At 55.5% G+C, this 57,671-nt stretch carries 47 protein-coding genes, 1 tRNA gene and 1 pseudogene (1 of these 49 running past the window's edge); 16 read left to right on the forward strand and 33 right to left on the reverse strand.

Annotation, left to right across the window (positions count from 1 at the left end; genetic code table 11):
- Positions 1-189: 189 nt before the first annotated feature.
- The 13 genes from NNJEOMEG_RS03070 to NNJEOMEG_RS03130 all read right to left on the reverse strand — a co-directional run bounded on the left by NNJEOMEG_RS03070 (position 190) and on the right by NNJEOMEG_RS03130 (position 13,167).
- The gene (locus NNJEOMEG_RS03070; protein ID WP_173081222.1) at positions 190-2,445 is read right to left on the reverse strand and encodes a response regulator; all 2,256 of its coding nucleotides are present in this window, start codon (positions 2,443-2,445) and stop codon (positions 190-192) included.
- A 1-nt stretch (position 2,446) separates the two neighbouring features.
- The gene (locus NNJEOMEG_RS03075) at positions 2,447-3,031 is read right to left on the reverse strand and encodes a DUF1638 domain-containing protein (RefSeq protein WP_173081224.1); all 585 of its coding nucleotides are present in this window, start codon (positions 3,029-3,031) and stop codon (positions 2,447-2,449) included.
- Entirely contained in the window at positions 3,028-4,053 is a 1,026-nt protein-coding gene (locus NNJEOMEG_RS03080; RefSeq protein WP_173081226.1) for a uroporphyrinogen decarboxylase family protein, read from the reverse strand. The genes NNJEOMEG_RS03075 and NNJEOMEG_RS03080 overlap by 4 nt, the downstream gene beginning before the upstream one ends.
- Complete coding sequence (locus NNJEOMEG_RS03085; RefSeq protein WP_173081228.1) at positions 4,050-4,730, reverse strand: cobalamin B12-binding domain-containing protein; 681 nt, start codon at positions 4,728-4,730, stop codon at positions 4,050-4,052. The genes NNJEOMEG_RS03080 and NNJEOMEG_RS03085 overlap by 4 nt, the downstream gene beginning before the upstream one ends.
- A 324-nt stretch (positions 4,731-5,054) precedes the next feature.
- Positions 5,055-5,402 carry a hypothetical protein gene (locus NNJEOMEG_RS03090; RefSeq protein ID WP_173081230.1) on the reverse strand — a complete coding sequence of 116 codons (348 nt, stop codon included), beginning with the start codon at positions 5,400-5,402 and terminating at the stop codon, positions 5,055-5,057.
- 159 nt (positions 5,403-5,561) lie between these two features.
- Positions 5,562-6,491 (reverse strand): tyrosine-type recombinase/integrase, encoded by a 930-nt coding sequence (locus NNJEOMEG_RS03095; RefSeq protein WP_235956815.1) that lies wholly within the window; start codon positions 6,489-6,491, stop codon positions 5,562-5,564.
- A gap of 107 nt (positions 6,492-6,598) precedes the next feature.
- A complete protein-coding gene (locus tag NNJEOMEG_RS03100) occupies positions 6,599-6,817 on the reverse strand; it encodes a helix-turn-helix domain-containing protein (protein WP_173081234.1) in 219 nt (72 codons plus the stop codon).
- 149 nt (positions 6,818-6,966) lie between these two features.
- Positions 6,967-7,524, reverse strand: a complete 558-nt coding sequence (locus NNJEOMEG_RS03105) for a tyrosine-type recombinase/integrase (protein ID WP_173081671.1) — start codon at positions 7,522-7,524, stop codon at positions 6,967-6,969.
- A 273-nt stretch (positions 7,525-7,797) separates the two neighbouring features.
- Positions 7,798-8,163, reverse strand: coding sequence for a hypothetical protein (locus NNJEOMEG_RS03110; RefSeq protein ID WP_173081236.1), 366 nt, complete (start codon positions 8,161-8,163; stop codon positions 7,798-7,800).
- Between the two features lie 1,592 nt (positions 8,164-9,755).
- Positions 9,756-11,786 carry an AICE element replication initiation protein gene (locus NNJEOMEG_RS03115; protein WP_173081238.1) on the reverse strand — a complete coding sequence of 677 codons (2,031 nt, stop codon included), beginning with the start codon at positions 11,784-11,786 and terminating at the stop codon, positions 9,756-9,758.
- 41 nt (positions 11,787-11,827) lie between these two features.
- On the reverse strand, positions 11,828-12,067 hold the full coding sequence (locus NNJEOMEG_RS03120; RefSeq protein WP_173081240.1) for a hypothetical protein: 240 nt from the start codon (positions 12,065-12,067) through the stop codon (positions 11,828-11,830).
- Positions 12,064-12,336 (reverse strand): hypothetical protein, encoded by a 273-nt coding sequence (locus NNJEOMEG_RS03125; protein WP_173081242.1) that lies wholly within the window; start codon positions 12,334-12,336, stop codon positions 12,064-12,066. The genes NNJEOMEG_RS03120 and NNJEOMEG_RS03125 overlap by 4 nt, the downstream gene beginning before the upstream one ends.
- Positions 12,337-12,783: 447 nt before the next feature.
- The gene (locus tag NNJEOMEG_RS03130) at positions 12,784-13,167 is read right to left on the reverse strand and encodes a DUF6573 family protein (protein WP_173081244.1); all 384 of its coding nucleotides are present in this window, start codon (positions 13,165-13,167) and stop codon (positions 12,784-12,786) included.
- Positions 13,168-13,657: 490 nt separating this feature from the next.
- Between NNJEOMEG_RS03130 and NNJEOMEG_RS03135 the strand changes: the two genes are divergently transcribed.
- The 3 genes from NNJEOMEG_RS03135 (at position 13,658) to NNJEOMEG_RS03145 (ending at position 18,972) form a co-directional block, all read left to right on the forward strand.
- A complete protein-coding gene (locus NNJEOMEG_RS03135) occupies positions 13,658-14,710 on the forward strand; it encodes a sugar ABC transporter substrate-binding protein (protein WP_173081246.1) in 1,053 nt (350 codons plus the stop codon).
- Positions 14,711-14,722: 12 nt separating this feature from the next.
- Complete coding sequence (locus NNJEOMEG_RS03140; RefSeq protein WP_173081248.1) at positions 14,723-18,031, forward strand: PAS domain-containing sensor histidine kinase; 3,309 nt, start codon at positions 14,723-14,725, stop codon at positions 18,029-18,031.
- Between the two features lie 359 nt (positions 18,032-18,390).
- On the forward strand, positions 18,391-18,972 hold the full coding sequence (locus NNJEOMEG_RS03145; RefSeq protein WP_173081249.1) for a hemerythrin domain-containing protein: 582 nt from the start codon (positions 18,391-18,393) through the stop codon (positions 18,970-18,972).
- A gap of 735 nt (positions 18,973-19,707) precedes the next feature.
- On the opposite strand, the gene NNJEOMEG_RS03150 is transcribed toward NNJEOMEG_RS03145, so the two are convergent.
- Both NNJEOMEG_RS03150 and NNJEOMEG_RS03155 read right to left on the reverse strand, forming a co-directional pair.
- Positions 19,708-20,517, reverse strand: coding sequence for a hypothetical protein (locus NNJEOMEG_RS03150; RefSeq protein WP_173081250.1), 810 nt, complete (start codon positions 20,515-20,517; stop codon positions 19,708-19,710).
- Positions 20,518-20,640: 123 nt separating this feature from the next.
- Entirely contained in the window at positions 20,641-22,749 is a 2,109-nt protein-coding gene (locus NNJEOMEG_RS03155) for an alkyl/aryl-sulfatase (RefSeq protein ID WP_173081251.1), read from the reverse strand.
- A 74-nt stretch (positions 22,750-22,823) separates the two neighbouring features.
- Between NNJEOMEG_RS03155 and NNJEOMEG_RS03160 the strand changes: the two genes are divergently transcribed.
- On the forward strand, positions 22,824-23,264 hold the full coding sequence (locus NNJEOMEG_RS03160) for a hypothetical protein (RefSeq protein ID WP_173081252.1): 441 nt from the start codon (positions 22,824-22,826) through the stop codon (positions 23,262-23,264).
- Between the two features lie 145 nt (positions 23,265-23,409).
- Here the strand turns inward: NNJEOMEG_RS03160 and NNJEOMEG_RS03165 are convergent, their stop codons facing one another.
- The 6 genes and pseudogenes from NNJEOMEG_RS03165 to NNJEOMEG_RS20455 all read right to left on the reverse strand — a co-directional run.
- Positions 23,410-25,002, reverse strand: coding sequence for a diguanylate cyclase (locus NNJEOMEG_RS03165; protein WP_173081253.1), 1,593 nt, complete (start codon positions 25,000-25,002; stop codon positions 23,410-23,412).
- A 190-nt stretch (positions 25,003-25,192) separates the two neighbouring features.
- Positions 25,193-25,909 (reverse strand): ABC transporter ATP-binding protein, encoded by a 717-nt coding sequence (locus tag NNJEOMEG_RS03170; RefSeq protein WP_235956816.1) that lies wholly within the window; start codon positions 25,907-25,909, stop codon positions 25,193-25,195.
- A 3-nt stretch (positions 25,910-25,912) separates the two neighbouring features.
- On the reverse strand, positions 25,913-27,046 hold the full coding sequence (locus NNJEOMEG_RS03175) for an ABC transporter permease (RefSeq protein ID WP_173081255.1): 1,134 nt from the start codon (positions 27,044-27,046) through the stop codon (positions 25,913-25,915).
- Entirely contained in the window at positions 27,043-28,158 is a 1,116-nt protein-coding gene (locus NNJEOMEG_RS03180; RefSeq protein WP_173081257.1) for an efflux RND transporter periplasmic adaptor subunit, read from the reverse strand. Before NNJEOMEG_RS03180 ends, NNJEOMEG_RS03175 begins: the two co-directional genes overlap by 4 nt.
- A gap of 64 nt (positions 28,159-28,222) precedes the next feature.
- On the reverse strand, positions 28,223-28,771 hold the full coding sequence (locus NNJEOMEG_RS03185) for a TetR/AcrR family transcriptional regulator (protein WP_235956826.1): 549 nt from the start codon (positions 28,769-28,771) through the stop codon (positions 28,223-28,225).
- A gap of 104 nt (positions 28,772-28,875) precedes the next feature.
- Positions 28,876-29,004: pseudogene (locus tag NNJEOMEG_RS20455) on the reverse strand (hypothetical protein); the annotation flags it as partial.
- A gap of 174 nt (positions 29,005-29,178) precedes the next feature.
- Between NNJEOMEG_RS20455 and hcp the strand changes: the two are divergent.
- Together hcp and NNJEOMEG_RS03200 are read left to right on the forward strand one after the other, a co-directional pair.
- Positions 29,179-30,840 (forward strand): hydroxylamine reductase, encoded by a 1,662-nt coding sequence (hcp, locus tag NNJEOMEG_RS03195; protein WP_173081675.1) that lies wholly within the window; start codon positions 29,179-29,181, stop codon positions 30,838-30,840.
- Positions 30,841-30,958: 118 nt separating this feature from the next.
- Positions 30,959-33,196: a nitric-oxide reductase large subunit gene (locus tag NNJEOMEG_RS03200; RefSeq protein ID WP_173081261.1), complete on the forward strand. Its 2,238-nt coding sequence runs from the start codon at positions 30,959-30,961 to the stop codon at positions 33,194-33,196.
- Positions 33,197-33,655: 459 nt separating this feature from the next.
- On the opposite strand, the gene NNJEOMEG_RS03205 is transcribed toward NNJEOMEG_RS03200, so the two are convergent.
- The 12 genes from NNJEOMEG_RS03205 to NNJEOMEG_RS03260 all read right to left on the reverse strand — a co-directional run bounded on the left by NNJEOMEG_RS03205 (position 33,656) and on the right by NNJEOMEG_RS03260 (position 47,269).
- Entirely contained in the window at positions 33,656-34,834 is a 1,179-nt protein-coding gene (locus tag NNJEOMEG_RS03205; protein ID WP_173081263.1) for a tyrosine-type recombinase/integrase, read from the reverse strand.
- Positions 34,835-34,925: 91 nt separating this feature from the next.
- Complete coding sequence (locus NNJEOMEG_RS03210) at positions 34,926-35,141, reverse strand: hypothetical protein (RefSeq protein WP_217270472.1); 216 nt, start codon at positions 35,139-35,141, stop codon at positions 34,926-34,928.
- 54 nt (positions 35,142-35,195) lie between these two features.
- Positions 35,196-35,753: a tyrosine-type recombinase/integrase gene (locus NNJEOMEG_RS03215; RefSeq protein ID WP_173081266.1), complete on the reverse strand. Its 558-nt coding sequence runs from the start codon at positions 35,751-35,753 to the stop codon at positions 35,196-35,198.
- A gap of 356 nt (positions 35,754-36,109) precedes the next feature.
- Complete coding sequence (locus NNJEOMEG_RS03220) at positions 36,110-36,493, reverse strand: hypothetical protein (RefSeq protein WP_173081268.1); 384 nt, start codon at positions 36,491-36,493, stop codon at positions 36,110-36,112.
- A gap of 945 nt (positions 36,494-37,438) precedes the next feature.
- Positions 37,439-37,852, reverse strand: a complete 414-nt coding sequence (locus NNJEOMEG_RS03225; protein WP_173081270.1) for a hypothetical protein — start codon at positions 37,850-37,852, stop codon at positions 37,439-37,441.
- A gap of 263 nt (positions 37,853-38,115) precedes the next feature.
- Positions 38,116-39,990, reverse strand: coding sequence for a DUF927 domain-containing protein (locus NNJEOMEG_RS03230; protein ID WP_173081272.1), 1,875 nt, complete (start codon positions 39,988-39,990; stop codon positions 38,116-38,118).
- Between the two features lie 59 nt (positions 39,991-40,049).
- Positions 40,050-40,991, reverse strand: coding sequence for a radical SAM family protein (locus NNJEOMEG_RS03235; protein WP_173081274.1), 942 nt, complete (start codon positions 40,989-40,991; stop codon positions 40,050-40,052).
- A 788-nt stretch (positions 40,992-41,779) separates the two neighbouring features.
- Positions 41,780-42,169, reverse strand: coding sequence for a DUF6573 family protein (locus NNJEOMEG_RS03240; protein WP_173081276.1), 390 nt, complete (start codon positions 42,167-42,169; stop codon positions 41,780-41,782).
- A gap of 365 nt (positions 42,170-42,534) precedes the next feature.
- Positions 42,535-43,422 (reverse strand): hypothetical protein, encoded by an 888-nt coding sequence (locus NNJEOMEG_RS03245; RefSeq protein ID WP_173081278.1) that lies wholly within the window; start codon positions 43,420-43,422, stop codon positions 42,535-42,537.
- Between the two features lie 59 nt (positions 43,423-43,481).
- Entirely contained in the window at positions 43,482-44,627 is a 1,146-nt protein-coding gene (locus NNJEOMEG_RS03250) for a hypothetical protein (RefSeq protein ID WP_173081279.1), read from the reverse strand.
- 144 nt (positions 44,628-44,771) lie between these two features.
- A complete protein-coding gene (locus NNJEOMEG_RS03255) occupies positions 44,772-46,469 on the reverse strand; it encodes a sigma 54-interacting transcriptional regulator (RefSeq protein WP_173081281.1) in 1,698 nt (565 codons plus the stop codon).
- A gap of 724 nt (positions 46,470-47,193) precedes the next feature.
- Positions 47,194-47,269 (reverse strand) — tRNA-Ala (locus NNJEOMEG_RS03260).
- 130 nt (positions 47,270-47,399) lie between these two features.
- Here NNJEOMEG_RS03260 and NNJEOMEG_RS03265 point away from each other — a divergent pair.
- The 10 genes from NNJEOMEG_RS03265 to NNJEOMEG_RS03310 all read left to right on the forward strand — a co-directional run.
- Complete coding sequence (locus NNJEOMEG_RS03265; protein ID WP_173081283.1) at positions 47,400-48,395, forward strand: ABC transporter permease; 996 nt, start codon at positions 47,400-47,402, stop codon at positions 48,393-48,395.
- Positions 48,388-49,221 (forward strand): ABC transporter permease, encoded by an 834-nt coding sequence (locus NNJEOMEG_RS03270; RefSeq protein ID WP_268885673.1) that lies wholly within the window; start codon positions 48,388-48,390, stop codon positions 49,219-49,221. Before NNJEOMEG_RS03265 ends, NNJEOMEG_RS03270 begins: the two co-directional genes overlap by 8 nt.
- A 10-nt stretch (positions 49,222-49,231) precedes the next feature.
- Positions 49,232-50,845, forward strand: a complete 1,614-nt coding sequence (locus tag NNJEOMEG_RS03275; RefSeq protein WP_173081285.1) for a DNA repair protein RecN — start codon at positions 49,232-49,234, stop codon at positions 50,843-50,845.
- A gap of 394 nt (positions 50,846-51,239) precedes the next feature.
- The gene (locus tag NNJEOMEG_RS03280) at positions 51,240-51,923 is read left to right on the forward strand and encodes a response regulator (RefSeq protein WP_173081287.1); all 684 of its coding nucleotides are present in this window, start codon (positions 51,240-51,242) and stop codon (positions 51,921-51,923) included.
- Between the two features lie 8 nt (positions 51,924-51,931).
- Positions 51,932-53,299, forward strand: a complete 1,368-nt coding sequence (locus tag NNJEOMEG_RS03285; protein ID WP_173081289.1) for a HAMP domain-containing sensor histidine kinase — start codon at positions 51,932-51,934, stop codon at positions 53,297-53,299.
- A 24-nt stretch (positions 53,300-53,323) separates the two neighbouring features.
- Entirely contained in the window at positions 53,324-54,085 is a 762-nt protein-coding gene (gene pstB / locus NNJEOMEG_RS03290; RefSeq protein ID WP_173081291.1) for a phosphate ABC transporter ATP-binding protein PstB, read from the forward strand.
- Between the two features lie 9 nt (positions 54,086-54,094).
- Positions 54,095-54,763 carry a phosphate signaling complex protein PhoU gene (gene phoU, locus NNJEOMEG_RS03295; protein WP_173081292.1) on the forward strand — a complete coding sequence of 223 codons (669 nt, stop codon included), beginning with the start codon at positions 54,095-54,097 and terminating at the stop codon, positions 54,761-54,763.
- 168 nt (positions 54,764-54,931) lie between these two features.
- Positions 54,932-56,380 (forward strand): cardiolipin synthase, encoded by a 1,449-nt coding sequence (gene cls, locus NNJEOMEG_RS03300; protein ID WP_235956817.1) that lies wholly within the window; start codon positions 54,932-54,934, stop codon positions 56,378-56,380.
- Positions 56,381-56,468: 88 nt separating this feature from the next.
- Positions 56,469-57,614, forward strand: coding sequence for an ABC transporter substrate-binding protein (locus tag NNJEOMEG_RS03305; protein ID WP_173081293.1), 1,146 nt, complete (start codon positions 56,469-56,471; stop codon positions 57,612-57,614).
- Positions 57,615-57,657: 43 nt separating this feature from the next.
- On the forward strand, positions 57,658-57,671 hold the beginning of the coding sequence (locus NNJEOMEG_RS03310) for a PAS domain-containing protein (protein ID WP_173081294.1). Its footprint extends 2,965 nt past the window's final position; 14 of the gene's 2,979 nt are visible here — the first part of the coding sequence; its start codon is at positions 57,658-57,660; the stop codon falls past the right edge of the window.

The following is a 57,671-nucleotide window of genomic DNA, read 5'->3' on the forward strand; positions in this document are numbered from 1 at the left end:
GGATAACCCCTTGAAATGTGTGGTGGAGCTGGACGGAATCGAACCGACGACCTCTTGAATGCCATGAATGGGTGCCGCAGCGATAACCATACAAAATCAAACAGCTTTTGTTGGTCGATGTCACCCGTCACCCGGCAAAACGCGGCAAAAAGTGACGAAAAACGGTGACATCAGCGCCCAGGCCCTACGCTAGACGACCTCTACAGCATTGACCTTGCCCATCACCTTGGCAATGATCGCCTTCAGTTCCACAATGTCCACGGGTTTGGAGATGTAGTCGTTCATCCCGGCATCAAGGAACTTCTCGCGATCACCGGTCATGGCATAGGCGGTTATGGCTATGATCGGGATTTCGCGGATCGCCTCGAACCGGTCATTGAAGCGGATTGCGCGGGTAGCTTCCATTCCGTCCATCACGGGCATCTGGATGTCCATGAGTATCAGGTCGAACTGCTCCTGTTCAAGAATCCGCAACGCGTCTGCCCCATGCTCTGCCACGCTCACGCTGTGTCCAGCCTTTTCCAGAAGACGCTTGAGGGTGAGACGAGTCACGGCGTCATCTTCCGTAATGAGAATTCGCCAACTTACTCCAGTGGAGTCAAATGGCGTCCGTGCCAAGGGAACCGGAGGGTGCAGTGGTGGCATCTTGAAGGGGATGGATAAATAAATAGTAGTCCCAGCACCCACTTCACTTTCGATAGCTATTTCCCCTCCGAGTAACCTCACCAGTCGAGCCACGATGGAGAGGCCGAGGCCAGCCCCCTGGTAGCGCCTGACATAACTGTTCTCCGCTTGAACAAAAGGCTCAAAAATGCTCTTGGCTAGAGCGTCATCGATGCCGATGCCAGTATCGCTCACCGTGATCAGGACCCGACACGTTCCTTGCTGGACAACTTGTAAGGGTGACATTTCCGTCAACACGCGTCCTGCCTGGGTGAACTTAATGGCGTTGCCTATGAGGTTAAAGAGAATCTGCCTGACACGCGCTTCGTCCCCCATCAGGACGTGCGGCAGTCGCTCGTCAATAACGAATTCCAGAGCAAGCCCCTTTTCCTTGGCCGCAAGTGAGAAAAGGTCAAATACGGCTTCTTTAAGAAGCCTCGTTTCGAATCGCTCTTCGCGCAGGCTCATCTTGCCCACTTCGATTCGTGACAGGTCCAGGATGTCCGAGAGAAGGCTGGCCAACCGTTTGGAGGAGCGGATGGCCGTCAGGACGTACTGCTTCTGCTCGTCATCTTGAGCAGTGGTCTGAAGCAACTGGAGCATGCCAAGGATTCCATTGAGGGGCGTGCGGATTTCGTGGCTCATGTTGGCCAGGAACTCTGATTTGGCACGATTGGCGGCTTCGGCCTGCAACTTGGCGTTCAAGATGTCTGTCCTGTCCTTCATGCGGGCCACCGCTATCGCGAAGAGGTCGGCAAGAACTTCAACCGCCTTCAAGTCATCATCATTGTAGTCGCGGCCAGGATTTGCCAGGGCGATCTCGCCCACGAGATTCCCCTCGTAAAGGGCCGGTACGGCGAGAAATTGTTCGATGGGTACATGTCCATGGGGAAGCCCCTTGAAGGACCCGTGGCGGGAGGGAGCGTTCGTGTAGAATGGCCGACGGGTATTGAGCGCGTGGCCCCACAGTCCGCCATACCCTCCGGGGCCTTTAGGAAAGGCGATAGGCTTTTCTGTGACGTAGCAGGAGCCGTCCTCCATCATGTCGGAAAGGGTGTGCCCTATGTTGTTTCCCGTGGAATGGTCTATTGAGGATGCAAACCCGCAGCGGCTTCCTGTGACCTTCAAAGCCCAGGAGTGGACTATGGCTGCTATCCCTTCCAGGCTGGATCCGGCATTGATGAGTGTCTTGGCGAGTTCGGCCTGGGCGGCGTAGCGTCCCTCGCTCGCTTTCAACTCTTCGGTGCGTTTGGCCACCTCTTGTTCCAAGTTCTGGTACAGATGGGCGTTGCGCAGGATGAGCGCCAAGATGGGAGAGAGACGACAGAGCGTGCTCACGATGGAGTCGATGCCGCTCACATCCATGACCCCAAGCAGGAGAATGACGCCAATGCGAAGGCCTGAATACTGAAGCGGCACCACGAGGGAGTCTCCCACCCCGAGGTGCAGGAGCAGTTCGCCTCCCGGTTCGGAAGGGTCGCCGACCCTGATGAATTTGGCCTTGTCTATCTCATGGCTGAAAACGGCAAGCTGCTGGACCTCAGGCCTTGAGGCCAGCCCGCGGCGGCGCTCTGGAAGAACCGCAAGGATGGTGTGCGCTCCAACGCCTGTGAAGTGCGCGCATTCCATGACGACCACGGTCTGCACGGCCAGAAGCTCGCGAACCTGGCTGGCAATGTATTCGCAACACCGGCTTGGGGAATCGGCCAGGGCCATGATGCTCGTCACCAAGTCCTCAAAGAGAACCGCGAACGCGTTATGCTGGCGGATCTTCTCATCCATGCTAGCCGAGCCTCCGGATGACATCCATCACCCCTCGCTCCAGGTGTTCAAGCCCGATTGGCCGGACCTCGACGGGCATGTCGAAGAACGCCTCGATGTCTCTCAAGGTTCTGGTCGGAACGTCGGCCAGCCCCGTGTCCAGGTACATGAGCCGCGTGTGCATCTCGTGCATGAACTCCCTTGCCAGCGGTCGGTCCTTGAGGCCAAGCTCCACCCGGAACACCTCCTCCCAGCGCGAAGTCCATTCCGGCAGGAAGAAGAACACCCCCTCACGCCGCAACTGGCGGTACATGGTCTGGCCCAGGATGATGTCGCAGCAATTGACCCCCCGGACCTTCCTGATGCTTGGCAGCCTTGTCAAATCTGCCATGTGGGGGCAGCAGTCGCCATATACCAACGCCATGCGCCGGTCTTCGTTCTTGGCCAGCCCCAGTAGTATCTCATCGAGTTTGGCCGGGCGCATGTGCAGCATGGAGTCCAGAAACATCAGTCGCGCCTGTCCCATCACGGAGGGACCGAGGCGTGCAAGCTCTTCGCGGAAGATTCCGCAACTCACGAGCAGGATCTCTGCTGTGGCCGTTTTCATGTCATCTCCCTGCCAGCGTCCCGCACGGCCCGGCCCACGGCCTTGACCGTTTCCAAGGGGGTACTCCAGGGGACATCGGCGCTGCTGGTGCAGAATATAAAGCGGGGGTCGGCCTCGCGCTCCGACAGAATGGCTTGGGTCCGGTCGTAGGCTCCTTCAGGAGAAAGGCCGGGAAGGTGTGGGCCGCTCAAGTTGCCTAAAAGCACCGGATTGTCCCCGACGATTGCGCGCGCTTCGGCGAAGCTGTCGCGGTGGTCCAGGGCGAAGCCCAGCACATTGGGTAGGGTTTTGAACATGTCGAGGTGTGCGGCCAGTGGATTTCCGCCGTGGTGGAAGACAATGGGGCCTGGAACCCGAGAGAAAGCGCTTGAGAGGGGAGGGACCACATGCTCGCGCACCATGCCCGGGGTGAGAAAGCGCGGGTTGATAAACACTGCCGGGGTGGCTACGAAACTGGCGCCAGCCTCCAGCATTGCAGAGGCCAGAGCCACAAAATGATTGCTGGCTCTGCCCAGCAATTCGTCCCTCACCTCGAAGTTGAAAAGCAGGGCCTCGATCCACTCTCCGATGGTCACCAGCAGCGCGGGCAGATCCATAGGCGCGGTGAGCACGGCGGCGATGGGTTTTTCTCCTCCAAACTCTCGCGCCAGGAGCCTCGTGGATTCCACCAGATACCGAAGCCCAGGATCCTTTGCCATGTCCGGTGCACGCAGCGTAGCAAGATCGTTCAGCCCCTTGCAGGCGGGGCGGATGACGTTCGGCGGCGCTGTGTCGAAGTGCTTCAGGGTGCAGCCGAAAGCCTGCGCCTCGAGCGTCAGGGCGAATGGTGTGAACAGGATGTCCGGGTCTACAAGGTCCACCACGGCCCTCTGGCCGGCCAGGTACGCTTCCGGCTTGGAGTAATACTCCGACAGGCTACATCCCGTGAGTTTCGCCCCGTAAAGGCTCAAGACGAGGGAGAAAGCGCGGCGGTCGGCAGGCTCGCCCTTCACCGCCGCAAAGACGCGGTCGAGCGAGTTCATGGCGACACCTCTCCCACAGCAAGTGATCTGGCCCAGAGGATATCAAACAGGGCCGGGGCCTGGATCGCGCTGGCGCATGTTCCGTCGCCGCCCACCGTGTCCACCAACTCGGGGCGCAAGTTGATGACCGCCCCTCCAATGGCCAGCTGCACCCGCCCGGAAAGCCCCCTGCGGTCGATCTCCTGACGGACGAGGATGATGTTCTCCGCCGTGGTCAGCATCATGGCCGACACGCCGATTATGCGGGCACCCAACTCCTCTGCCTTGTCCACGAAATCAATGGGCGGCACATCGTTACCCAGATCCACCACCCCCCATCCGGCTGCGGCAAGGAATACGGCCACCATCTTTCTGCCCAGGGCATGGTGGTCGTCCTCAATGTTGCCGATGACCACAGGGCCTTTCTTCTCTCCGTCAGACTGTGGGGACGCCTTGGCCATTTTGAAGAGGATATCTTCGGCCACTTTCCCAGCAACATACCCTTGGGCAAGCGAGAGCTTGTCTTTGGCCCAGCGCTCGCCGATCTCCACAAGCACCGGCTCCAGAACCTCATGCACGGCATAGCTGAAGCCTTTGCCCGCGCCCACAGAATCCAGCAGTTCCACGGCTTTGTCACGCCTAGCCTCGATGATCTGCTCAAACAACGCCTCTTGGAGATCCTGAAGATCTTGGGTCAAGGTCAACCTCCCAGGGCTGCTGAATTGTCATGACCGAACATAACTCAAGTGCTGGATACCTTGGACGCAAGGAAACAATCAACCCGCTCCACGCAAAACGCGTTGGGATTTTGAAACAATTCAAGCGCCCCCCTCGAGAGGTGCTCTAATAGGGTTGGGTTGACAGTGCTAAAGACCGCGCTGCTCTGCCTGGCCACGCTGGACTCCACAGGGAGGCCCCCTTCGCCCTGCATCCCGCCTCCATGCCTTCCGGTGCCAGCCAGCGGAAAAGAAAGGGCCGGAGGTTTCCCCCCGGCCCCGGCTACGGTTATGCTGCCAAGCGTCCTACGCGCCGACGTCCTCGGCCCTTTCGTTGTCGGACTCGGGGCTAGCCGCACTGGCTCCAGGGACCTCCTCGACCTCGTTGGAGACCTTGGACTTCTTCTTGCGCCCAGTCACCTTGCCGTTGCCGAGGAGGAAGTAGTAGGCACCCTCTTCAGGATCATAGTGCAAGGGATATGACATGGTTTCACCCGCCTCATAGAGCGGATGGTCAATCAAGAAGGCCCCCGCACTTGCTTGATAAGCTGCCAGTTTCCCCTCCTTGTCCTTCTGTGCCTTGAAGGTACAGACGTCAGCACCGTCCACCTCCACCCCCTCGACGTATTGAAAAGCCACCTTGTCTTCGATCACGTGATCTCCGAACAGTGCTATCCGGCCTTCCTTGAGCCTGTACTCCCGAATAGCTACCGAGTTCACAGCCAATGTACCGTTGCTATAAATCGACACCGAACACTGACTGCCACGCCTGGAATCACGCTTTTTCAGTCTATACAGAGCCATGGCATCCTCCTACGGCTGCTTGGAAATGTTCGGGAGGAGGCCCACTGCACGAGCCTGCTCAATCTTATTGAAATGGTAATACGTGTCTGCCGTCATCTTGATCGTGGAGTGCCCCATGAGCTTGCTCACGGCGGCCAAATCTGCGCCGTTGTTCAACAGTGTCGTGCAGTACAGGTGGCGCACGTCGTAGAATCGTACTGGATAATCTATCCCGGCCTTCTCGCAGGCAGTCTTGAAGGACCTCCGCAAGGTCTTCACGGGACGGCTCTTGAACTCGATCAGGAAGGGCGTCGCGGCCTCGGCCTTCATGGCCTTCAGCCGCTCCAAGAACTCCGGCTTCAGCGGGACGACCCTCCAGGTCCGGGTCTTGGGCGCGTAGACCTTGATCTCGCCCTGGGTGAAATCGACCTGGCTCCACTTGAGGGCCAGGAGTTCGCTCTCGCCGGTCCTGACCCCGGTGTTGAAGGCGACATCGAGCGCCCAGGCAAGATGGGGTTCGGCGGCGGCGATGATCCGGCCCAAGTCTTCGACAGTAAGCTGGACGTCCCGCTTGGCTTCCCGAGGCTTCTTCCAACCGGCCAGGGGGTTCGCCGGGATCAACTTGGACGACACGCCGAAGTTGAGAATGGCGTTCAAGTAATCCATGTACCTGTTCCGAGTGCTCTGGGCCTTGCCCTCGAAACGGCCCGCGAAAACCAGGACGTCCTCGAACGTGAAATCCGCCACGGGCTTGTCCGGCAGTCCAGGCACGTAAATGCCGTTCAACAGGGTCACCATGTTTTTGACGTGGCCCGCCGACCGCCCGGCAGCCCGGAGCTGATCAACATACAGCTGACCAAGCTCGTCGAAGTAGAGACCCGTCCGTGGCTTGTTCCCGGGGACGCTCTGGCCGCGCTTCTTGGCGAGCTTGATCTCGGCGTCATACAGCTCGGCCTTCATCTTCGCCTCTGGCCCGGCCCCGAAGTGCTTCTGGCGCTGGACGCCGTTCTCGCGCCACCGGCAAAACCAACTGTTACCTTTGCAACGCACCATGACCCACCCCCTCCCTAGACGATGCTCTTCCGGGATCGCCGGAGGGTCACCGACTTTTCCATGAAAGTCACGGGGGCGGCCATGAACAGGTCCAGGTCTTCCTTGCGGAACCTGTTCCGCCTGGGGCCGTAAGTCGGGAGGGAGTAGCGTTTGTAGAGGTCGCGGAAGGCACGGAGGCCGTAGCCCAGATACGCGGCAGCTTCAGCCGTCGTCAGGAACGAAGAAAAAACCATATAAACCCCTAGTGAGGTTTACAATATGGCTTCTGAATGCGGGGATAATTTTGCGGCCACGTCGGCCTAATCGGTAAGTGTCGGTTTTATAATTCTTGCCGTTCGCCACGTCAAGAGTTCTTGAAAAAAAGGGCCTCGCGGCCCTTGGGCTAGATGGTATTCATCAGAATTTCCTCTACTTCCTCCTCCTGGATGCCCAGGTACCGACGCGTGATGGCCGGGCTCGAGTGGTTGAGCCTCTTGGCGATCACCTCCCAGCTTACGCCGAAGGTCTTGCGCTGTTGGTAGCACCACGTCTTGCGAAGCGTGTGCGCCCCGAAGTTGCCCTTGAGGTTCAACGCCGCCGCCCACTCCTTCACGTACTTGGTGACGGCGAAGGTGGTGAGTGGGTAGTTCTTGCCCTTTCTAGATTTGAAGAGGAAGTGGTACGGTTCTGGGGACACTGCGGCCAAGTAGCCGGTGATGGCGTCCATGATCTCCTTGTTGAAGATCAGAACGTTATCCTTGCCGGTCTTCTTCTCCCTGATGGCGATCCGGTCCCCGACCTTCACGCCAAGGACATCTGCGACTTTGAGTTCAAGAAGGTCTTGAACTCGCAATCCTGAGTTGATCCCCATGATGAAGAGCAGCCGATCTCGCGGATTATCCTTGAGCAACTTCTTGATGCTCTTCACGTCCTTCAAGTCTATGAATGGTTCGACTTTCATCATGACCTCCGAAGAATGTTTCTGTTGGTAAACCTGCCGAAAACGTACTTTCTAATCAGCTCCGCCTGCCTGCCCAACACGGACTCGGCAGTTAACTCGTTGAAATACGTGGACTAGCAGCCTCTTTAATTCTGAATGCACGTTTTTAGGGAAAAACGTACTTTCCTGATATGATGATTTCTCTATGAAAGTTATGAATATGAAAGCCGCGAAACATCTCTTGCAAAAGAAAAGGGGCACGCGATTAAACGTACCCCGTCACTCTTCAAATCGTCACGACATCCGAAGCATGATGTGATCATCCTCGATGTTCACCACGAACTCGTCGCCTTCGATAACCTCGCGGCCATCGAACTTAACACCCTTCAGGTTGATGCACAGGACTCCATTCTTCTTGACCTTCGGCCTTGAAGATGTCTTCATGTACAAGCCACGCACTTCGTAGTACTGCTTGTCATCATTGATGAGCTTCAAAACGTGCTGACGCAAAGTCTGCTTGTGTTTGATGGAAAGCTTCTCCATAATCTCACTCGCGCTCTCTCCAGCGTTTATGAGATGACGAAGCGCTCTTGCATCGTAGCGAGACTCAGGAATCCCTGTTGATCCTTCACCGTCTTCAGTGTTCTTTCTCTTGCCCATGATTTGCTCCATGTTATGAAGATTTAAATCTATGAATGATATTTCTCTATCAATGCATTGAATCTTCAAAATTCTGCGCAAAATCGCGCGAAAGAACGAAAAAACGAAGAAAGTCATCACCATAATCCGTTGAATTTCTGGGCAAAACAGTCTTTGGGCCAGACTTACCCCCTACGGGCTCCGGGGTCACGGGGGAGGGGAAACCATGGCCCAAGACCCTAGACGCGCTCCTCGCCCATTTTTGGGGCAAGGGCTCCCGGGGACACTGGAACCAGCCCCCAGAAACAAGCAAACATCTGCAATTTTGCACGAATTTGACGAAAAAAGAGGAGGCCAGCCGCGTTTGCAGCCGACCTCCTTACGTTTTACAGGACCCAACGCGAAATCGGGCTCGCCTGACTAGGTCAGAAGGCCCGAAACGGTGGGTAGGGGTCGAATGGAGCTGTCACCAGTCCAAGCGCCCTGTTACTTCCGGACGTGCGGTTTTCCCGCATCCGGCGGTTTCGTGATGTGTGCTTGATGTTGTTGTTTTTAGAATTGATTTTTAAGTTGATATCGATCTTGATTTTGCGCGCCAAATTCAAATCAATATTTTCTTGCACACTTCACGATGTCTCCTTACGAAACGCAGCCATGAACTTCATTGCTATTTCTCCCAGAAAATAGCCCGAATACGTCGGAACTGAAATTCACTTCCCTTGGTCTTTGTCACGGTCATTCTGAAGCATCCAGAACATAATCGCTTACATACGCCATTGCATTAATGAACTTCTGTTTACCACGAACATCGTTCAACGTATGCGCCACCTCTGTTTCGATCATGTTGAAGATGATCTTCTGGCTACTCCTCAGGTCTCAGCCTCTCCCCTATCCAGATCACTCCGTAATAAGTTGGCACGTCTTCAGCAGAATGATTCGATGGGAACGACCATTCCGTTTGTTCTGAAGATTAATTGTTTTTTGACCTTGCCATGTAAACATGACACCCCTAAAACAAGAGCATTGGACCGATGACAAATACAAGGCTCCCGTGGCAATTGCCTGTATAGTTTGGAAATATATCTTTGGATCTGACTTGATGAGCAAATCGAGACCAATATGATAGGAATATTTCTGTATTACTATGTCGAATATAAAATAGCCACCCTGGTCATCACATCGAAGACAAATTGAAACCCATGGCCTGAATATGAATGAGATCTTTACTGTAACTATAATGCGTATAATTGTACTGATTGTTCTGCAAGTTGATTATCTCGACCATCTCGAAACCGTTCCCGCAAGTTCTGTTGATGGCCAAACTATCGCAAACCCTAGAAACATGTTAAGGGTTTTCATTAGCTGTTACCATTTGGCAACGGTGCTGGGTGATGGGTGACGGGTGGATTTTCCTTTTTTTATTATTAAAATATAAAAAATATAAATCCAACCTATCACCTGTCACCTGTTTAAAAAGTATAATAATTTTATATATTTACATACAAATCCGAGGTGATGGGTGGAATCCCCCCCACCTGTCACCCAGGGGGTTGGGGTTCCCCCCGCCCCCCTGGGACACCTCACGGATCAGACCATCGCATCAACCTGTTCAGCTAAAACTTGAGGAGGGCCGCCACACGCTCACGTTCAGCCCGTTCACGCTCGTCCTCCTCGTCCTCGGCAGCAGGGTCGAGATTCTGGCCAGCCAGCCTGACCTTCAACTCCGTGACCTCCTTCTCCAGTTCAGCAAGTTTCAGGTCCGCAAGCGACAAGTACTGGTCGCAGAGCCTGAACTCGTAGCGATCCTCGATGACCTCCTGCGTCTTCATGCAAGTCATCCCGCTAGCACCGCCGTAGGCGCACTGGTAGCACATGACCGCCCCATCTTCAGGGGTCAGCGCCCGCGTCGGCACAGGAGGCTCTTTCGGGGTATACGGGTAACCCTGGTCATCAACGAACGGAGGATCAAGGTCCATAGGCGGCTCTTCAAATCCTCCTGGTGCCCTGGCAGGAAGCCCCCCACCAGGGTCACTGGTAAACGACGGCGGGGGCAGTATCGGGGCAGGAGGGAAGCCGTCCACGTACTCCAGGAGACCAGGATGTTCAGTGAACTCCGGCGGAGTAGTGACCGCGAACACTTCGCCTGTGTTGGGGTCAATGCGTTCAGCCTGTTCCTCGCAGGGGGCATCGCCAGAACCATGCGTGCCTTCATCCGCCGCGTTATCTACTGGAGCCACATACGCCAGCGTGAAGCGCTTCCCATTCCTGGTTTTGTTGGCTTCCAGGTAGACGCCCTGTTCCTCCAGGTGGTCCTTCACCCGCGAAAGCGCTTTGCCCAACTGGACGGCACTTTCCGGCCAGCTCGCTCCATTCGGTAAGCTCCGAGGCCGGAGTTTATTCAGGGCCGCCAGCAGGTCATCACTCCCCCCAGTGAACTTTCCGGCGCTCTGGGCCAGCTGGATCAGAGCCGCCGCGACCGGGTCACTGGCTTCAACCGCTTCCTTGGCTGATTCCCGCAAGGCCCCGAGGAGAGCGTCCATGTATCGCCGCGCCCCGTATCCCAGAATATCAGCCATAGCCGCACCATACCGAGCGAAATCAGAGTAGCGCGGCAGGTCCTGGAAATTAAGGGTCGGTTCCATCTTCTTCGCCTCCACAAGCAAGTCGAGCATGCCCCCGAGGATGTTCGGGCGATCCCTCTCGAAGGCAATCTCCAAGCCGCTCCCGGCGCTCTTTGTGAGAGTTTTCGAGCCCTCCATGTCGACCACCAAGCAGCGATCCAGAAAGTCCGTCCGGTTCGTTGGCAGGATCAAGGAGGTGATGATCATGCCCCTGCGGTAGCTGATGCGGTAATCGCCAGCGTTCGTGTACAAGGTACGCTTCTGAAAGCCGCCCCCGGTGAAGGCTTCACAGTACATGTCCGAGAGCCACGGGGGGATATCGCTTAAGTTGTCTAAGACAGGCAGGGCGTTAGAACCCATAAGCAGCGCCTGCTCTTCGATCTTGCGCGGCGATTTGTTCGCCCACGGGTCTGCAGGGTCGAGCAAGGTGCGGTAGAGCCGGGCTATCGTAGACTTCCCCTTCCTTTTGTCGCCCACCAGCAGGATGATCGGGCGTTCAATGTCGGCCATGAGCATTGCTGGCATGCTGGGGAGAACTAGCAGCTTCCCGTCCTCTGTGAGGTTCAGATACTGGGCGATCCGGGTGTAGTCCCCTGCGCCAATAGGCGTTGGAATTTCGAGGAGAGACGGAGGCCGCAAGAAGTTTACCATCGGGGTCGTCGAGTAGGTCCAACCGGCGGCGGTGACGTCCACGACCATACCGGAAGGGTTGGCCAAGTCCAGGATATGCACCCCATTGGCCGCACCAAAGCGCAGAAAAGTCTCTTCGTGAGGCATCTGCCGCGCTTGTGCCGCTACCAAACGGACCAAACCCTTGAGTTCGTTCTGTGACACGATGTTTGAAGTGGTCTTGAAGTAAAGGTCTATGATGAAATCCTCGAACCGCTGCCCGGATACTTCTATGCAATCTGTACGTGCGCCCGTGGGAATCTTTACGAATGCCTTGCCGGATTTGTCCTGAAATAATTTCGTAGAATTCAGTATTGTTTGTAATATTGTTTGTGCTGTCGTAGCCTGTTTCATCGTTCCTCGCGAGAAGGGGAGGCCGAAGCCTCCCCAGGTTGCTATTCAATCTCTACGGCGTCCTGCTCGTAATATCCGTATTCAGAATCGTGTGCGTTGCTATCAACGACCACCTTGCGGTTTCTAATCAAGGAGATAATGTCGCTCGTCTCGATGAGCACAATATTGTTGAATTCGCTGTATCCAATGGTTCCACTGCCAATACAATTCCAGACCGTATCTTCTGGCATCCCAATATTTTTCTGAATCTCGCTCGGGGTCATGAACATTGGGAGGCTCATGAACGTTCTCCAGACTTTTCACTTTGCGCTGCTTCCACAACCTGCCTGAGCGCTTCCTTCATGACCATCGCGCCTTGCAAGTTCATCTCGACCTTCGATTCCAATTCAGAGAGCCTCTCCGTGACGATCTCCAAATCCATCAGCACGGCGTTAAGTTCGCTCTTCATGGCCTGCAACTGCATCGTGTTTGCCGAAGCTACCGCAAAGTACGCCTTGGCGTGCTCTACGAGAGAACGTGCGGCTTTTGTTGAGTTTGATACTTTGCCCATGGGAATCCTCCTTGGTGGGCACATCAGGTTAATCTTCGGGGCCTTCGCCGACGGTCCATGTACCTCCTTCGTGGGTATGCTCTTGGAAATCTCTCGAAGACGATCTTAGGAACATTCTGTACGATCTTGGCGTACTCACTGTTCAAATCGCTCCCGAATGCAAAGGCTAGGCTGCTCTTCAACTTCTTCTGCAAACTGATCTTGAATTCAATAGATGGAATAGTATTCGGCGGACGCCGCAATATGGTGGGAAAATTAGCAGAGGGGAAAACGAGGAAAACGGTGAAGATTCATCACAAACCATGCCCGGGGAATCTCACCACAAGACTCTTGAAGTTACCAACCGAGCACTATGCAATTGTCAATGACCATGACAACCCCCACAAAACAGGCTGCCGATAAATTTCAATAGTCAGCACTGGCTCTAGTGTCAATCCCCTGCCTCAATTATTCATCTCCGGGCAACATCAGGGTCAGGACAGCCTCCCCCTGGTCGCCAGGGCCGACGTGGAGGATCACCGTGACCTTCTCCCGCCCCCCTGGCCGCATAAGGAAGAGCACCTCGAACTCCACTCGGTTATGGTTCATGCCCCTCCTGGCCGCGATCATCGCCAGGGAGAGAAGATCATGGAGGCGGCCCTCAACGCTCTGACCCTCTCCCTCCAGGCCCTCCGGTGGCACGACGTGCCCGTGGAAGAGGTTGTCCGTGACCGCCGTGGGCAGTTTGAAGCCATACTCGCGGGCGGCGGCGCTGATGTCGACGAGCACGCCGTCATCCAAGGCTTGGGCGCGCGTGTAGCTGTAGATGATTTCGAAGTCGGAAAAAGGCATGAGGCCCTCCAGAGTGATTCAGGATGTGGAGGTCCATGGGTATCCTGGGTCGGGAGGGATGGTCACGGGAGGGCCGGAAAGTAGCCGACGCGAAAACAGGCTTTGGGCCAAAAACGCCCCCTCCTGGGCTCCGGCCCGGAAGGGGACGGGAGGGCAAGCGCTGGGCCCCATACCTGGCATCCTTGGCCAGGACATCGAGGTAAGCCAAATGGCGGCTTGTGCCGTCGAAGAAGAGGCAGAGGACCTGTTTGAAAAGTTCGACGATGGCTAGGCCCTTGGGGTGCTTGCGCATGGAGCCAAATAGCCGTTCGACGTGCGGGAAAAGGGTAATGCCCCGGAGGTGGCGGGCAAACAGGTTGAGACCAGCACGGTCGGTCAGGCAATCGTTCGCAACCTGGACATCATTGATGAAATCTGCTTATTATGCATTACGCTAGGCCCGGATGAACTCGGTTGAACCGGCATGACTACCTACGTCAGGGAGACGGCTATGCACAAGTGCGCTTTCATTATCTTCCTCAGCCTTGTCTTGCTGGCCGAAGCGGTTCACGCGCAAGTCAAACAGTACAGGGTTGGCGTGTTGTACTGGTCCATGAACATTCCTGGGCAGGTTGCCATGCGCGAAGGCCTGGAACAGGAGGCCCAGCGCATAAACGATGCCGCTAAAGCCAGCGGGAAACCCAGTGTGGTTCTTGAGGCCAAAGTGGCAGGCGACGGCGAGCAGGGCATCGAGAACCAGGTTCGCCAGATGAAGGAGTTCATCACTGCCAAGGTGGACATGATCATCGTTCAGCCAACGGACAACGCCGCCCTGGCCGATCCTCTGATCGCGGCCAACAACGCCAATATCCCCGTTGTTGCCTACGACCAGTACATAAGCCGGGGGAAGCTGGCAGCCTACAGGACGTCGGACAACTACCAGGCCGGTTTTCTTGGTGGGGAATACATCGCCGCGCGCTTTAAGGACAAGCCGGAGATCAAGCTGGTTCTTGTGGAATACCCACACGTTTCGTCCACCGTTGAGAGAGTGAACGGCTTTCTCGACGCTCTGGCACAGTCAAAAAGATCCTACAAGCTCTTGAAGAGCTACTCCGCTGTGGAACCTGTGGCAGGCAAAAAGGTCGCCGGAGACATTCTGCGGGAGTTCCCGGAACAAGGAAGCATCGACGTCGTCTTTACAGTGAACGATGGCGGCGGACTGGAAGTGGTTAATGGTCTTGGCAACGCGGGCCGTACGGAAATCCAGGTGGCCACGGTGGATGGGGACCCAGCCTCGGTGGGCAACATTCGGGCGGGCTGGCTAACCGTGATCGACGCGGCCCAGTTTTGCGGCCCCTTGGGCGCTGAAACCATGCGGGCGGCATACGCCGTGCTGAGCGGCGAGAATCCGCCCCAGCACGCCCTGGTGCCGGTATTTCCCATAACGCAAGAGACGCTCGCGGCGTATCCCGGCTGGATGGGCCCATTGCCTGAATCATTTGCAAAGCCCTGGCCCAGTGTCGTCCCCCTGTGGGAAAACACACTGCGCGTGGTTAAGCCTTAGAGGGGAGACCATATGCCGTCCGCAGACGCCCCCTTACGCTATGAGCGCAGGTTCGCCATAAGCTTTGGGGGCGTTTTGCTGGTGCTCATGCTCCTGGCCACTGGAGCAACGTTTTTGCTTTTGCAGCAACAGCAGGAGCGCGACGAGGACCGTCTGTGCGAAACCATCACTGCCATCGTCAGCGAGTCCATCAGCCGGGTGAGCTTCTCCGGGAAACACCACGCCCGCCTGATGGCGCAAGACATCCTGGTCAGGGCTCCCCAGCTGGCCTACATATCCATCGAAACAAAAGCAGGGGAGGTGTTGGCCCACAGCTCCCCGGAACGCAACGACTCCAGGCTGAACGAAGAAGCCCTGGCCCAGGCCAAGCAAAGCCTGGAATCCGGCCGTCCCGTGCTGACCCAGCGACACTGGGGAAAGGACCTGGTGAAGGAAGTCATCGTTCCTTACCGTGGCGGGTTCGACAACCAAGTACTGGGCGTGGTGCGCGTGGGCGTTGGCCTGTCCGAGTCCCGGGCGGTCATGGCCGCGATCATGGCCAGGCTCCTGGTGCTTATTGCATGCCTGACCATGGCGGCCATTTTCGCTGTCTTCTGGCTCAGCAGGTACTACGGAAGGACCACCACCAGCCTAGCCAGCCAATTGCGCGGCATTTTAGACAACGCGCCCCTGGCCATTTGCGTAAGCGACTCCAAGGGACATCTGCTGGCCTGCAGCGCGGCTTTCCACTCTCTGCTGAGAACGTCCGGCAGCGAATCCTGTCCAGAATGCTTGCTTGTCTCCATGCTGCCTCCCGAGGCAAGCATCTTGATGCAACAGCTTTTGGCACAGGAATACAGCGCGCTTACGCGAATCAATGAAGAACTGAACGTATCGCTTCCTGAAGGCGAACGCATCTGGCATTTTCTTGGATTCCCCATCTCCCTGAGCACTTCAGGCGCGGTTCTCCAGTACTGCGTGGTCATCAGCGACATCACTGAGGAAAAATCCGCGCAGAGAAGGATGCAGGACGTTCTGGAACGCCTGCGTACAATAACGGCAACTGTTCCAGTGGTTCTCTACGAGGTCGCACCCGCCAACACGGACCCGCTGGAATTCCGGTTCGGCTTCGTGAGCGAGAAGGTCCGCGAGCTGCTTGGAATATCCGCCGACGAACTGATGAGGGATCCAGGAATTCTTCTCTCCCTTGTCCATCCCGATGATCGCGAAGGCTTCATGCAGGCCAACTATGATGCCCTCAGGAGGCTTGGCCCCTTCCTGTACGACTTCCGGGTAGAATTACAAAACGGTGAACAAAAATGGGTGCGTGCCGCGTCCATACCCGGCGGCTCTTCCGCCCAAAGCACGAGCTGGAGCGGCTATCTCATGGACATCAGCCAGTCCAAGCTTGCCGGGCTGGCCCTGGCCAGCAGCGAAAAGAAATACCGGCTTCTGGTGGAGCACCAGACGGATTTGGTTGTCAAAGTGAACACCTCAGGCCGCTTCCTCTACGTGAGTCCCTCCTATTGCCAAACCTTCGGCAAATCGGAAGAGGAGCTCTTGAAGACCACTTTTATGCCCCTGGTGCACGAGGACGACAAGGAGGCCACGCGGGACGCCATGGAGGCCCTGTATGTGCCGCCCCACACGGCCTACATGGAACAGCGGGCCATGACGGCGAACGGCTGGCGCTGGTTCGCCTGGAACGATTCGGCCGTGGTCGATGCCAGCGGGGCCATCGTGGAGATAATAGGCGTTGGCCGTGACATCACCGAGAGAAAGAACCTGGAGTTGCGCTTGGCCGACCAGCTGGCCTTTCAGCAGGCCCTCATGGACACCATACCCTACGCGGTGTTCTACAAAGGGCCGGATTCGCGTTTCGTGGGCTTTAACAAGGCCTACGAGGACTGTTTCGGAGTCAGGCGGGAGGACCTTATCGGCAAACGGGTGCTGGACCTCGAGTACCTGCCCATGGCCGACCGCAACGCCTACCAGGCCGAGGACGTGGCCGTCATAGAGAGCGCCGGGCGCGTGCACAAGGAAATGCCCATCCCCTTTGCCGACGGGAAGCTGCACCAGACGCTCTATTCGGTCACGGGTTTCCGCCTTTCCGATGGCCAGACCGGGGGACTCATCGGCATCATCGTGGACATTACGGAGCGCAAGTACAACGAGGAAAAGCACCGGGTGCTCTTCGAAGCCTCTCCGGACGCCATCTTCCTCGTGAAGAACAGCCTCATCGTAGACTGCAATCCCAAAGCTCTTACCTTAATGAACTGCGGAAAGGACCAATTGACCGGCCGCAACCCAGGCGAACTCTCCCCAACCTTCCAGGCGGGTGGTGAAGAGTCCGTGGCCCTGGCCACCAGGAGGATGCAAGAGGCGCTTGAAGGACGGCCGCAAACGTTCGAGTGGGTGCATCAACGGCCTGACGGCACGGAGTTCACCGCAGAAGTCTCACTGTCGGTCATGGATCTTTACAGCGAAACCTTCGTGATCTGTTTTTTCAGGGATATAACGGACCGCAAGCGGATGCAGGAACTCATGGTCCAGACCGAGAAGATGATGAGCGTGGGCGGTCTGGCCGCAGGCATGGCCCACGAGATCAACAACCCGCTCTCCGGCATCCTCCAGAGCATCCAGGTCATGAGCCGGAGGCTCAAATCGCCCGATCCGACGAACCTCAAGGCCGCTGAAGAGGCGGGGTGCACGTTCGAGAGCATCAAACACTTCATGGAAAGGCGTGAAATCCTAACTTCACTCGAAACCATGCGCGACGCTGGCGTGAGGGCCGCGCGTATCGTGGCCAGCATGCTCGAATTCAGCCGCACCAGCAGCAGCGAATTCGCGCCCGTGGAGATCAATTCGCTGCTCAACAAATCCCTGGACCTCTGCGCCACGGACTATGACCTGAAGAAGAAGTACGATTTCAGAAAGATCGTCATCGAAAAGGAATTCGCTTCAGGCCTTTCCCCGGTCCTAGGTTCGGCCACTCAGATCCAGCAGGTGTTCATGAACATCCTCACCAATTCCGCCCAGGCCTTGGCGGGAGCGGCCTCTCCGACATTATCCCTGCGGACCGAAGCCTCAGAAGGCTGGGTGAGGATAGAAATCGAGGACAACGGGCCCGGCATGTCGCCGGATGTCCGCAAGAGGATCTTCGAGCCATTTTTCACTACCAAGGGGGTGGGTGAGGGCACCGGGCTTGGCTTGTCGGTTTCCTACTACATCATCACCAACAACCACGGGGGGACGCTCGATGTGGAGTCCTCTCCCGGCGAGGGGGCACGGTTCATTATCAGACTGAAAGCGGCGAAGGCCGTTGTCCGCTCCCAGTCCTAACCTCCTCTGACAGTGTCTCTTCCGGAGGACGATCTGTGCACGATCGCGTCCAGGGCAACTGCGGCTCCCTGGTGCAGGGAGAACAGAAGCGCCGCGCACTCCGGGTAAGCGCCCGTGCTTGCGGGATGATCCGCTGGGAGAAAAGGCTGTGATTTGACGGATGATGAAGAAAAACAGTCGGGCCATGAGGCCTCATCCAATGAGGTGAACGCCTGCCCAAGGGTTATCCGGAGTAAAATTGAAACAATACAGCCTATTAAGCTGGATGATGTTATGTTCGTCGGCCGTGAATCACTGAAGTTGGGTAAGGATTGACATAACCTGCGTCTTGAACGAACCCATTAAGACAACATCAAACCTTGGCGGTCTATCAAATGCCCGGTTCAACGGAAGAACTGTTCAAGCTCATCGAATGGAAGTCCGAGTATGATTGCGCAGTTAGAACACTGAACTGCCAACACAAAGACACCGCCATCTTCCTTAATAAATGGTTCACCGACATTAAACTTCAACGGATCAAACAAGGGCGGGTGGCTACCTATTTGGACGACAAAATTCAATACTTTGAACATTTTTGTTCGCAGCATTTTGCATTTGAAGAAGACGTCATAACCATTCTCTGCACGAGGTTTAAATTCAATCCGGAGCACTACGAAAAACACATTGCCTGCCACAAAAACTTCTACTCCTCATTGCTCAAAGTGTTGGCAGAGCAGATTTCTTATTTTAAGAAACATGGAGACACTACAACGATTGAAGACCTGATTGGCGACAGTTTAAAGGATATATCTCGCTGGTGGTTTTACCACATCACGACCGGAGAGCGCAGGACAGGAGGCGTCTCGGACAATGAATACAGATCATACATCAACAGCTTTTCACCGCATCAAAAGATTGACCTGCTTAATGAAATCGTGAGCAAGTCACATCTCCCAGATTGATTCTGGTTCTTGTGAAGACATTGTTGCAGCGCCTTGTCCACCACGTGCCAAGGGAGGATTTTTCATAGGCACTAGCGATCACCCCCGTGGTGATTTGCAAGCTGCACAACAAGCAGGTACTTGAGCTATACGGCACAGCCCTGGCAAAAACGCTGATTGGCCCATAGCTACCCCCTCCTGTAGGAGGGCAGGGCCGGGGAGAACCAATCCCGCAGTCCCAAGGAAGAGGTGTCCGGGGGGCTAGGAGTGAGGCCCACTATGAGGGCACGACCACCCGGTGCGGTCTGAAGGAAATTCTAGCAGGAGTGATTCAAGCGCACGCAGCCAGGAAACCCGTTCCGGCTCTAACGCGCTGGGATTTTGATGTCACCCAGGGGGTGGGTGACATCATGGGTGACATCACTTGAATTTGGAAAAGAAGAAGGCCGGCTAGGGTTACCTAACCGGCCTTGTTCATTGGGAAATCTTGGTGGAGCTGGACGGAATCGAACCGACGACCTCTTGAATGCCATGCCAGCAGCATGCTGAAATTATTAGACTTTAACTAGCCAGCCAACGATTGCCAACGTATCATTTTGGCGTCTGCCAACAGTTTTGTGGCTTTCAGTGGCGCTCCTGCCAACGTGCCGCCAACAGGGATTTGGTGGCAGTGGTTGCGTAGTTGCTAAGCCAGTGGTTAGACAGCCAACGGGGCAGTGGCACGTCCAGATTCACAGGTTCCTGTGAGTCTTAAAGCTAAAAATTAAATGCAACTCCAATAATTGGACCGTGCAAGGCACCACTGAACTTCAATTCGTCTTTGCGTCCCCCTCCATCACGATTAATTCCAACCGCACGATATCCAGCATATAGAGTGCCATGCTCCCAGAAAGTATACCCCACCAAACCCGTTGCATCCCAGGTGAAATCTGAACCAATCCCAAATCCGCCAATTCCTCCGCGGAGATTTATGGACCAGTCATCATTAAACTTCCAAGCTACTCGGGCTCCAACGATGGGATCTACCCAACTCGTTTCTTTTGAGATAGATGGAGAAAATCTTCTGAAATCAACGTCGAAGTCAGCCTTAACATTCCAGACTCTTATGCCTGCTAATCCGTCGAAGGTGATTGATCCAGCTTTTCCTATCCCCCATGTTCCGAATCTATAGAAAGGCACGATATCAGCCAGGAACAAGGTAGACTTTCCAGAAAGTGACGCCGACTTTGCAGAAACATTGGTCCCCAGAGATGCAAAGTTTATGTCGGACAGCAAGCCGAGTCTGTCCCTGTAAATTGCTTCAACATGGCCCATCAGGGCTACATTCATACCAGTACCGAATGTGCCTCCGCTTCCAATCATGTCGATAAAACTTGCATTTATTACTGAAGAATTTCCCTTTGTCCCAATAGTCGCCGTTACGCTTGTCAACCAAGCATATGGGGCAACTGTAAACTTCAAATCCTCAGACAGCTTGTAATCTGCAGCAATTGCCATCGAAGCAATGTTCATCATAACAACTAGCGATAAAATAATACTGAGTGCGGCTGGTGCTATTTTCTTCAAAATGCCCTCGGAAGAAAGAACTTGAAGCAATGAACGTATTTTCCATGAATCTGCTAATGGACACTGCTCTTCAGGGAGAGGCAGAGTTCACCTGCCCCTCCCGTGAGCATCAACTATATTCTGTTACATCCCGGCAGAACTCCCCGGCTCTTGCTGCTGGAAAGGACTCATCGCGGGTGGCGACGTCGGCTGGGCAGCCTTTGTTCCGGGCATCATTTCAAAGTCGGGTGTGAACTGGACCAGGACTCCCTTGAGTTGGTCGTAAGGCTTTCTGTCACCATCCAACTTAGCCTTGCCCGTGGCAATCTGGTCGTCCAAGGTTACCGTGCCCATCATCACAGGTTCAAGATCGGAACGGTTGATGGTGATAGTGAGGTCAGGTTTCTTGGCTTGAACGCCCTTGATGTTGGTGAGCACGCAATTGCTCATCTCCACCACGAACTTTTCACAGTTGTCAGGCGTGACGATGTTGACAACAAACTTCATGCCTTCGGCTTTCTTGCTGTCGAGGCGGATGCCGAGGAAGTCGAGCCAGAGGTCAGTGGACATCGCCCGAATAGTATCCGGCCCCGAACTTTTCGGGGAAGCACCTCCGGGAATGCCTGAACGAAGTTCGTACGCTGCTGCAAGGAAGCTGTTGCGCACGCTCGGGCTTTCCTTCTGGTAGCCGATCTGTTCAAACACATCCGCAAGCAGGTCCTTAGCGGCTTGGTTGGTCGGTTCAGCGTATACAAGCTTGTTCAAAATCTCCATGGCTTCACGGTACTTGCCCTGGTCGTGCAACTCCTTGCCCTTGGCCATGATCTTCGCTGCCCCGCCCATCATCTCCACATACAAGGGGGCGGAATCGCGGGGTGAGAGCGGGATTAACGTGGCGGGGTTGGCGTCCCAATAGCCGAGATACCGGTTGATCACCGCCCGGCTGTTATGCTCCTCTGATCCATGGTAACTGTGCGCTGCCCATTGCTGCTGCAAGCTCTTGGGCGGCTGATAGACGTTGTGGATCTCATTGATTGTGACGCCTTTGTTGGCCTGATGGAGCACTTCGTTGTTCAGGTTGCCGTATATGTCACGCTGTGTCCGCATTACTTCTTGTATCCGGTCATTCCCGAAACGAGGCCAGCTATGAGAAGCAAACATCACTTCGGCTTCGTTTCCATACAGATACAAAGCTTCGTTGACTTTTTTTGACCACTCCAGGGCATCTCGAACCAAAGCTCCGCGAAGCGTATATATGTTGTGTACTGTGCCGCATATATTTTCAGCCGCCCAGAACGCCTTAAACTGCGGAAAGTACGTGTTCATCTCTGCAGGAGCTTCAGTGCCTGGGGTATTCTGGAACACCATCCTCACCCCGTCGACAGTCAGCTCTTCAATATCTTTCGTAATGATCCGGGTGGGGGGGATCAATCCCAAATTCCCTGCGGCTGTATTTTTGCCGATTGATTGGTCTACATGACCGAATGGGCTACGAGGCAGTAAAACTCCGTACTGAAAGAACAGGCGGCGGTTCATTGCATTGCCTGCGTAAACATTCTCCGCCACCGCATATTTCATGAAACCAAGCGGAGCAATAATTTGTGCCTTGCCGCTTTTGACGTTAGCTTCATCCACAACGCCACGGACACCGCCGTAATGGTCAGCGTGTGAATGTGAGTAAACAACAGCTACCACTGGAAGCTTGCCGACTTTCTCGTTGATAAAATCAAGTGCGGCCTTAGCGGTCTCCTTGGCAGTCAGAGGGTCGAACACGATCCAACCCGTGTCGCCCTTGATGAAACTGATATTTGCCAAGTCGAAGCCACGGACTTGGTATATTTTACCAGGAACTACTTCATAAAGACCATATGCCATGTTCAAGATGGCTTGACGCTGCAAGGAAGGGTGAACGCTGTCGAAGTCCTTTCCCTGAAGAAGAAATTCATAGCTCCCCATGTCCCAGGCGACGTTCCCTGCTTCAGCCATGATTTTCTTGTACGATGGAGCAGCGATGAACCCTTTTTGTGCTTCCTCAAAGTCGCGTTTATCCTCGAAAGGAAGAGTCTTTCGTAAGCCGTTTTGGAGTTCGACAGTGAAAGACGAAGGCATCTTGCCTTTTGGGTGAAAATGTTTGCCTTCCATTGCGCCAGGATCAGCCAGGACCCCACCACCACTTGCCGCTAGCGCTACGCCGCTAGCCCAGGGGAGAAGTGCCAGCGCCATACCGAGAAAGAACACATTTAATGATTTCATAGAATTATCCGCCATCTCCGTGGGTTGACGTTTGCAGCATCAGAGATACAATTGCAGCAAAACTGAAGCCGACAGTGGCAATCAGGGGGATCGATACGAACACCTCTGAAAGCCATCTTGGTTTTGTCTCATTTGTGGAAACACATGGCAAGGCTGCCCATCCTTGCCTAGGAACACGCAACAAATGGGGTTACCACAAGGCAGTCAACGCGGCAGTGTCACGTTCAGATTCACAGGCTTCTGTGATTCTCAACCCCAGCAACCTTCACCTGCGCATAATGATGACACTTTCCGAGAAAACCCACACCGACAAGCCTTGGGCCATCCTCGGCATCAGTCGGCGTCAGTACGACTCCGCCAAGCCTTGGAAGAAAGCCAAGATGAGCAAGGAGGAATTCGCCAAGCTTATCTGCTTGGTCCCACCTGAAGCTATCAAGCGACTGAGGGACAACGCCGACGCGGAAGTGCTCCTCGAAGCTGCCTTTGGGAAAGGGTTCTCCGCTGAGGGCGAGTAGCACCAGGGCTTCCTTTTTTACAGATGCAGGTTCCTGCGCATGCTCTAGGACCTGTGATGCCACTGTACAAACAATCGTAGTTTACTTCCCGCATGCAAAACAAGATGTTTGATAATTTGCCTCGATATGTTTAAGGCAAATCAATTCATTTTATCGTGCTAATTGCACTAACCTTGTTCCTTCCGGTGCGTTTAGACTCATAAAGGGCTGAATCAGCCCGAGCCATAATTGATTCAAGTGAATCATCAGCTTCGATTTCGGCAACGCCGAAGCTCATGGTCACTTTCAGATTGGATGCAAAAGAATGTTCAGCCATAGCTAAACGTATTTTTTCAGCAAGAGAAACAGCAGCTTGTAAATCGCTTGATGTGGCCAAAACAACAAACTCTTCCCCACCCCACCTCACCAAGACATCTGTCGCCCTAACTATTTTAGACATCAACGATGTCACTTCAATTAAAACACTATCCCCCACATTGTGTCCGCAATTGTCATTAACTTTTTTAAAATGATCGATGTCCACCATTATCACGCTAAAAGTCGTTTTATATCGAGAAAAACGTTGAAACTCTGACTCAAAAATATCTAAAAACTTGGTTCTATTGTAAATTCCAGTGAGCCTATCCGTTGAAGCCATCTTTTCTTTTTCTTCAAGCAACTCACTTGTAAACTTCAACAAAGAGTTGAGAGAATTTGATATATTAGAAATTTCGTCATTACCAGGGTCTGTGATTTCAACCCCGTAATCATTATTCTTCAATATTAGCTTCATTTTGGCATCTATATTTTCAACGCGCGACGAAAATGATCTCATCAAATTTGCAACATAAAACCATGAAGCAACGACAACAACACCCGTGACACACAACACTATCAGGCTATATACTTTAGTCTTCTTTATTTCATTTTCTAAAAATGCCCCATAAACGCCTGACAATTCTTTTTCCACATCATAAAACACGTCCATTGCACCCGTGGACAAATCAAACCAACCATCGTAGTCAAATCCTTGTTGCTTTTCCCCCAAAAACAGGAGGATAGCCTCATCTGTTTTTTTGACCTTTTCACTTTCGACTATCATACTTGCGTATAGTGGTTGTTTGCTCTTGAGGCTTTTCAAAAACTCCATTTTCGAGACCTTATAAAATCCAAACTTTTCTTTCACATAAAAAAAACCAACATCATCCACATGATGATTGCTAGCTAAAACTGAAATGTATGCTCGTATTTTTCCGAGATGTTCTCGTGCCATCAACAAATTAGTTAACGACAAAAATAGATGGTCATGTTGAATATGCTCGAAAGACCGATCCGAGCCAAAAGCGCTTATTATTTCGTATATACAATCCGAATACTGTAAAAAAATATTCTCGGGCGAAATTGCTTTTGAATCGACCAAATTGTGCAAGCCCGCGTAAGTTGCTCGTAAATTTTGAGAAAATTGAGTACCATGAAATTCAACAATCGCACTATAAGTCTTAGCACGCCAAGCTTTAAGTTCATCAATATTGCTACGAGTAGGACGGAAAAGGCTTTTCACGGTAAGACCACGCTCTTTCTGCAGCATGTGAATAACCGTTGATGACAACCTAAAAACATTGTACTCTTTGAGCAATTCTTGCTTTTCTGTGTAACTATTCCAACTGTAAATCGTTGCGATAAAGGCAATAGTGGCTAGTAGCAACACCATACACACATAAAGTAAATAAAACTTTGCGCGTACTGTGGTAAATAACATTGCATTCACCTCACAACACAATAAATTACTAGCGCGACTTGAACTGCCTGATCAATAAATCATTTCAAAACATACCATACGCGCCCCAGGAAGGCTACAGACACCGATTGTAGCCAGGCCAGGGCTTCTTTGACGGATGCTTTCCAACCAAGCCAGAGACAATTTTACGATAACACTCTGTTATTTCGTTTTATTCTTGCGTACCATCCATCTCCGTCAGCATCCCATCGCGAAGGTAAAATATCTGATCAAACCGGTCGAAAATTTTTTCATCATGGGTGACTACCAATACCGCAGCTCCCTGCTCAGCTGCTACCTTGCGCAGCAGGTCCATCACGACGCCAGCACGTTCAGAATCCAAAGCGGCAGTGGGTTCATCAGCCAGGATGATATGAGGACGGTTAGCCAATGCACGAGCAATGGCCACACGCTGCGCTTCACCTCCGGAAAGCCTTGACGGCATTGTTTCGCAGCGATGTTCTACCTGGAGGTAGCTGAGCAACTCAAGAGCACGCTGGCGGGCTAACATAGCACTTGTATTAGCGATTTCCAAAACTACGGCAACATTTTCAATGGCATTCAGAAAAGGAAGCAGGTTGTGAAACTGGAAAATGAACCCGATTCGGTCCAAACGCAGGCGACGTAAATCACCCTGTAGCCATTTGCCATCATAGACAACTTGCCCGTCGAGTTCCATGCGCCCACTGCTTGGCTCCAGGATGCAACCAATGATGTTGAGCAGGGTACTTTTTCCGGAACCGCTCGGACCAAGCAGTCCCACCACCTGCCCAGCATACACCTGCAGCGTGACCTGCTTCAGTGCATCGACTCGCGCGTCTCCCTGTCCGAAGGATTTGCTAAGATTGCTGATGGTTACCAAAGGTGTCCCTAGGGTGGACATATTCATGCCCTATCCTCCCAAAGCCACTGAAGGTTCGATCTTGAGTGCAAGGCGCACCCCCATCCCACTGGCAAGCACGCACAAGAAGAGCACCACAATGGCCAAAGCTAATCCGTCCTGCGGCAAAAGAATCACTCGTCGAGGAAAGAAATCACTGGTCAAGTTGATGAGTAGTGCTCCCAGTGAGAAGCCGATTACGGCCATGGCGACGGCTTCCTGAATGATGAGTCCGACAATGGTTCTGTCCGGCGCACCTATGAGTTTGAGCGTGGCGATCTCCCGTACTTTATCCATTGTCATAGTGTAGAGGATGAGCGAGATAATCACCGCCGAAACGACAAGCAATATTACGGTGAAGAGTCCGATTTGGCGTCGGGATTTGTCCACCACCGACTTGGTCAGAATTTCCTCTTGAGCCGACTGGCTCAATCCGGTGAGGTGTTTCCAACGTCCGACTGCCTCGACCACCCGATCCGGGGTCGTTCCTGGCGCGACTTTGGCCACCACGGCGTTAACGATATCCGAGCCGACCGGTGAAGTGCCGCGTTCGGCCTCCCGTCGGGCCACCGGGGGTTCCAATTCAAATTGCAAACGCTGCGCGTCTCGCAACGTAATATAGGCTACAGGATCGCCGCCTGAAGAAACTTGATTTCGGGTCAAGCCTACTACAGTAAAAATATTGCGTCCAAGACGCACCTGTTCACCCGACATAAGTCCGCTTTTCGAGTCGACCAACATTTCATAGTGGCTACGGGTCATGTGGCGCCCAGCAAATATTTTTACAGGTCCTCCTGGCCTCCCTGGTTCATATCCAACCACGTAAAGCCGTATTTTTTTTCCATTATGCATAGCCTCCACTGATTGATACGTCATGGATCCCGTTGACACCACCTGCGACAGGCTGGCGATTACTTCGCGGGTGTCGCCAGGTATTCGCGATGACTCCGCGAAAGGACCCCTCTTCCCTGCCTCCACGACCCAAAGATCGGCTCCTGGCGCTCTGGACAAGGACAAGGCTTCTTCAACCAACCCTCGGTAGATGCCGATCATAGACAACACGAGGCCCAACAGCAGGCTGAGTCCCAGACACGTCAGTACGAAGCGGCCGAGGTTGTGCCGGATATCGCGCACCGCCAGATTCATGGGGTGCCTCCGGATTGTACCGTGGCCTTCCGTCCTTGGCGCAGGCCGGACGGCAAGGCTGCCAGAACCTGGGCTCCCTCAGGCATCCCTTGGATCACCGGAAGACGCCCATCCAACGTGCTTTGCCCGAAAATCACCCGGCGCTTATTGAGTTGCCCTTGTTCCACAGTCCATATCTGGCCACTACTACCATCTCGCTCAAAAACGAGTGTTTCTGATACCAGCACTACGTTATCCAACAAGCCGCTATTGATCACCACCTCTGCTTGTTCGCCGAGATGGAAATCGCGGGGGCAATCTCCCCAGGTTACGTAAATACGTCGTTCCTCGCCGACCCTATCACTTTCCAGGTCAATACGCGCAACTTTACTGGGAAATCGTTTTCCAGGAAGGGAGCGTAGTCGCACCTCAACCAGCTGCCCAACTTCTATATAGCCAGCCTTGGCCTCGTCCACAAAAGCCCGGACCCATACTGTGCAGGGATCCACCAATGTGAAGACCGGCTCTCCTGCCTGCATGATTGTACCAATCTCCTTGTGGCGACCAATAATCACGGCATCGTATGGAGCCACCAGAAAATGTTGGGACAAGACTTCCCGGGACAAGCCGAGCTGAGCTTCAGCATCCTTTACAGAAGCTGCCGCCGCAGCCATCTCTGCCTCTGACAGAAGCACTTCTGCCTCTGCTGCTTGCGCTGCGGCCAATGAAACTTCGGCCTCTTCTCCAGCAAGAACATATTTATTTTTAAGCTCTTGGCGACGATGGCTTTGCTGCTGCTTCAGGGCAAGGTTGGTGCGGGACTTCTTTAGACTTGCCTTTGCCAGATTGAGGTTAGCCTGAGCCTTGTCCAAGTTGGCCAAGGCCTTGGCTACTTGATTTTCTTGCTCGCCGCTGTCCAGTAACGCCAGAAGCTGCCCCGCCCTTACCTCGTCGGCATGGTCAACCTTCAATTCACGAAGCAATCCATTTACCTTGAAGCCTACCTTGGAAAGTACTCTCGCTTCCACAGTGCCCAGGCCGAATACCTGGAGCGCCTCCTGTGCGGCCGGTTCAACGACTCGGACTGAAATTGGGCGAAAGTAAAGGTGAATCAGCACGAAGACAATGACCATACCCCCAACGCCTGCGAATAAAACTCTTTTTCTATTTCTGGACATGGACGATTCCCCTTGACCGTCAATGAATTTTGCTCATACCATACAGCAAGATTTCCAAAAGTCGTGTGCCGTCTTTCGCGAGGTTGAAAGTGCGCCCGCTAAGTGACCAGCGTGTGGCTAGGCCTGACGGCAACGTCAACAGTAAGTTAGCTATTTCATGAGGGGCAAAATCACTTGACAGCTCGCCTGCGACCTGAGCTTGCTTAGTCAAATCGGTTAACAAGACATGAAAGACCGTGCCCATAGAGTTAAAAGATCGGCGCAATTCTTCGTTTTGCGCGTGGAGTTCACGTGAAAATATCAGAGAGTGGACCGCGGGAGTCTGTTGAATAAATTCAAACTGCGCTTCTATGACGCACCTTATTCCCGCGAGAGGACTTTTTTCAGATTTGCGTGCCTTAGCCCAGCGTGCTTGGGCTTCCATAACCAACCAGTCCGCCACGGCAAGCCAAAGATCTTTCTTCGCCGGAAAGTGCCGAAACACGCCAGCCTGAGTAATGCCTACCCGATCGGCCACCGCCTGGGTGGTCGCACATGCAGGCCCTAATTCGGCAACCAGGGCAAGCATGGCTTCCACGATTTCGGCCTTTCTGTCCGCACTGTTTTTGCGAGACCCCATAGACTTTCCCTCGTTTGTTAGTTATTGCTAACTAACAATGGTGAGGGTGTTTGTCAATCCGGGTTGGCGATTGCCCTTCTTAACCTCGAGCTCACATCCAAAGCGGCAGTGGGTTCGTCAGCCAGAACGACATGAGGACGGTTAGCCAACGCACGAGCAATGGGCACACGCTGTGCTTCGCTTCCGGAAAGCCTTGATTACTTCTTTTGACTTATGTCAAGGATACTATCGGAGACGAGTGGGACGATCATCGGCAACAAGGTGAGAAAAAGAAGCTGTGCATCGTCGCGCCCGCCGGAACTGAACCGAACCAAAACACGCTTGAATCACTGGACAATCAACCACAAGGAGGCGCGATGTACTGCTTTCAATGCCAGGAGACGGCAAAAAATACCGGCTGCACCATCAAGGGCATGTGTGGAAAACCCGAGGAGACTGCCAACCTTCAAGACCTTTTGATCTTCGTGTTGCGCGGCATTGCCGTGTATGGTGAAGGTCTCAAGGACCTGGGGCAGCCTGACCGTTCAAACGATGACTTCGTGCTTCAGGGTCTGTTCGCCACTATCACCAACGCCAACTGGGACGACGCTCGTTTCGAAGGCATGATTGAAGAGGGTCTGAAGCGTCGCGATGCGCTCAAAACAAAGTTCCATGAAGCCTACAAAGCAAAGCATGGGAAGGAATTCAGCGATCCTTTGCACGACGCCGCCACCTGGCGCGGCCCATCCTCCTCTTTCACCGAAAAAGCGAAGACTGTGGGCATCTTGGCAACGGAGAACGAGGATGTGCGTTCCTTGCGGGAATTCCTTATCATCGGGCTCAAAGGCGTAGCCGCCTATGCCGAACACGCAGCCATACTTGGATTCCGTAAACCGGAAATCGACGAATTCATGCTTGAGGCTCTGGCATCAACAACTAAAGACCTGTCTGTGGACGACATGGTCGGTATGGTGATGAAAGCCGGTGAAGTGGCCGTGACTACCATGGCCCTGCTGGACGAGGCCAACACGAGTAGCTACGGGCACCCGGAGGTAACCCATGTCAATATTGGCGTAGGCACGAACCCGGGCATCCTCATCAGCGGTCATGATCTCAAAGACATGGACGAACTGCTCAAGCAGACCGAGGGTACGGGCGTGGATGTCTACACCCACGGCGAGATGCTCCCGGCCAACTACTACCCGGTCTTCAAAAAATACAAACACTTGATCGGCAACTACGGCGGCTCCTGGTGGCACCAAAATCCCGAGTTCGAAGCCTTCAACGGCCCCATCCTGCTGACCACCAACTGCCTGGTGCCGCTCAAGAAGGATAACACGTACCTCGGCCGCCTCTACACCACAGGGGTAGTCGGCTACGAGGGTGCCACGCACATCCTGGACCGTCCGACCGGCGGGGCCAAGGATTTCTCGGCCATGATCGCCCAAGCCAAGAAGTGCGCGCCGCCCACCGAACTTGAAAAGGGAGCCATCGTCGGAGGTTTTGCCCACCACCAAGTCATGGCTCTGGCCGACAAGGTTGTTGAGGCCGTCAAGTCCGGCGCAGTCAAGCGCTTCGTGGTAATGGCCGGTTGCGACGGCCGTCAGAAGTCCCGCGAATACTACACTCAGGTGGCCGAAGCTCTGCCGGAGGACACCATCATACTCACGGCGGGCTGCGCAAAGTACCGTTACAACAAGTTGAACCTCGGCGACATCGGCGGCATCCCGCGCGTGCTGGACGCCGGCCAGTGCAATGACTCCTATTCCCTGGCTGTCATTGCACTGAAGCTCAAAGAGGTCTTCGGTCTCGACGACATCAACAAGCTGCCCGTGTCCTACGACATTGCTTGGTACGAACAGAAGGCAGTGGCCGTGCTCCTTGCCCTCCTGTTCCTCGGAGTAAAGGGTATCCGGCTCGGCCCCACGTTGCCGGGCTTCTTGTCCCCGAACGTGGCTAAGGTCGTCATCGAGAAGTTCGGCCTGAAACCCATAGGCACGGTACAGGACGACATCGCGGCCATGATGACAGGCCAGTAAAATGAAAGGGGGAGCTTCGGCTCCCCCTTTGCCATTAAACTGAAGCGAGTTTCTTCAAGTCTTGTTGAGCTTCCCAACTATTTGGGTGTATTGTTTTGATCAAACGAGGGAGGAAAGGATGACGAGTCCAAAAGTAAAGGCAGTTCTCCTATTTTGTCTCGCGTTGACTTTCGGCATACTTATCTTTGGAGGTTATGCCATCAACAAGGGCAAACCACCAATTCCCGTCAAGGTTCTGGATGATTCCGGCAACGTCATGTTCACGGGCGAAGATATCATCAGCGGCCAAAACTATTTTTATAGCAGAGGTGGGCAGCATATCGGAACCATCTGGGGACATGGCGCGTATCTAGCACCTGATTGGTCGGCAGATTTTTTACATCGCATGGGTCTCTTTCTGGCCGCTAGACACAGTGGGCTTGACGCTACACAAGCTAGCGCGCTCACCCATGACGACTTCAAAAAATTAAACCCCGTCGAACAGGCCCGGCTTCAAGTTTTAGTCACTCAGGAAATAAAAAAGAACCGCTACGACCCCAGCACCGGGGTACTGACATCAACGAAGTTTCAGACCGAAGCGTTTAAAGCTTTGAACGCCTATTACACGGAGCTCTTTCAGAACGGAAACGATCGCATGGGCTTGCAGCCGGGGATCGTCAGGAATGCGGAAGAAGGTCGCCTTGTAACAATCTTCTTCTCATGGCTTTCTTGGGCTGCCGGGACACAGCGGCTTGACGCAGAGCACACCTACACGACCAACTGGCCATACGACCCCTTGGTCGGCAACGTAGCTCTGCCAGACTTCCTTATTTGGTCTATTGTCAGCGTAATTTTACTTATTTTCGGCATTGCAGGTTCACTGTTCGTTTATCAACGATACATTGGCCAAGGAGATGAGGGGAATAAGCTTAATCTCGACTTCCCAGAACCAACTCCAACTCCAAGCCAGAAAGCAACGCTTATATATTTCTTGACAGCGATCATACTGTTTACACTACAACTCAGTTTTGGAGCGGTAACAGCCCACTTCACTGTTGAGGGAAATTCATTCTTCGGGATCCCCATATCTTCGTTCTTGCCATATGCAGCAGTCAGAACATGGCACATCCAACTGGCAATTTTTTTCATCGCCACATGTTTCTTGGCAGCAGGCCTCTTCCTTGGGCCGTTTGTTGGCAAGGAGCCCCGGAGACAAGCTTTTTGGGTTTTTGCACTTTTTGGTGCGTTAGTAATCGTTGTACTTGGAACACTTAGTGGAACATGGCTTTCCGTCTCTGGATTTTTCAATGGCGATGGGTTTATGTTTGGCCATCAGGGATACGAATTCATCGAACTTGGTCGATTTTGGCAAGTGTTATTGATTGTTGGAATGATAGTTTGGCTTATTCTTGTGTGGCGAGCAATACAACCAGCAATACGTGACGAGCATGATAATGGCGGCCTCACGCATATGCTTCTGTATAGCTCCATATCTATACCACTTTTTTACATGGCAGGTCTGCTCTATGGGAAAGGAAGCCACCTTTCTGATGCAGAATATTGGAGATGGTGGGTAGTTCATCTTTGGGTAGAAGGATTTTTTGAGGTTTTTGCTACAGTTGTCATGGCTTTTTTACTTTCGCATATTGGCGCTGTAAGCAAAAGATTTGCTCTTACCAGCGTTTATTTTATTGTTTTTTTATATCTCGGCAGCGGAGTCATCGGCACGTTCCACCATCTGTATTGGAGTGGTTCCCCGACCATCATCATTGCCCTCGGGGCGGTATTTTCCGCTCTGGAGGTTGTCCCTCTTTCGCTCTTGGGGTTCGAAGCCGCGCACAACCTTCGGACTGTAGGCGCAGGAGGCAAGGATTTCGCCTATAAGTGGCCCATCTATTTCTTTGTGGCTGTTGCATTTTGGAATCTAGTTGGAGCAGGAGTATTTGGATTCTTGATAAATCCGCCAATTGTACTCTATTATGCACAGGGCATAAACACCACACCGATCCATTCGCACGGGGCTCTCTTTGGTGTGTACGGCATGCTCGCCATCTCTCTTATGCTCTTTTCCGTTCGTCATATCATCACAAAAGCTTCTTGGTCAGACAGGCTCTTGAAATGGAGTTTCTGGGGGCTTAACTGCGGCTTGGCAGCCATGATGATATTTAGCCTCATACCGTCAGGATTTTATCAGTTTTACCACGCCATCAAGGAAGGCCTGTGGTATGCGCGCAGCCCGGAAATCGCTTCTAGCGAATTCATCCGCACGGTGACATGGATGCGAGCGCTTCCAGATGTTGTATTTGCTGTTGGGGCTTTTTCCCTGTTGTTGTTTTTGTTGCGTGGGATATGGCTGAGTTATTTTAAAAAATCATAAAACCAGAAAGAGGGGAGGGGCCAACTTGACCTCTCCCCTTTGGACTCAACAGCAAAAGCATGGCCATCAAACGAAGGGCGTGCGGGGACCGGAACCGGAAGCACTTCATGACCGCCATCTACTTCTTCTGCGGCACCTCGACCTCTATCCCAAGCATGCCTGAGCCCGGTTACCCACGGAAAACCCGGAATGACCAGCTAAACTATGCAAGCAACTTATCTTGTCAAAAACTGCAAACCTTGCCTTTCTGAGTAGAAGGATTGTCTTTACTAATATCATCATAAAACGCCTTTTCACACTTATTGCAAAAATAGACATAATTATCTGCTTTTGCATAACAGGAAAGCTGGCGGCCTCAGCCCGCACGAACTCTGTTTTCCAAAAAAATAACACGGCGATTACTTTTTTTACACAGAATGGGGCAAGAATCTACTCACAAGATTCCTGCCCCGGTTAATCTTATGCTGCTGGCTCAAGGCTGGGCAACTTGCTAACTGCCCGTTCTTTCTCACCTTCCAAGTAGTGATAGTACACGTCCGCCGTCATCTTCACGGTGCTGTGCCCCATCAGCTTCGACACCGCCGCCAAGTCAGCTCCGTTCGCCAGCATCGTCGTTGCGAAGAGATGGCGCAGGTCATACATCCTGACATCCACGGTGATTCCAGCCTTCACGCAGGCCTTGTTGAAGCTCTTGCGAATCGTCGTCACCGGCTTCCCGTCGTATTCGACGATGTACCCAGACCTTGAAAACCTCCTCATCTCTCGAAGGCGATCCAGAAATGCCGCCGTCACCGGGACAGTCCGATAGGTCTGCGTTTTGGTAGCGAAAATCCGCACCGTGCCAGCGCCGAAATCCACATTTTCATAGCGCAGGGCGAAGAGCTCCGAAGGACCAGGCCGAGTCCCGAGGTTAAAGCAGACCTCCATGGCCCACCGGACATGAGGCTCAGCGCACTCCATGATCCGGCGCAGGTCATCAACTCCGACCTGGACGTCCCGAGGTTTCTCCTTGGCTTTCTTCCGACCCTTCATCGGGTTCCTGGCAATGAGTTCCATCTCGATGCCGAAGTTGAAGATCGCGTCGAGGTAGTCGCAGTAGCGATTCACGCAGGACTGGGACCGTGGCCTTTTCGTCTGATGACTGATCCCTTGCATCTCCTTGATGAACGGAACGATGTCCTTCAGGTAAGTCATGCCCTCGACCAGGGTGTCCCGACCAAGGATGTCGAAGAACATGCCCTTGAGCAGGTTCTCGAGATTGGCGATGTGCTTCGGCGTCCGACCCGACACCCGAAGGTGGTCCAGGTACATCATCGACAACTGACCAAAGGTGACCCCCTTGGCAGGGACGGCAACAGCAGCCACCGTCGCTACCGACGTCGCCAGCGGCATTTCAGCCTGGACTTCTCCAGGCCCATCCACTGGCTCTTCCTGGTGCGCAACCGGGTCCGACACCGCCTCAACGACCTGCTCCTCCTGCACAGGTACGTGCACGTTCGCTTTCGCTTGCTGGATCGCAAGATTAAACGCCTCAGCCTGGAGACGGGCCAACTCGCCCCTACCGAAGGACTTGTCCCGCCTCTTACCTTCTTCGTGCCAATAGACCATGAACCGTCCATCGCGTTGATAGACGCCCATTTGAGCACCCTCCGTTGGTGGTGATTGCAGATAATTTGTGAAGAGGACGGGGCGACCAGATCGATCGCCCCAGAAATCGAATAACTAGATCTTACACATCAAGACCGAACTGGATCGTCAGACGGTTGCCCTTGAGGAGCATTTCAGAATAATGCCCGTCTTCAACAGATTCGAACGGATAGTCATGTTCTTCATCCATCTTGACCAGAAGCTGGAGATTCGGGATCATGCACAACAAGCGCAACATGTTCTCGATATTTGAAGCGTGCTGCAAAGTTTCCAACGAAGTGTAGTGGCTATCACTCATGGCGATTCTCCAGATAATGAAAAGGGTCATTTCTGACCCTGCTAAAGTGTTTGATCACAATGCGTTGAGGAGAATTTCTTCCACCTCTTCGTCCTGCACCCCAAGATACCTTCGCGTTATCGAGGGGCTACTGTGATTGAGCCTCTTGGCCAACAACTCCCATGAAACACCAAATGTTTTGCGTTGATGGTAACACCACGTCTTTCGCAGTGTATGCGCTCCAAAGTTGCCTTGAAGATTGATCTCGTCGCACCATCGCTGCACCATCATGGTGACAGCATACGTGGTCAGCGGATAATTCTTCCCCTTGCGGCTCTTGAACAGGAAATGTTCATCTTCGAGTTTCGAGGTTGCAAGGTGCTCGGCGAGAGCAGACTTAATTTCCTTGTTCATTATGAGGATGTTCTCTTTGCCAGTTTTCTTTTCCTTGAGGCAGACGCGGTCGCCAATCTTGCAATACTTCACGTCTGACACCTTCAAGGCCAATATGTCTTGGACCCTGAGCCCAGAGTTCACCCCCATGGCAAACAGTAGCCGGTTACGCGGCTGATCCGCCAAGAGCTTCTTGATGCTCTTGATGTTCTTGAGGTCGATAATGGGCTCGACTTTCATGAGCACCTCCTTTGCAACGTTGTTTTTCGTTTCCAAACCCAACGAAATCGTAGATTCAAAACCGGGGCTACTTGGGACCGTCCAGCTAGGGCTGGAGTATCCCGTTGTAATACAACATCTTATGCAGCAACGCGCCTCCAATGTACGATTCTATCTATTATAGTTCTTTCCTCCGTTATAGAGTCGTCGCATTATACCAATCATATCTGTATTACTTTGTGCATTCTGCCAGAAAATTGAAGTGACCATTTGAGAGGCTGCGAATCAGAAGTTATGTTGCACGGAGGACGGAAAGCAGGATTCAAACAGAAGAAAATGCCACCTCTCTAGAGCATGGCATTCGTAGATGGTTGATTTCAGATCACCGTCAGGATGATGCGATTGTCTTCGACAGTGACGGCGAACTCGTCGCCTTCATTGACGTCAAGGCTGCCCAGATCAAGCTTGTTGACGTTGATCCGCACCTCGCCCTTCTTGTTGACGTAGGGACGTGCAGAACTCTTGAGATAGAGCCCTTTGACGTCGTAGAACTGCCTGTCCTGGCTGATGAGTTTGAGGACGAAGTGCTTGAGTGTCGGCTTATGCGTAATGTTCATCTTTTCCATGATGGACTTCGCGTCAAGACCTTCCCTGATGCACTCCCTGAGAAGCGAAGCATTGTACTTCGACTCAGGGCGCTTCTTTTCGCCCACGCCATCGAACTCTTCACCCTCAATGGGCTGAACCTTCTTCGCTGACATATTGCCTCCTTTGTTTTAGGCGGTGGTATAAGAATCTAATATCTATATGATATGACTCGAATAATGTCATAGGAAGGAAGAAGCTTTCCCGTTGCGACAGGCGAAAACGTTCGTTGGGCCGAGGATCGCTCCTATGGGGTTTTCTGGTCCGACGCAGGGTCAACCCTGGGGAAGCCCCAGAAAGCGCAGGAGGCGGGAGATTTGGAGGGTTGGAAAGCTGACGAAGTGGTATTCACAAAGAGTACACATTGACAGAAAGGAAATTGAGCAAGCAAACAATATGTTGGCCATTCAGCTTTCCGCATCTTATTGAACATTTATTTCATATATTGTGAGTCATTATGCGTCCTACAATGCACCGGGAATTTAATTCCTGGATCGCGTTGACCAAACAATATAGCGCTAATCATAAATTCAAGTCTTCCTGACAATACATAAAAAAAGATACGGAGAGGACATGCCCCTCCGTGCTGGAACGGGGTCAGATTGATCTTTTAATGACAACGATTAGGGCTTGCTTCAGTATTTCCCTCGCAAGCTTTGATTCAATGAGAACCATGACGACTCTCAAAACCATAGTGCCTCCTTTTCGTCAGTTGTCCTGTTCTCCATCGCCTTCCTGTAAAGAACAAAGCCCTTGACTCCGAAAAGCCAAGGGCCTTGCTCAGCCACCGTACGATACCCTCTAATATCTCTATGAACGCGACTCAAAATGACATCGTATTTGTCATTGTCTTCGTTGCAATTCAAAATAGATATACATAATTTGCAGGCGTAGACATTATTGTATTGCTTCTTCGCTCAGCAACACTAAGCTGTCGACGATGCAGACGACTCAAATGCTGGCGAATTTGAAGGACATCTTTCGCTTTGTGTTATCAAAATTTTTCAAATCTCGCTGACCACGAACCCTTTATCCTAGCTGCAGGACACCAGATGGCAGCGTCACAGATCCTCAACTGATTCAGGACAGTAATAGCTCGAACAAGTTGAAGCACATTGTTTGGCGTCGGCAATCACAAAACCCATGGCAGAGCAACGCATCCCATCAGACCCTGTTTCGAAATCCTCATCAGGCTGACAGAAATCACAGTCCGAGCAGGACCTGTCATTCGGAACCATATTTGGCGCAGACGACTGAACATTACTCGGTTGATCAACATGGACACGATTCAATTGAAGCTCATTACCACCTGCATGAGCTAGATTGTTTTCATAACTATCTTTATGAAATGAAATGCCACTTTTTATGTCGTCCTCGCAAGAGGCATCTGACTCGGCATTGACCACTTCAATGTCGAATGGGCAGAACGTCTCCAGGTCAAGTCCTAAACCTTTTAGGAAGTTCAAGAAGACCATGTCGCTTTCTCCTTCGCATGGTTATTATTCAAAACCTTCATCTCCATAGAACTGGAATCGCCAGCGGCTTCGACGTTCCAAATACCCAACAAAAATCTGCCACCACCGTCGCTATTTATATTATAATGATATCATAATAATAATTATATATAATAAATTTATTTTAGTTATTTGGAACGTATAATAAGAATAAGAATCACATGTACACATTGAACAGTTACAGGAGCAGGGTGACGGGGATGCAAAAATTTGGAACGTACGAGTTATTTAGGACTGGTCCTTCCCCGTCCGTCCCAAAAGGATTTGGCACTGAAGCAGTACATTGGCACTATTACGTTCTTCGACTCGCCAGCAGTTTTAGGGATGACGACCTTTCGCTGATACCCTTTGGACCAGTCATCGGTGATGAGCCAGCCCTTGTCCTTCCAAAGACGGACCATTTCTAAGGCTTTAAATCCATTCTTTCTAAGAATATCATCCAGAAACGTTTTCGTTACCCCTACGAATGTCCATTCTCCATCGTCAGTCACGTCGCAATACGCTCCATGCATGTCACCAGACCAAGGGATATTTTGACGCGCCTCGGCAGGTGAATACACTCGATGCTGATTACTGTTGATCCATTCTTCGACACATTCAAATGCCTGAGAAGCGACATCGGCTGATTTTGATTCGTTCATGGCCCTGGACCACACAGAATCGAGTAGGATTCGAACTGGCGTGCTCCGTTTCAGTTCAGGTAGAGCCGCATGGATGATTGCAATCGCAGTAGCGACAGCGGCGAAGTATTCACCAAGACGCATTTCAATGGATGTCAAATCAGGCAGTTTCGTAAGAAGTTCATTCGCCTCAGCATACGCTTCCTTCCAAAGGGGCCATTGATCCCGGTGGTCCAGGATGAACTGAACCATGCGATGTCCAGCATGGCCGAAGTGGTCAGTGACCACGCCCTTGATCCTGGTGACGACTGCTTTGCTCTCGGCGTCTGTCCTGAGGAAAGGGTTGCCCCAAAGGTCGATGATCCTGCCCCTGGCTCCACCGTCTGTACTCAGGTCCAGGCTTGGCGTCTCTCCGGTTGAAAAAAGGATGGTCCTGAACGGTTGCACCCGATCAGAGCCATGGAGAGTCGCGCGGGCCTTGTCCCGGCCAGATGCGATCATGTAGATGGTGTCGGTGACGAGGTCGCTGCCGTACTTGTTCCTTTTGTTCTGCAATCTAGCCAGCTTGGTTTCATCCAGGAAAAGCGGCAGTCCATTGAGCAGCGCCGCCATCCTACCGATCCTGTTGTCGGTCCCGTTCCAGGTGTTGATGAACGAGCCCGCATACGGAGCAGGATTTCCCCATGCCGATGCCGCCAGCATCAGCGCGGTGGTTTTCCCTGAAGAACTTGGAGCACAGAGTTCGAGTGTGAAGTTGTCCACCCCCAGGATCGGAAGCAATGGCGCGGCCAAGGACGTGTACAGCGCAAAGGCGACGTCAGGATATTCCAGCGCCTCATTGACCATGGAGGCCCAGGCGGCGAAGCTTCCCTTTTGAACAAAGCCGCTTGCGAATTGCTCATCTCCCTGGTCGGCACCCTTGAAACGAACCACCGGGGCCTGGCCGGGAAGTTTACCGGCGGAAGTCCCACTCAAGTACGAGTGCCCCCAGAGAAACCCCGCCATGTCCTCGGTCCAACCCAGGCGGCCGTCCACAAACGTCTTCGGGATGTTGCCACTGTTAACCCGATCATATTCTTGAAGATACTCGATGATGCCATTTGCGTTAATGCTCGTGACGGGGAAGTTGTAATTTGCCAATCCGACAATGCTGGTCTTGCTTGCGATGACCCCGCGTTCAATTTGATGCTGATGCCACCTCCCGTCGCGCATCCAGGCCAATGTGACATAATGCAGCCCCGTAGACCTGTTCTCCGAACATTCGCTAATCACGATTGGGCATGGTGAAAGCCGTATCCCGCCTGCATCAGTCGATTTCACAAGGCTCAGGTCCTTCGCAAACAGATACCGATGCGGCAATTCAGACGCATTTGATACTGGCGCATTGGGAATACGCTGTCGAATGTTAATCGTCTTAAGAACTGTATCCTGAGCAACTGCGCTCATGCTGCTTGTGTTGACAGTTTGATTCGTATTCATTTCGGATTTCCTTTGAAGAAGGGCCACCAAGCTTTCACTTGATGGCCCTCTTTTAACGCTCACCGCTTCAGCCAGATCACTGCTGCGTCATTGACGTTGTACCCGTCACCATCAGAGTAAACCAAAATCTTGAGCTTATCCAAACAGCCCCTGGAGATGGCGGCATTGGTTGCGGTATTGATCAAGTCTTCAACATACAATTGATGAAAGTGAGATGACCGGATCATATCGAATTCGTGAGCATGCAATCCATACCCTTTCTGTTGAAGCGCCTTGGCGCAGTTGACGATTCCAGGCCCTCGCGCATTCAAAGGTTCAGTCCAAATCGTTTCTGGTTTTGCAGCCAAAACAGAATCGAGCATGCTTTCGTAGTCTGATTGCGACGTGCCAATACCAGGCAGAACTGGACATATCATTCCGTAGGTTCGAATGCCCATGTCCCGAGCCAGATGCAGGGCTTGCAAGCGTTCGGTGATGCTGGAGGCATTCGGCTCGATGATCTTCGCGAGGTGCTCATTGTGAACCGGAGCTGTGATGCTCAGTCCAACCATCACCCTATTGCGATATTTCGATATCAGGTCAAAATCATACGCAATAGATGCGCTCTTCGTGAGAATCCGTACGGAGCAGGTGCTCTTGGACAAAATCGTCGACAAAAGATGACGCCCAAGATCGCGCTCCCGTGCTTCTGGAGCCCAGCAATCCGTTAGCGTGCTCATCATCACGACATCGTTACTATCAAGCTTCATGCTCTGGCGTTGAACACGCAAATGTGTCCACAAGTCGACAATAGCTGTTCCGCTTTCAAGGGCAGCAAAAGACGTGATCTTGTTCTCCTTGAAAAATCTATGCGTTCTTATCAGCGACGGTGTTGAACAATACTTGCACGCATGGCCGCAAATCAGTCCGCAATTTACAGCATGCGTAGCCAATTGCTTTTTTGCAAACTCATTCGAAAGAGTGATTCCGATGTTCCTTTGGCATGTTAAGACGTTACTCATTAGCACCCCCATTGATCATTGTTTTCTGACACTGGCCGACGCAATTGATCCTTGCGACCAGATTTCAGCACTCTAATGGGGATATATCTTTATTGCTTTGTTCCGTTAGAACATCAGCAAGGGGTAAGGCCAGAAAGGTGCTCGGTGTCGAAAGGTGTCCGGGGAACGGACCAGGAGCAACCCCGACGTCGGAGACTCTGGCAGAAACGATTTACCACCAGACACTCGAAAATGAGGGAGTGGTGCGGAATATCCCGAAGTTTGACTTTATTACTTCCCACGCGAGGACAGAGTTGCGCAGGATATTCGCCATATGTTCCCACTCCTACTCAAAGCGACTCGCAGCTATTTCACACTATTTTCAGATGAAATTCGTGCGGTGCCATCCAGAACCATGGCGTGCAGCAGTGAGCACGGCTAACCACCCCTGGCGCTTTCAATGAGCGAACCAAAGGGATCAGAGACCGAGGCGAGAAGGGGTGGACAGGACAGGAAGCCCGAGACGACGAAGTGGGCGGCGTTGATTCCCGCCCCCATGGTTCTCCTTCGGGTCGGGGCTATGTCTTCCCTGGGGCTGGCGTCAGCCAAGATGGCCCCCGAGGGGCGGACCAGAGACATGACAACAACACGCCCATCCCGCTTGGACAGCAAGAAGGAATTTTGCGACCGTCAGTAGCCATCAGCACGCTTGGCATGCCTCTGTCTGGATCGGCCGATTTCAGCGCCATAATGAGCCTACCGATTATGCGTTTCGAAAGACGGCATCCAGCCACAACCTCCTTATCCTGTTAATCATCTTCCGCCAGCATGATCGTCAAACAAGGTTCATAATTGTCGCCAGGACCAATATGCGCGATTGCCTCGATAGTCTCCTTCCTGCCTGGGGCCATCAGAAAGTCGACCTTGAAGGTGACCCTGTCGGTGTTGACGGCGCGTCTGGCGGCGAACAAAGCCAACGTGAGCACGTCATGGAGTCTACCTGTGACGCTTTGGCCAAAGCTCCCGTCTAGGCCGGCGGGCGGTTCGATATAGCGATGGAAGATGGTACCGGTAATGACCGTGTGAATCTTAAATCCAATCTGTTTCGCCTGCTCGGTGACGTCTACGAGTACGCCGTCGGCAATCGCTTGTGCCCTTGAATATTCGAACACGACGTTCCAATCCTTATCAGGCGTCATTGCTAGCCTCCTGAGATTTCGAAGACAGTATCTCATCAAGCTTGCGTCGAAAACAATTGCAAAGAACAAGACCAACCTCGCCATACGACTTAGTAAAGTCTCCAGAAACTTCTGGCGATGACTTGTCCATTATTTTGAAAAGCTGTTCTATTGGACGAAATACGGCTACGAGTTCGTCCTTCAATGCAAGACTATCGAGCTGTTGTGGCTCCATTTGACCTCCTCCCATGCATACCGCAGTGATAGCTTTGGGGAAGGATACCCTGGGGCGAAGGGGCTGGTCACGGGGAGGCACTCTTATCTTTGCACCAAAAGAAAGAGCAGCCGAAGGCTGCCCTTTCTTCATATATAGTCCTTGTAAAACACTAGAGGATCAACGGGTTGGATTTGTGGAGATCAGTAACAACACATTCAATTTGCCTGTAGTAGAGCATACCCAGAACGGCACGATTGCGCTGGCCATGAATGCCAATCAAATCTTGAATTTTATACCCAACATTTCTAATAAACATTTTAAAATCATCGAGGCTATCATACATATCGTATCTCACCGTGCCGTCTTTAGTGCCATCAAGCTCATTAGGGAAATACAGCTTGTCTGTCTTGTTGAAGGCACTTTTCTTGCTGTTCCAGTAACGGACAATACCTGTCTTGGCGTCATCGAGCCATGACTTTGAATCACATGAATTCACAGGACATCCTGTGATTAATTCAAACTTTGTAATGCCAAACAAATGAATCTTTACATTGACATCATTCAGGCCAAACACTTGAGGAAAGAGCACCAGGGGATTTGCCTTGCCTTCCTGCTTTCCAATTGCGATCGAATCGCATCCGATGCTCTGGTAGACTCGCGCCTCCAACCCTGACTTCATGCTATGAATCACAGGGACAACGTTCAAGCCGATCTTCTTCAACTTAAGATAGTACAGCAGGTTTTTCATGAGGCCATGCGCATCGAAATCAGGGTCATAGCTAAACACAAGATCAAATAAACCATCATTGAGCCTCGCAAACTCTTTGTACTGTGCATAGAGCTGACTTTCCGTGAGCCCGAGGTTGGAGTTGTTCAAGCTAAATGCACCACAGTCTAACGCTTTTTTATTGACTATCGAGCTATATCTCTCGAAGTAGCTGTGCATTCCTACGGGCATTCTTGCTCGAGTCAAAAGTATGTTAAACTTTTGTCCAGGGCAGCGAGCAACAAGTTCGTCCATTACCTCGTCCGTCGGTGAAGACAAATAGATGTCCATGATTTTCTCCGAAGCGGCCCCCCTGATTTGCAACCAGGGGAGCCACATTGATGTTTCAGTTAGGCCCTGGGAGAAAAAGCAACCTTCTCGAAGTCTTCCAGCGCCGCGATCAATGCATCGTAGTTCTCACGGTTCACATTGTTGGCGCTGACCTTGCCACTCTTTATAGCTGCTGTGATAATCTGGCTCGTCGTGACGAACGTGGTGTTGATGTCAGGGACTTTATGCTGATCTCCAGCACCCTTTTTCTTGCCAGGATTCGTGAGTGAAAAAACGCGGCTACCCGCGTTTTTGCTGATGCTCTCCAGATGGGCCACGGGATCGAGCCCCACCTTCTTCATCGCCTGCATTTCCTTGATGTCCGCCGCGTTAAGCTCGAACTTTTGCTCGCAGAAGGTACGAAGGGCAGGCATCGGGATAACCAGGCCCGCTTTCTTCAGCTTGAGGTCACCGATCGCGAGGGCTGCAAGGACCGAATAGTCACACTCGAGGGCCTCAGACTTCGTTTGGACATACTCGAACACGGCTTCGAGCGGATCGTCTTCGGTGCTGAAAGGGGGATTTTCGGCGATAGGGTTCAGCTTCTTGAGCAGTGTCAGGCCCCTATGGCAGTGCCTTTCGACTTTGCGGAGGCTGGCAAGCCTCATATTCTCCTGAAGAACCTTGATGCTCTTACCGGGAAAGTACTTCATAGCCATGGGCATCCATTCGCCATGGGCCATGGAGGCTTTTATAATGTTGGCCATGCGGCCACAGATGAGAGCGCAAACCACTCGCACCACGTCGGCCTGGACCATGACAGGGCTAAAGACGTCGTTCCAAACCCGTGCCGTGATCTCCGCTTGATTGTCTGGCGATTTGTTGGACAGGATGCCGCAGAAATCGTCGGCGAGCTTATTGAATTCCCTGACGCCCTCCTGCTTGGCTTCGCCGTCTTGACTCAGCAAGTCAAAGACGTAGCGAACACGCCGCGCCTGCTGAGTAGGATCGATAGAGGGCGTTCCTACGGCAATAGCGTTACGGGAAGACTGCGCCTCGACCTCACCGTTTGTAGCCGCCGCGTCATCAATGGGGCGAACGACACTCGGGTCAGAAAATTGCTCCAGGCCTGGGCTAGGCCAAGGATCAATTTTTACGGAAGAATGGTGGGGGATTTCGGTGAGGACCTGGTCGACTGCCCGGTCCTCCAGATTGGCCTCGTTCATGTGCTTTCCTTTGGAAGGAGGTTCTTGCGCTTCCGTCCCCGCCCCAGTGGCGAGTTTCGTTTGCGCCCACCCTCTACCCTTTCCAAAGGACGTGCCGCAGACAGTGATCTTGTAACTAGCTAATATTAAGTGATTTTATATTTCTCACTTCAAGATGACTAGCCTTTTCCTCGGCGTATAATTAAGTTTTCTAAATTTTTCATTAAGTCCATTCTTATCGAGTACTTGCGATACTCGACCCTCCGTACGGCCAGCAACCTTCGCAATTTTTTTCTGATACCCATGGGATGTTCCGAGAACAGAGCACAGCGTTTCATAATAAAGGTCTCGCAATTCATTTAATGAAATGTTTTCGATATGAATCTCCTCACCGTCTGCCTCAACTTCTTCTCCTAAATAGTAGGCCAAGAACTCATTTCCCCTGTAGTGCTTGCGCAGAGCATTTATATCAAGCAAATCATCGGTTTTAATCTCTTTAATACCTGTCAAAAACTTAGTACACTCAAGAACAACAAGCTTCATCTCTTCAGTAAGAGTGCTAAATATTTCTAGCGCTTGTGGCTCGTCATCGTATATATAATTAACAAAGTTAATATAATTTAACTTTCCAGAGACATGCTTACAAGCACTCTCCACTGCCTCATTGCTAAAAGCCATCTGTTCTATCCGCTCAGCTATCCTTTCTTTGCTAAATTTATTGCACACAACTGAACTTTTCAAATCCAACAAGTCGCTACTAGAATTAATGTTCTGAGAAAACACAAAACAAAATGACCAAAAACCACCGTATAGCTTTCGAAATATGCCGTTATCAACAATCTTGATTCTTTCTCCGATCGACGAAACTACATATTCAACCGTATTGTTCAGATCATTTTCAACAGACCCGACTATCACTGAAGAAAAACTGTCCAGGCCCAAGCGAAATTCATCAAGGACTGCCTCAATGCATTTAACATTAACGCCGCCTTGCTTAAGTCTCAACACCAGTTCACTCCCTTTGCTGAAGCAAAAAGAACCCTCTTCAGATCTCTGGCGAAACAATGCGCTGTATTGTTGACGATGAAATGCCTTGACAGTAAACTCAAATTTATCATCCTTTATGAATTTATTTCTTCTGGCATATTCAATATTTTCACGAATAGCATTGCATACGCTCTCTACCTCTCTGACATTCCCTGGCCAATTATATCCGAACAGGGCCAGAACTACACCGCCTGTAAGCAACCCAATGAGTTCTTTGTCAAAGTGTTGGACATAATATATAACGTCATACCGGCGCTTATGAAGAGGAGGAACTGCAAACGTCTCAAATCTGAACCAAAAATCTGGCCTAAATTTTTCTCGTGGAGCGTTAGTTGTTGCGACAATTTGAGCGTTGAGCCTTGTTTCTTTTGTGTCGCCAAGCGAAAAAAACACTCTTCTCTCTATCGCAACAAGAAGCTTCGCTTGAAGATTTTTTTCCATTTCTCCAAGCTCTTCTAATATTACAACACCATCTCCAGCAATTTCTAAAATTCCCTTTTTATCTTTGACAGCCGTGCTAGACGCTCCTTTCTTATATCCAAATAGTTCAGACTCCAATAATGTTTCTGGTATTGCTGAACAATTGATAGCTACAACTCTTCTCCCTGGATACTGTTTAAGATACTTGTGAACAAAGCACTCGGCAAACATGCTTTTACCAACGCCGGTTTCCCCGCGAATCAATAGACAGGAATGCTCTCCAGCCTTTTTCTTATTTATGATCGCGTCGCAGCGAATTTCAAATCGAGCCAGCGTTTCGACTAATCCTGGCGGCACAATCCAAGACCCTGGTTCCCACGAGTAGGTGCTATCCATATTTAACTCACTTTATTTTTTTAAACTTTTATGCTTGCCTGAGGGATTGTCAACGGCTCCGTTTTCAGCATGGGGAACAAAACCTGAGTCGCCTGCAAAAACGCACATTCCCCCATACCTGCCCCCTCCTGGACGAGGGACTGCCCCAGGCCCAAGCCCAAAGGGGCCGCAGGGAAAATCCCAGGAAGGCCCCTTACCGCGCAAACCCGAGGGACAGGGGGAGATGACGGGAAGGGAGGACCGGGACAGCTCCAGAGGACCAAGGGGGCCGGGTAAATTCCCGCAGCCATAGTGCTCACTCCGGCAGTTCCTGAATCAGGCCCTGCGTCAATGCTCATTCTAGCAGCCACGGAGACATGGCCCATGGGGATGGTATCCACCCTCGTACTAGAATCTCAGAATTTTTCAGGTGATGCATCTGGATGTCCAGATGTCCAAATGGGGGGCGACCTCTTGAAAACCTCCCAAGGGGCATTGGGCTGGTTTCTAGGTCATCATCTTGGGAAGATTAGACAAAAATACTTGTCGGCGGGAGTAAAAAAGGGGCAGGGGATGACGTCTTGAAAATTTTCAAGCGACCCCACCTGGGGGTGATCAGGCTGGATTGATGGTGCGAAACATCGTGCTGCTCCGCCGGGGCCGCCAACAGGATTTGTTGGCGGATGTTGGCTAAGTAAAAATTCGAAGGGGTTACCCAGTTTCCCGGATAACCCCTTGAAATGTGTGGTGGAGCTGGACGGAATCGAACCGACGACCTCTTGAATGCCATTCAAGCGCTCTCCCAACTGAGCTACAGCCCCACACGGGAGAACTGCTTCTGCCAGCGTCTCGCCGATTCGTCAACAGCTTTTTCCCATCCGCTCGAAATTTTCTTCACCCCTTCCCTCCCCGCCACCACCCCTGCTACATCTTCTGCCGCCGGAGGACATCGTGACCGAGCTCATCAAACGTCTGCTCCTCAAAGCCGTCTGGCTCGCCGTGGTGTTCCTGGGCATCACGCTCATCAGCTTCTGGGTCATCAATCTCGCGCCCGGCAAGCCCACGGACCTCCAGACAGACCTGAACCCCCTCATCACACCCGAGGCCATCGAGCGCCTCGAGAAGCTCTACGGCCTCGACCAGCCCATCCACGTCCGTTACAGGCTCTGGCTCGAGCGACTCGTCAAGCTCGACTTCGGCAACGCCCTCACCGGCGACCGCCGCCCCGTCTGGGACAAGATCAGCGAGCGCCTGCCCCTCACCGTGGGCATGAACCTCGCCGCCATGGTCCTCACCCTGGCCCTGGCCATCCCCATCGGCGTCACCGCCGCCGCGCGCCACAACGGACCCTTCGACCGCGCCTCCACCGTCTTCGTCTTCCTGGGCTTCGCCATGCCCGGTTTCTGGCTGGCCCTTCTGCTCATGCTGGGCCTGGGCATCGCCTGGCCCGTGCTGCCCATCTCCGGCGTCACCTCCCTGGACCACGCCACGCTCTCGCCCCCCGCAAGGGCCTGGGACATCATCCGGCATCTGGCCCTGCCCATGTTCATCTACGTTTTCGGCGGCCTGGCGGGCATGAGCCGCTACATGCGCTCGGCCATGCTGGAGGTGCTCCGGCAGGACTACATCCTCACCGCGCGCGCCAAGGGCCTCTCCGAGCGCGCGGTGATCTATCGCCACGCCCTGCGCAACGCCCTGCTCCCCGTGATCACCCTCCTGGGGCTCTCGGTGCCGGGGCTCATCGGAGGATCGGTGATCATCGAGCAGATCTTCTCCCTGCCCGGCCTGGGGCAGCTCTTCTACCAGGCCGTCATGAGCCGGGACTATCCCCTGATCATGGCCAACCTCGTGCTGGGCGCCGTGCTCACCCTGGGGGGCAACCTCCTGGCCGACATGGGCTATTCCCTGGCCGATCCGCGCATCCGCTCCGGAGGCGGCCGTGGCTGAGGGATTCGCGCGCCGCGCGTTGCGCCACCCCATGTTCGTGGCCGGGCTCCTCATGGTGGGCGTGGTCTCGGCGGCGGCGCTCCTGGCCCCCTGGATCGCCCCGCACGACCCCGTGGCTCTGGACGTGGAGAACATCCTGCGCCCCCCCGGGGCCGCCCACTGGCTTGGCACCGACGCCCTGGGCCGCGACGTGTTCTCGCGCCTGGTGCACGGCGGGCGCGTCTCCCTGTGGGTGGGCTTCCTGGCCGTGGGGCTCTCGGTGGCCGTGGGCCTGGCCTTCGGGCTGGCTTCGGGCTACTTCGGCGGCATCGTGGACGAGGCCATCATGCGCGGCGTGGACGTGATGCTCTGCTTCCCCTCGTTCTTCCTGATCCTGGCCGTGATCGCCTTCCTGGAACCCAACCTGGCCAACATCATGATCGTCATCGGGCTCACCTCCTGGATGGGCGTGGCCCGGCTCGTGCGGGCCGAGGCCCTCACGCTCAAGGGGCGCGATTTCGTCAGCGCGGCCCGGCTGGCGGGGTGCGGCCCGGCGCGCATCCTGGCGCGCCACATCCTGCCCAACGCCGCCGCGCCGGTGCTCGTCTCGGCCACGCTGGGGGTGGCGGGGGCCATTCTCACGGAGTCGGCGCTGTCGTTCCTGGGCCTGGGCGTGCAGCCGCCCACGCCCTCGTGGGGCAACATGCTCCTGGAGGGCAAGGAGGTGCTGCAGATCGCGCCGTGGCTCTCGGTGTTCCCGGGGCTGGCCATCCTGGTGACGGTGCTTGGCTACAACCTGCTCGGGGAGTCCCTGCGGGACTTGCTGGACCCCAGGCTTCGGCAGTAAGGGGTTCTCCGTGATCGAATTTTTACGCATTCGCAACCTTGCCCTCATCGCCGACGTGGAGCTGGAGTTCGCTCCAGGCCTCAACGTGCTCACGGGCGAGACGGGCGCGGGCAAGACCTTCGTGCTCAAGGCCCTGGAGTTTCTGACCGGCGAGCGTCTGGCCCCGGACATGGTGCGCCCCGGGACGGACAAGGCCCTGGTGGAGGCGCTTTTCGTGCTGGAGGGTCGCGAGGTGATCCTGCGCCGCGAGCTTTCGGCCGGATCGGGCCGGGCCAGGCTCTCCATCGACGGCCAGCTGGCCACGGCCGAAGCCCTGCGCGAACTCAAGCCCAGGCTCCTCCTGCACGCCAGCCAGAACGGCCAGCAGAAGCTGCTCTCCCCGGCCTTCCAGGCCCGGCTCCTGGACCACTTCCTGCCGGAGCAGGCCCTGCTGGAGGAGCGCCGCGAACTCTCGCGCCGACTGACCGGCGTGGAGCGCGAGGCCCGGGAGCTGCGCGAACGGGTGGCCCACCTGGAAGACCGGCGCGAGGTGCTGGAACTCAAGCGCACGGAGATCGACAAGGCGGCCCCCCGCGAGGGCGAGGAGGAGGAGCTTCTGGAGCGCCAGCAGGCCCTGCGCCACGCGCGCAAGGCCCGCGAGGCCCGCGAGGCCGCCCTGGACCTTCTGCTGGGCGAGCAGGGAGCAGGCGCGGTGCTGGGGCGTCTGGAGCGCGAGCTCGGCCATCTGGCCCAGGCCGGAGAGCCTTACCAGGCCGACCTGGACGCCGTGCGCGAGGCGCGCCTGGGCCTTTCGGAGCTGGCCCAGCGCCTGCGCCAGGGCGGCGCGGGGCCAGCGGACGACCCCGAGGCCGTGGAGGCCCGCCTGTGGGAGCTGGCGCAGCTCAAGCGCAAGCTCAAGCTTTCCATGCCCGAGATCCTCTCGCTGCACCGCGAGATTGAGGCCAACCTGAGCTTCCTGGACAACGCCGGGCTCGACCTCAAGCGCCTGGAGCGCGAGGCCGGGGAGCTGCGCGCGGCCCTCGGGCGCGCCCTCTCGCGCCTGGACGGGGCGCGCGGCGAAGCGGCCGGAGCTCTCTGCGCGCGCGTCGAGGAGGAGTTGCGCGGCCTGGGCTTCTCCGAGCACGTGCGCACGCTCTTCGAGTTCGCGCCCGTGGAGCTTTTCCCCGCCGACGCCGGGCACGAGGCCCTTACGGAGCTTTCGGCAAGGCTGCTCTTCGCGCCCAACCCGGGCCAACCGCCCCGGCCCCTGGACCGCATCGCCTCGGGGGGCGAGCTGTCGCGCTTTCTCCTGGCGCTCACGAGCCTGCGCGCCGAGAACGACGAGGCCGTGCTCATCTTCGACGAGGTGGACGCGGGCATCGGCGGGCTCACGCTCAACCGCGTGGGCGAGCGCCTGAAGGCCCTGGCGGGGGAGCGCCAGATGCTGCTCATCACCCACTGGCCTCAGCTGGCGGCCCTGGCGGAGCGCCACTTCCTGGTGGCCAAGCACGTGGCCGAAGGCCAGACCGAAACCACCGTGACACGCCTGGAAGGCCGCAACCTCTCCGAAGAACTCTCGCGCATGGCCGGAGGCGGCGAGCAGGGCCGTGCCATGGCCGAGAAGCTGCTGCTGCCCCTGGGCTGATTGCCCTTTCCTTTCCGTCCTGAACAGCTCTCGCCCACGCGGCGGCGTGCATGGCCGGTCCGGTCGTCCGAGGCTCCGGCACCCTGAACAGGTACTCCACCATGGAGAGGGCCGCCTTGGAGACTTCGCCGAGAGCCCCGGTTTGGCCTTCGTCGCGCAGACGCCTCACTGTGTCGATGTCGCCCTCCGCAACAGCGGCGTTCATGTTCGCCTTATCACGGATGCGCGCGAAGAGGCGCCCCTCCCCGCCGTCACAATCGCCCGGAACCCCGTGAGCCCGCGCGGGCCGGACATCGCTTGCGCTTTGCCCCTGGAAATGTCACCGCATCGTCACATTGTCACCATGGCCCCGTCACCGGCCCGTGATGGGTAGCGACCACCGGAGGTTGCGGCAATGACCAAAGACACCGTGCTCATCGTCGAAGACGACGAGGACATTCTCCAGCTCCTCGAATACAATTTCCAGTCCGCCGGGTTCGACGTCTCCACGGCCCGCGACGGCCTGGACGCACTGGCTAAAATCAGGCGCAGAACGCCGGACCTCGTGCTCCTGGACATCATGCTCCCGGGCGCGGACGGCTTCGAGGTCTGCAAGACCATCAAGCGCGACCCCAAGACCGCCCAGACGCCGGTGATCATGCTCACGGCGCGCGGCGAGGAGGTGGACCGCATCGTGGGCCTGGAACTGGGCGCGGACGACTACGTGGTGAAGCCCTTCAGCCCCCGCGAGCTGATCCTGCGCGCTCGGGCCGTGCTCAAGCGCCTGGCCCCCGAGGCCGCGCCCAAGCAGGTGCTGCGCCGCGACGGGCTCGACGTGGATCTGGACGCCCACAGGGCCACATCCCACGGCGAGGAGCTGCTGCTCACGGCCACGGAGTTCAAGCTCCTGGCCGAACTCTTCAAGAGCCAGGGCCGCGTGCAGACCCGCGACCAGCTCCTGAACACCGTCTGGGGCTACGAATTCGAGGGCTACGCCCGCACCGTGGACACCCACGTGCGCCGCCTGCGCCAGAAACTCGGCCCCCACGCCGCTCTCATCGAGACCGTGCGCGGCGTGGGCTACCGCTTCAAACAGTAAGGACACGCATGATCGGCTTCGGAGCGCGCATCTTCCTCTCCCATCTCGCGGCCTGCTGCGTGGCCCTGCTCACGCTGGCCGCCGCCCCCCCCGGCGCGGCCGGCGCCGGGCTGGCCGTGGGCGCCGGGCTGGCCGCCTCGGCCCTGCTCGGCTGGCTGGCCGCGCGGCGCCATGCCCGCTTCGTGCGCCAGTGCGCCGCGGTGCTCCAGGCCGTGGGCGACGGCGACCACGGCCGCAGGCTCTGGCCCGAACCCGGCCAGGCCCTGGAGGAACTGGCCCAGGGCGTGAACGCCATGGCCGACGGCATCGAGGGCCAGATCCGCGCCCTGGAGGCCGAGAAGCTGCGCATGGAGACCATCCTGGACGGCATGCGCGAGGGGCTCATGGTCCTGGGCGCGGACGGGCGCATCCTGCTGGCCAACAAGGCCCTGGAGGCCCTCTTCCCCCAGGCCGCCGGGGCCGTGGGCAAGCGCCCCATCGAGGTGCTGGCCTGCCCCGAGCTCCAGACCGCCGCCGACACCGTGCTCCACTGGAAGGACCCCGAACGCCCCGCCGTGGTCTCGGTGCAGATCGAGCCCGGCCAGGAACGCTTCCTGGACGTGAGCCTCGTGCGCCCGAGCCCCCCCCAGGCCGGGCTGGGCGCGGTGCTCGTCTTCCACGACCTCACCGAGTTCAAGCGCCTGGACAAGGTGCGGCGCGATTTCGTGGCCAACGTCTCCCACGAGTTGCGCACGCCGCTCACCTCCATCAAGGGCTACGCCGAGACGCTCATGGCCGAGAAGCCCTTCCGCGAGGGCCAGCCCAGGCGCTTCCTGGACGTGATCCTGAAAAACGCCAACCACATGTCGCGCATGGTGGACGAACTCCTGGGCCTGGCCCGCATCGAGAACGACCGCCAGCCCGCGGTGAAGTCCCCGGTGCGCGCCTCCGATTGCCTGCGCGCCGCCCTGCGCGAGTGCGCCGCGCTCTCGGCCGAGCGGCGCGTCGCCGTGGAGAGCCTGCTGCCCCCCGACGGGCCGGTGGTGCTGGCCGACGCGGGCAGGCTCACCCAGGTGCTGCGCAACCTCGTGGAGAACGCCCTGAAATACGGCCCCGAGGGGTCCGCCGTCACCGTATCGCATCATCCCGGCGACACGGGCGTCATCTTCCGGGTGGAAGATGACGGCCCGGGCGTGCCCGAGGCCGAACGTCTGCGCGTCTTCGAGCGCTTCTACCGGGTGGACAGGCCCCGCAACAAGGGCGAAGGCGGCACCGGACTGGGGCTGGCCATCGCCAAGCACATCGTGGAGCGCCACGGCGGACGCATCTGGGCCGAACAGGCCAGGCCCCCCCGGACCGGCGCGGCCTTCTGTTTCAGCCTGCCCGAAGCCCCGTAATCCCCGACCACAAGGAAACCCCACATGGCAACGCCGCCCAAAATGTCCGCCAGGAACCTGGACTTCTACTACGGGGACTTCAAGGCCCTGCACTCCGTGAGCATGGACATCACCGCCAACCAGGTGACCGCGCTCATCGGCCCCTCGGGCTGCGGCAAGTCCACCTTCCTGCGCTGCTTGAACCGCATGAACGACCTCATCGACATCGCCCGCGTGGAGGGCGAACTGACCCTCGACGGCCAGGACATCTACAAGACCGGCATGGACGTGGTGGAACTGCGCCGCCGCGTGGGCATGGTCTTCCAGAAGCCCAACCCCTTCCCCAAGACCATCTTCGAGAACGTGGCCTACGGGCTGCGCGTCAACGGCATCTCGGACAACGCCTTCATCGCCCGGCAGGTGGAGAAGAGCCTCAAGCAGGCCGCCCTCTGGACCGAGGTGAAGGACCGCCTGCACACCAACGCCCTGGGCCTCTCGGGTGGACAGCAGCAGCGCCTGTGCATCGCCCGCGCCCTGGCCGTGGAGCCCGAAATCCTGCTCATGGACGAGCCCGCCTCGGCCCTGGACCCCATCGCCACGCAGAAGATCGAGGAACTCATCCACGAGCTCAAGACCGACCTGACCATCATCATCGTCACCCACTCCATGCAGCAGGCCGCCCGCGTCTCCGACACCACGGCCTTCTTCTACATGGGCAAGCTCATCGAAATGGACCAGACGGAAACCATCTTCACCCGTCCGGCCAACAAGCAGACCGAAGACTACATCACCGGCCGGTTCGGCTAGGAGGCGACCATGGACCCGCGTTTTCAAAAGGAACTGGAACAGCTCAAGGTCAAGGTCCTCCAGATGGCGGCCTACACCGACCGCGCCCTGGAGCGCGCCCTGAACGCCGTGCTCGGGCGCGACACCGACCTGGCCCGCGTGGTGATCGACTCCGACCGCGAGATCAACGCCATGGAGTGCGAGGTGGACAACCTCTGCCTGCGCCTGCTCGCCCTGGACCAGCCCGTGGCCATGGACCTGCGCTTCATCGTGGCCTCCATGCGCCTCGTGGTGGACCTCGAACGCATCGGCGACGAGGCCGTGAACATCGCCGAACAGTCCATTCTTCTGGCCCAGGCCCCCACCGGGCCCGTCATCCCGGAACTGGGCGCCCTGAGCTCCCAGGTGTCCGGCATGTTCCGCACCGCCGTGAACTCCTTCCGCGAGCAGGACATCGAACTGGCGCGCCAGGTCTGCGCCGCCGACTCCCTGGCCGACGACCTCAACGTCAAGGTGCTCAAGGGCTGCATGGAGCTGGAATCCGCCGAGTGCGGCATGGCCGGGCTCGACCGCGCCATCCGCACCGTGATGGTGGCCCGCTCCATGGAGCGCGTGGGCGACTTGGCCACCAACATTGCCGAGGCCGCCATCTTCGTGGTCAAGGGCGTGTCCATCAAGCACCACTGCCAACCCTTCTAGGGCCGCGCGCCGCCCGGCCCGCACCGGGCGGCGCGCCCCTTCCCCGTCCGACGCCCCCCCTCTCCCCCGACGCCGCGCCTGGACTTCCCCTCCTCGGGGCGCTAGAAGCCTTGCAGGATCGTCAGACCCCGGCCGGGCCTCCCGCCCGGGGCGCCCCACGGAGGCCTCGTGACGCCACACCCCCTCTTTTCCACCATCGAAGGCGCGTTCCTGGCGCTTTTGGCCGCATTCCACATGGCCGGGGCCTTCTCGGCGGTGCGCGCGCTCTTCACGGCTCGCTCCTCCCAGGGGGCCATCGCCTGGGCGCTTTCCATGGTCATGTTTCCCTACGTGGCCGTGCCGCTCTACTGGGTGCTCGGGCGCGACCGCTTCGTGGGCTACGTCACGGCGCGCCGGGGCGGCAGCCCCGAACTGCACGCCCTGCGCGCCGGGCTCGACGCCAAACGCGCCGATTCGGCCCTCCTCCCCCACGAAACCGCCGTGCCCGCCGCCGTGCTGGAACGCCTGGCGGGCATGCCCTTCACCGCTGGCAACAAGGCCGACCTCCTGGTGAACGGCGAGGAGACCTTCCGCGCCATCTTCGAGGCCGTGGCCCAGGCCCACGACTACGTGCTCGTGCAGTTCTTCATCATCCACGACGACGCCATCGGGCGCGACCTCAAGGACCGCCTCTGCGCCAAGGCCCGCCAGGGCGTGCGGGTGATGCTGCTCTACGACGAGATCGGCTGCCACGCCCTCCCGGAGGCCTACCTGGAGGACCTGCGCCACGCGGGCGTGGACGCCAGGGCCTTCAACACCACCAAGGGCCTGGTGAACCGCTTCCAGGTGAATTTCCGCAACCACCGCAAGATCGTGGTGGTGGACGGCCGCGTGGCCTTCGTGGGCGGCCACAACGTGGGCGACGAATACATGGGCCGCTCCCGCCGCTTCGGCCCCTGGCGCGACACCCACCTGCGCTGCGAAGGCCCAGCCGCCGCCCTGGTGCAGCTGTGCTTCGCCGAGGACTGGTTCTGGGCCGAGGGCGGCCTGCCCCGGCTGGACTGGTCCCTGGAAAGCCCCGCCGACGGCAGCGTGAGCCTCCTGGCCCTGCCCAGCAGCCCCGCCGACCTGGTGGAAACCTACACGCTGGCCTTTCTCCAGCTCGTGCAGTCCGCGCGCGAGCGCCTGTGGATCGTGAGCCCCTACTTCGTGCCCGACCGCGAGGTCACGGTGGCGCTCCAACTGGCGGCCCTGCGCGGCGTGGACGTGCGCGTGATGCTCCCCGCCCGGCCAGACCACAAGCTCGTCTATCTCGCCAGCTTCTCCTACTTCCCGGAGCTGGAGCGCCAGGGAGTCAAATTCTACCGCTACCAGCCGGGCTTTCTGCACCAGAAGGTGGTGCTCATGGACCGCGACCTGGCCTTCGTGGGCACGGCCAACTGCGACAACCGCTCCTTCCGGCTCAATTTCGAGATCACCATGGCCGCCCTGGGCCGTGACTTCGCCGACCGGGTGGAGGCCATGCTCCTGGAGGATTTCGCCCGCTGCCGCCCGGCTACGGCCAGCGACTACGAGGACCGCTCCATGGCCTTCAAGGCCATGGCGCGCCTGGCCCGGCTCCTTGCGCCCATCCTTTGATGCGTTGCCTTCATCCCGCAGGATGCGTAAGGAGTCTGGGAAGTCTCGAAGAGATGTCGGCCCAACCGCGCATGCAAACGGAGAACACATGACCATCCGGTTCGTCGCGATCCTTCTGGCCCTGGCCCTCGCCCCGGGGCCCGTCGCGGCGCAGGCCCCCGGGCCTCTGCGCCTGGGCGTGAGCATTCCCCTCACGGGCGCGGCGGCCGGCATCGGACAGTATCTGCTCTGGGGCGTGGAGATCGCCGCGCAAGAGGCCAACAGCGCGGGCGGCGTGAACGGAAGGCCCGTGGAGCTCGTGATCGAGGACGACGAGACAGACCCCGACAAGGCCCGCGCCAACGCCCGACACCTCGTGGAGCAGGAACGCGTGGCGGCGGTGCTTGGCCCCGCCAACAGCGGCAACGCCCTGGCCATGATCCCCGTGCTCCAGCAGGCGAAAACCCCGCTGATGCTCCTTACGGCCTCGGCCACCCCCCTGACGCGCCCCCCGGCCGACGGCTCGAAGAACTACGTCTTCCGCGCCACGCTCCCGGACCGCGACCAGCTGCGCAAACTCGTGGACTGGGCCGCTCCCCGCTTCCAAAGCATCGCCGTGGCCGCCGACACCACACCTTACGGGAACCTTTGCCTCCAGGACATCACCGAACTCATGGCCGAAAAGGGCATAAAGCCCGTCGCCGTGGTGCGCTTCGACCTGGGCGAACAGGACCTTACCCCAAAGGCCCGCGAGCTGGCCCGCTCCACGGCCCAGGCTGTGGCCCTGCTCACCCTGGGCCAGGAGGTGGCCAACTTCGTGCGCGGGGCCGACCAGGCGGGCTACAGCACCCGTTTCATCGGCCAATACCCCTTCTTTCTCCAGCCCGTGAAGGACCTGCCCGAGCGGCTTTCCAACGGGCTCACCGGGGTGCTGGGCTCCTCGGCCGACGCAAGCCCCAAGGCCCGCGAGATCGACCGGCTCGTGCGCACGCGCTACCGCGTGGAGGGCTACTACCCCTTCAAGTTCGTCGAGGCCGCCTACGAAGGGACCCGGCTCGTGCTGGAGGCCGCCGCCCGCGCCGCGCCGGACGACGGCACGGCCCTGCGCGACGCCCTGGAGTCCACCGAGCGCTTCGAGGGCGTGAGCCGGGTGTTCCTGCGCCCCTTCTCCCCGGGCCAGCACGAGCTCTACAAGGCCGACAACCTTTCCATGGGCGTGTGGAAAGACGGCGCGGTGGTGAGGCTCGACGAATGAGCGCCCACCGCCAGGCCCCCCGCGCGCGCCACGCAGGCCCCGCATGAGCATCCGGCG

The sequence above is a fragment of the Fundidesulfovibrio magnetotacticus genome (genome assembly GCF_013019105.1).
Taxonomy (GTDB): Bacteria; Desulfobacterota; Desulfovibrionia; order Desulfovibrionales; family Desulfovibrionaceae; genus Fundidesulfovibrio; species Fundidesulfovibrio magnetotacticus.

Bases quoted from the DNA above. Each gene is read 5' to 3' on its own strand.
- phoU (WP_173081292.1), top strand. From the start codon at position 54,095: ATGGACCCGCGTTTTCAAAAGGAACTGGAACAGCTCAAGGTCAAGGTC.
- NNJEOMEG_RS03250 (WP_173081279.1), bottom strand. From the start codon at position 44,627: ATGAACGAGGCCAATCTGGAGGACCGGGCAGTCGACCAGGTCCTCACC.
- NNJEOMEG_RS03175 (WP_173081255.1), bottom strand. From the start codon at position 27,046: ATGAATCTGGCGGTGCGCGATATCCGGCACAACCTCGGCCGCTTCGTA.
- NNJEOMEG_RS03170 (WP_235956816.1), bottom strand. From the start codon at position 25,909: ATGAATATGTCCACCCTAGGGACACCTTTGGTAACCATCAGCAATCTT.
- NNJEOMEG_RS03075 (WP_173081224.1), bottom strand. From the start codon at position 3,031: ATGAAAACGGCCACAGCAGAGATCCTGCTCGTGAGTTGCGGAATCTTC.
- NNJEOMEG_RS03255 (WP_173081281.1), bottom strand. From the start codon at position 46,469: ATGGATAGCACCTACTCGTGGGAACCAGGGTCTTGGATTGTGCCGCCA.
- NNJEOMEG_RS03305 (WP_173081293.1), top strand. From the start codon at position 56,469: ATGACCATCCGGTTCGTCGCGATCCTTCTGGCCCTGGCCCTCGCCCCG.
- NNJEOMEG_RS03200 (WP_173081261.1), top strand. From the start codon at position 30,959: ATGACGAGTCCAAAAGTAAAGGCAGTTCTCCTATTTTGTCTCGCGTTG.
- NNJEOMEG_RS03210 (WP_217270472.1), bottom strand. From the start codon at position 35,141: ATGAGTGATAGCCACTACACTTCGTTGGAAACTTTGCAGCACGCTTCA.
- NNJEOMEG_RS03135 (WP_173081246.1), top strand. From the start codon at position 13,658: ATGCACAAGTGCGCTTTCATTATCTTCCTCAGCCTTGTCTTGCTGGCC.
- NNJEOMEG_RS03280 (WP_173081287.1), top strand. From the start codon at position 51,240: ATGACCAAAGACACCGTGCTCATCGTCGAAGACGACGAGGACATTCTC.
- NNJEOMEG_RS03230 (WP_173081272.1), bottom strand. From the start codon at position 39,990: ATGAATACGAATCAAACTGTCAACACAAGCAGCATGAGCGCAGTTGCT.
- NNJEOMEG_RS03125 (WP_173081242.1), bottom strand. From the start codon at position 12,336: ATGGGCAAAGTATCAAACTCAACAAAAGCCGCACGTTCTCTCGTAGAG.
- NNJEOMEG_RS03180 (WP_173081257.1), bottom strand. From the start codon at position 28,158: ATGGTCATTGTCTTCGTGCTGATTCACCTTTACTTTCGCCCAATTTCA.
- NNJEOMEG_RS03220 (WP_173081268.1), bottom strand. From the start codon at position 36,493: ATGTCAGCGAAGAAGGTTCAGCCCATTGAGGGTGAAGAGTTCGATGGC.
- NNJEOMEG_RS03095 (WP_235956815.1), bottom strand. From the start codon at position 6,491: ATGAAGGCCGAGCTGTATGACGCCGAGATCAAGCTCGCCAAGAAGCGC.
- NNJEOMEG_RS03155 (WP_173081251.1), bottom strand. From the start codon at position 22,749: ATGAAATCATTAAATGTGTTCTTTCTCGGTATGGCGCTGGCACTTCTC.
- NNJEOMEG_RS03205 (WP_173081263.1), bottom strand. From the start codon at position 34,834: ATGGGCGTCTATCAACGCGATGGACGGTTCATGGTCTATTGGCACGAA.
- NNJEOMEG_RS03070 (WP_173081222.1), bottom strand. From the start codon at position 2,445: ATGGATGAGAAGATCCGCCAGCATAACGCGTTCGCGGTTCTCTTTGAG.
- NNJEOMEG_RS03215 (WP_173081266.1), bottom strand. From the start codon at position 35,753: ATGAAAGTCGAGCCCATTATCGACCTCAAGAACATCAAGAGCATCAAG.
- NNJEOMEG_RS03130 (WP_173081244.1), bottom strand. From the start codon at position 13,167: ATGCCTTTTTCCGACTTCGAAATCATCTACAGCTACACGCGCGCCCAA.
- NNJEOMEG_RS03105 (WP_173081671.1), bottom strand. From the start codon at position 7,524: ATGAAAGTCGAACCATTCATAGACTTGAAGGACGTGAAGAGCATCAAG.
- NNJEOMEG_RS03235 (WP_173081274.1), bottom strand. From the start codon at position 40,991: ATGAGTAACGTCTTAACATGCCAAAGGAACATCGGAATCACTCTTTCG.
- hcp (WP_173081675.1), top strand. From the start codon at position 29,179: ATGTACTGCTTTCAATGCCAGGAGACGGCAAAAAATACCGGCTGCACC.
- NNJEOMEG_RS03140 (WP_173081248.1), top strand. From the start codon at position 14,723: ATGCCGTCCGCAGACGCCCCCTTACGCTATGAGCGCAGGTTCGCCATA.
- NNJEOMEG_RS03115 (WP_173081238.1), bottom strand. From the start codon at position 11,786: ATGAAACAGGCTACGACAGCACAAACAATATTACAAACAATACTGAAT.
- NNJEOMEG_RS03100 (WP_173081234.1), bottom strand. From the start codon at position 6,817: ATGGTTTTTTCTTCGTTCCTGACGACGGCTGAAGCTGCCGCGTATCTG.
- NNJEOMEG_RS03225 (WP_173081270.1), bottom strand. From the start codon at position 37,852: ATGGTCTTCTTGAACTTCCTAAAAGGTTTAGGACTTGACCTGGAGACG.
- pstB (WP_173081291.1), top strand. From the start codon at position 53,324: ATGGCAACGCCGCCCAAAATGTCCGCCAGGAACCTGGACTTCTACTAC.
- NNJEOMEG_RS03240 (WP_173081276.1), bottom strand. From the start codon at position 42,169: ATGACGCCTGATAAGGATTGGAACGTCGTGTTCGAATATTCAAGGGCA.
- NNJEOMEG_RS03080 (WP_173081226.1), bottom strand. From the start codon at position 4,053: ATGAACTCGCTCGACCGCGTCTTTGCGGCGGTGAAGGGCGAGCCTGCC.
- NNJEOMEG_RS03245 (WP_173081278.1), bottom strand. From the start codon at position 43,422: ATGGACATCTATTTGTCTTCACCGACGGACGAGGTAATGGACGAACTT.
- NNJEOMEG_RS03120 (WP_173081240.1), bottom strand. From the start codon at position 12,067: ATGAGCCTCCCAATGTTCATGACCCCGAGCGAGATTCAGAAAAATATT.
- NNJEOMEG_RS03110 (WP_173081236.1), bottom strand. From the start codon at position 8,163: ATGGGCAAGAGAAAGAACACTGAAGACGGTGAAGGATCAACAGGGATT.
- NNJEOMEG_RS03285 (WP_173081289.1), top strand. From the start codon at position 51,932: ATGATCGGCTTCGGAGCGCGCATCTTCCTCTCCCATCTCGCGGCCTGC.
- NNJEOMEG_RS03165 (WP_173081253.1), bottom strand. From the start codon at position 25,002: ATGTTATTTACCACAGTACGCGCAAAGTTTTATTTACTTTATGTGTGT.
- NNJEOMEG_RS03185 (WP_235956826.1), bottom strand. From the start codon at position 28,771: ATGCTTGCCCTGGTTGCCGAATTAGGGCCTGCATGTGCGACCACCCAG.